This is a genomic window from Pseudomonas arvensis (assembly GCF_056688935.1).
Window position 1 is genome coordinate 1883751 of sequence record NZ_CP162038.1, and the last position, 56523, is coordinate 1940273.

The following is a 56523-nucleotide window of genomic DNA, read 5'->3' on the forward strand; positions in this document are numbered from 1 at the left end:
GGAAACCCGGATCGAAGGTGCCCTTGATCATGCGTTCGCCGTGCACTTCCAGGATCTTCGAGGAGGCAAACCCGCCCATCAGCGCTTCACGCACCTTGGCCGGGTCGGCGCCGTTTTTCGAGGCGAACAGCAGCGCTTCGGCCACCGCCTGGATGTTCAGCGCAACGATGATCTGGTTGGCCACTTTGGCGGTCTGGCCATCGCCATTGCCGCCGACCAGCGTGATGTTCTTGCCCATGCTCTGGAACAGCGGCAGGGCGCGTTCGAAGGTCTGCGACTCGCCGCCGACCATGATGCTCAGAGTGCCGGCCTTGGCGCCGACTTCACCGCCGGACACCGGAGCGTCGAGGTACTGCGCGCCGGTCTCGTTGATCTTCGCCGCGAATGCCTTGGTGGCGGTGGGCGAGATCGAACTCATGTCGATCACCACCTTGTTCGGCGAGAGGCCAGCCGCTACACCGTCGGCGCGGAACAGCACGTCTTCTACCTGTGGGGTGTCGGGCACCATGACGATGATGAACTCGGCTTCCTGGGCGACTTGCTGCGGGTTGGCCAAGGCCACGGCGCCGGCGCTGATCAGTTCAGCCGGTGCCTTGCCGTGGTGTTCGGAAAGGAACAGTTGGTGACCTGCTTTCTGCAGGTTTGCGGCCATGGGGTGGCCCATGATGCCGGTGCCGATAAATCCGATTTTAGCCATGATGAAATCCTCTTGTTATTACACAGCAGGTCCTATGTGGGAGGGAGCTTGCCCCCGATGACGGTGCGTCAGATAAAACAGGACTGACAGACCCACCGCTATCGGGGGCAAGCCCCCTCCCACATTGACTCGGTGGTGTTTGTTAGATCGCGTTGTGAGTTTTGAGCCAACCCAAACCCGCTTCGGTGGTGGTCAACGGCTTGTACTCACAGCCGACCCAGCCCTGGTAACCGATGCGGTCCAAATGCTCGAACAGGAAGCGATAGTTGATCTCGCCCGTGCCCGGCTCATTGCGCCCAGGGTTGTCCGCCAGTTGGATGTGGTTGATCGCGTCCAAGTGCGTGGTCATGGTCCGGGCCAGGTCGCCTTCCATGATTTGCATGTGGTAGATGTCGTATTGCAGGAACAGGTTGGCACTGCCCACCTGCTCGCGAATCGACAGGGCCTGCGCCGTGTTGTTCAGGTAGAAGCCGGGGATGTCGCGGGTGTTGATCATCTCCATCACCAGCTTGATGCCCGCTGCCTGCAGCTTGTCGGCGGCGTACTTGAGGTTGGCGACGAAGGTCTTTTCCAGGGTTTCATCATCCACGCCGGCCGGACGAATCCCTGCCAGGCAGTTGATCTGGGTATTGCCCAGCACCTGGGCGTAGGCGATGGCCAGCTTGACCCCGGCGCGGAACTCCTCGACCCGGTCCGGGTGGCACGCCAGGCCGCGTTCGCCCTTGGCCCAGTCACCGGCCGGCAGGTTGAACAGCACCTGGGTCAGGCCGTTGGCGTCCAGGTGTGCCTTGATCTCAGCCGAGCTGAATTCATACGGGAACAGGTATTCCACTCCTTCGAAACCGGCTTCGGCGGCCGCTTTGAAACGGGCAAGAAAGTCCTGTTCGGTAAACAGCATGGACAGGTTGGCGGCAAAACGCGGCATAGGGTTCTCCTTAATCGAGCAGGGAAATGGCAGTCGGCGCATCGTTGCCGACCAGGGCCAGGTCTTCGAATTCGTTGACGGCGTTGATCTCGGTGCCCATGGAAATATTGGTCACGCGCTCCAGAATGATCTCGACGATCACCGGCACCTTGAATTCTTCGATCATCTCCTGGGCCTTGCGCAGCGCGGGCTGGATCTGGCCTGGCTCGAATACGCGCAGGGCCTTGCAACCCAGGCCTTCGGCGACGGCCACGTGGTCGACGCCATAGCCATTCAGTTCCGGGGCGTTGAGGTTGTCGAAAGACAACTGCACGCAGTAGTCCATTTCAAACCCACGCTGTGCCTGACGGATCAAACCCAGGTAGGAATTGTTCACCACCACGTGGATGTACGGCAGCTTGAACTGCGCGCCCACGGCCAGTTCTTCGATCATGAACTGGAAGTCATAGTCGCCGGACAACGCCACCACCTTGCGGCTCGGGTCGGCCTTCACCACGCCCAGTGCAGCCGGAATGGTCCAGCCCAGCGGGCCGGCCTGGCCGCAGTTGATCCAGTGGCGTGGCTTGTAAACATGCAGGAACTGCGCACCGGCAATCTGCGACAGGCCGATGGTGCTGACGTAGCAAGTGTCTTTGCCGAACACCTGGTTCATCTCTTCGTACACGCGCTGTGGCTTGACCGGCACGTTGTCGAAGTGAGTCTTGCGGTGCAGGGTGGCTTTGCGCTGCTGGCAGTCATGCAGCCAGGCGCTGCGGTCCTTGAGCTTGCCGGCGGCTTTCCACTCGCGGGCCACTTCGATAAACATCGTCAGTGCCGCACCAGCGTCGGAAACGATGCCCAGGTCCGGCGTGAACACGCGGCCGATCTGGGTCGGCTCGATGTCCACGTGGATGAACTTGCGGCCTTCGGTGTAGACCTCCACCGAACCCGTGTGTCGGTTGGCCCAACGGTTGCCGATGCCCAGTACCACGTCCGACTTGAGCATCGTCGCGTTGCCATAACGGTGGGAGGTTTGCAGGCCAACCATGCCCACCATCAGCGGGTGATCGTCGGCGATGGTGCCCCAGCCCATCAGGGTCGGGATCACCGGGATACCGGTGAGTTCAGCGAATTCCACCAGCAGTTCGCTGGCATCGGCGTTGATCACACCACCGCCGCTGACCAGCAGCGGGCGTTCGGCGGCGTCAAGCAGGGCCAGGGCTTTTTCGACCTGGATGCGTGTCGCCAATGGCTTGGCCAGGGGCAGCGGCTGGTAGGCGTCGATGTCGAATTCGATCTCGGCCATCTGCACGTCGAACGGCAGGTCGATCAATACCGGGCCTGGGCGACCGGAGCGCATTTCATAAAAGGCTTTCTGGAACGCGTAGGGCACCTGGCCGGGTTCCAGAACGGTGGTTGCCCACTTGGTCACCGGCTTGACGATGCTGGTGATGTCCACGGCCTGGAAGTCTTCCTTGTGCATCCGTGCGCGCGGGGCTTGGCCTGTGATGCACAGGATCGGGATCGAGTCGGCCGAGGCACTGTAAAGGCCGGTGACCATGTCGGTGCCCGCCGGGCCCGAAGTGCCGATGCACACGCCGATATTGCCGGCCTTGGTGCGGGTGTAACCCTCGGCCATGTGCGAGGCGCCTTCAACGTGGCGAGCAAGGACGTGATCGATGCCACCCACCTTCTGCAAGGCTGAGTACAGCGGGTTGATCGCCGCGCCTGGGATGCCGAAGGCGGTGTCCACGCCTTCACGGCGCATGACGAGGACGGCGGCTTCGATTGCTCTCATTTTGCTCATGTTTTGGTGCCTCTTGCGTTTTGTAATTGTATACAAGTGGTGTCTGGTCAAAGTGTATTCACGGCGAGCGTCAGAGGTCAATGGATTTTCTCCCTGGGCCTTGGCGTTCGTCGGAAGGCATTTTCAGCGGACTTTTTCGACGTATGGAGACTTTGTGCGAAAATATTGTATACAAAAACAAATGTCATTGTGTTCTATTTGTTTGATCGTGCATCTGATCAAACAGATCCAAACCGCTTTCCCAATAACAAAAGAAGGACGGCACCATGAGCGCTTTAACCTTGAAACTCGCCACCCAACTGGCCGGTCAGGCCCTTGCCGCAGGCCGCACCATTGCTGCGGCACCGTTGACCATCGCGGTACTCGACAGCGGTGGCCACTTGATCGCCCTGCAGCGCGAAGACGGCGCGAGCCTGCTGCGCCCGCAAATCGCCATCGGCAAAGCCTGGGGCGCGATTGCCCTGGGCAAGGGCTCACGCTTGCTGGCGCTGGATGCGCAGCAACGACCGGCGTTTATCGCGGCGTTGAACAGCCTGGGGCAGGGCAGCGTGGTGCCGGCACCGGGTGGCGTGTTGATACGGGATCAGGACGGTGTGGTGCTGGGGGCGATCGGGATCAGCGGGGATACGTCGGATATTGACGAGCAGTGTGCGATTACGGCGATTGAGGGGGTGGGGTTGTTGGCGGATGCGGGGGTGTCAGCTTGATTCTCTGCTGACTGAAAAGGCCTCATCGGGGGCAAGCCCCCTCCCACATAAATTGTGGGAGGGGGCTTGCCCCCGATTGGCACAGGCCCCTCGGTGTATCAGTCCGGCTCACAGCCCTTGAGCACCAACCGAATAATCGTCTGCGCCGCCGCTTCATAATCCGCCTCATCCAGCTTGGCCTTGCCGGTCACCGCCGAGATCTGCCAGTCAAAGTCCGCGTACGTCTGGGTCGCCGCCCAGATGCTGAACATCAAGTGATTGGGGTCGATGGCCGCGATCAAGCCCCGGTCCACCCAGCTCTGGATGCATTGGATATTGTGCTTGGCCTGGGCATTGAGCTGTTCGACCTGCTCGGCGCTCAGGTGCGGCGCGCCGTGCATGATTTCGCTGGCGAACACCTTGGAGGCAAACGGCAGGTCGCGGGAGATGCGGATTTTCGAGCGGATGTAGTTGCTCAGCACCACCGAAGGCTCGCCGTCCGGATTGAACGGCGTGGAAGCCGCCAGGATCGGCTCGATAATGCTTTCGAGCACCTCGCGGTAGAGGTTGTCCTTGGACTTGAAGTAGTAATAGACGTTGGGCTTGGGCAGCCCGGCCTTGGCGGCAATATCGCTGGTTTTGGTCGCGGCGAAGCCCTTGTCGGCAAACTCCTCGCTCGCCGCCCGCAGGATTTTTTCTTTGTTGCGCTCGCGAATGCTGCTCATAAACCAGGAGTTTCCTTGCCAATACCGGCGGTTGCGCATGGTAGCACCGGCCATCCGCGTGCCTCAACAATGTGCCCGTAAAGCCCTGCGCCGCGTTATGCTCGCGCCATCCCCCTCTAAGGAAGTCCGATTCATGGCAGGAAGCAGCTTGTTGGTATTGATCGACGACATCGCCGCGGTACTCGATGACGTTGCCTTGATGACAAAAATGGCCGCGAAGAAGACCTCCGGCGTGCTGGGCGACGACCTGGCGCTCAACGCCCAACAGGTCTCCGGCGTGCGTGCCGAGCGGGAAATTCCCGTGGTGTGGGCGGTGGCCAAGGGCTCGTTCGTCAATAAGCTGATCCTGGTGCCCACCGCACTCCTGATCAGCGCCTTCGCGCCGTGGGCGGTGACGCCGCTGTTGATGCTCGGCGGCGCCTACCTGTGTTTCGAAGGCTTCGAGAAACTCGCCCACAAATTCCTCCACAGCAAAGCCGAAGACCAGGCCCAACACGCGCAATTGGCCGACGCCGTCGCGGACCCGGCGACCGATCTGGTGGCGTTCGAGAAGGACAAGATCAAAGGCGCGATCCGCACCGACTTCATCCTCTCCGCGGAAATCATCGCCATCACCCTGGGCATCGTTGCCGACGCGCAGTTGACCCAGCAGGTCATCGTGCTGTCGGGCATCGCCATTGTCATGACCGTGGGCGTTTACGGGCTGGTGGCCGGTATCGTCAAGCTGGACGACCTGGGCCTATGGCTCACCCAGAAGCCCGGGCAGGTGGCGCGCAGCATCGGCGGCGCGATCCTGAGTGCAGCGCCGTACATGATGAAAAGCCTGTCGGTGATCGGCACGGCGGCGATGTTCATGGTCGGTGGCGGCATCCTCACCCACGGCGTGCCGGTGGTGCATCACTGGATAGAATCGGCGAGCCAGGGCGCGGGTGCCGTGGCGTGGTTGATGCCGACGTTGCTCAATGCGGTGGCGGGGATTATTGCGGGGGCGGTGGTGTTGGCGCTGGTCAGTGTGGTCGGCAAGGCCTGGAAAGCAATCAAGGCTTAAATCGCAGACATAAAAAAGGCCATTCATTCGAATGGCCTTTTTTGTCGGTGCTATTTACTCGGCAATCTGCAACTTGCGCGATTCCGTGTAGATATAGCGCACCTTCTCATACTCAAACGGCGAGTTCATCTGACCATAACGGAAGCTGGTCTGGTAGCGCTTGTCCACCGCGCGCAGGGCCCAGACTTCCGGGTGGTTGGAGCTGACTTCGGAAACGTTGAGGAAGTTGATCTGGGATTCTGCGGTGTAGTCCACCAGCAAGCCGCCGGTATCGCGCAGGTTCGATGGGCCGAAGACCGGCAGCACCAGATAGGCCCCGCCAGGAACACCGTAGAAGCCCAGGGTCTGGCCGAAGTCTTCGCTCTGGCGCGGCAGGCCCATGGCGGTGGCCGGGTCCCACAGGCCCGCGATGCCGACGGTGGTGTTGAGCAGCAGGCGCCCGGTGGTTTCCAGGGAACGGTGGCCTTTGAGCTGCAGCAGGCTGTTCAACAGGTTGGGCACGTCGCCCAGGTTGTTGAAGAAGTTGCTTACGCCGGTGCGCAGGAAACTCGGGGTCACGTACTTGTAGCCGTCGACCACGGGCAGGAACACCCATTGGTCGAAGCGGTAGTTGAAGTGATACACGCGCCGGTTCCACGATTCGAGCGGGTCATACACGTTGAGCGCGTTGACAGATGAGCGTTCGAATTCGCGCTGGTCCAGGCCCGGGTTGAATTTGAGTTTGCTCAACGGCTCTTTGAAACCGTCGGAATCCACCACGATCGGCGCGTTAGCCTTGCTGTTGTCGGCATTGGCTACGCCCGCACACATCAGGGCGGCGAGCAGCAGAAAGTATTTAGCCACGGAAGAACTCCAGCATGGCGTCGGCGTTGACGCGGTAATTGAGGTTGCCGCAGTGGCCGCCCAGTGGGTAGACGGTCAAGCGATCGCCGAAGGTTTTACGCAGGAAACCCAGGTCGCCGGGGCCGAGGATCACATCGTCGGCGTTGTGCATGACGGCGATTTTCGGGCTGGCGTGCAGGTAATCCTTGAGGGCGTACAGGCTGACCTGGTCAACCAGTTGCAACAGGCTGCCGCCGTCGGAACGGGCGCGCCACATCGGGATCACTTGTTCTGTGAGGTAGCAGTCGAAATCGCATTGCAGCGCACGCTTGAGGAACGGCGTAAGGCTGGTGCCTTCGGTGATCGGGTACTTCGGCGGGATGATCAGGCCGCGACGGTTGATCAGGTCCGAGGTAAAGGCAATGTCGGCCGCCGAAAAGCGGAACGAGGTGCCGATCAGCATGGCCATCTGTTCGTTGGTCAGGTGCTGCTTGGATTGCTGGAAGTCGTAGAGCAGGGCGTCGTTGAGGTCGATATAGCCCTTTTGCTGGAAGTAGCGGGTCAGCTTGTTCAGCACCAGTTCATAGAAGGTGGTGGTGTTGTTGATGCCCTTGACCTCGGTCTGTACCAGCTTGTCGAGGTTGGTAATCGAGGTGTAGAGGTTGACCGGCGGGTTGAGCAGCAACACTTTCTTGAAGTTGAAGCTGCGGCGGGTCTCGTCCAGCTTGGCCACAAATGCCGCATCCAGGGCACCAAGGCTGTAGCCGGAGAGGTAGAAATCAGTCACCGGCAGCGAAGCGTTCTGTGCACGTACGGCCTGCATCACGCGGTACATGTCTTCGGCGTCTTCCTGGGTGATCCCCGGGGTGGCGAAGCGGGAGGCGGCACTGATGAAGTCAAAGCTGGTGGGCGACGACAGTTGCACCACGTGGTAGCCGGCCTGGTAATACAGTTTTTTCAGGTATTCGTTGATGCTGCTATCGAACCGCGCGCCGGTGCCCGCGATCAGGAAGATCAGCGGCGCGGCGCGGTCCTGCTTGGCGATGCGGTAGGTGAGTTTCTTCACCGCCCAGAAGTTGTCCGGCAGGCTGAACTCGCGTTCGGGGCGCATGTTCAGGGTGTAGTCGGACTGATTGATCTCGTCATCGCTGGGCAATGTCGGCCGAAGGTCAGGCGGGGTGGTGGCGATGGTCGCTTCGAACGGGTTGGTCAAAGGGTAGCCATAGCTGGCTTGGTCAATGTCGACCGCCAGTGCTGACGCACTCAAAAAAAGGCTGCCCAACAGGGCGGCACAGCGCAAGGAACGGAGCATGACTAAATCCCTAAGAGGAAACGTGCTGAATGAAGTTCGCAGGCTATGACCACCGTGCTATCTCCGAAGTGCCAGCCTTCGGCACGAAAAGTCGGAAATAAACGTCGGAATCGGGGTAATAGTAGCCAGACGATACACTTTGCCACGCATTGGTGAACACTAATTGTGTGTATGTCCCTTGATAACGGCTGCGGGGGGATTAAGCTGGGCGCCGTTTTTGCCTATCGGAGTGCCCCATGTCCCGTCGTTTGCCGCTGATTTTGCTGCTTATTGCCCTGCCATTATGGCTGGCCGCCAGTTATGGTGCGCGCTACGGTTTTATGGAAGATGGCCGCTGGGTGGGGATTTGCGCTGACGAGGCCAGCCGCTGGGAATGCCAGCTGCGTGGGAACCTGGGGTTGATGATTCACTTCAAGGTGCTGGGCTGGGCGGCGCTGATCACCTCGGTGCTGGCGTTTTTCGTGCCGGGCCGTGCAGGCTGGGGGTTGGCGGTGTTGGGGCTGGTGTTCGGGTTGCCGGCGCTGGCGTTGTACAACACCACATTTGCGGTGTTTGCGGTGGTGATTGCGGGGTTGCGGTTGGTCAGGCAGCCGCGGGGCGCCTGATAGGGCCAATCGGGGGCAAACTCCCTCCCACCTTTGGAATGCGTTCTCATGTGGGAGGGGGCTTGCCCCCCCGATAGCGGTCTTAGGCCCTGCGCACCCGCAAGCACCGCCACAAAGCCACCACCATCAACCCGCTGACCAGCGCCCAACCCCATGCCTGCTGGTTCAACAGGCCTTCTCGGTACAGCTGCGGCGCGATACCGGCGCCGATAATGAAGGTCAGCAGCGCGATTTCCCGACGCGGCCCGGTCACCGGGCGAACCATGTACACCAGGGCCGGCAGCAGCAGTGCCGCACTCGGGAAGCTGCGGTAGCGCGGGTCAAACACCAGCGCCAACATCATCACCGCACCCGCGAACCCAGCGATTGCCACCAGCCAGCCTGCACGTTGTTCCAGCCAGATGAACGCCCGTTCGCGCCAGCCTTCACGGGCACTCAAGGCCAGGGCCGCGTGAGCCAGCACCAGCAGGTTCAGCGCCACGAGTAAGCCGGCCCACACCCACTCATCAGTAAAGCGTGCAGTCACACGGGTCAGCTCGGCCCAGGAGCCGATGGAACAGGCTGCCACTGCGCCGAGCAACGGCAGCAGGATCGCGGCACGTGTCCTGCGAACCCGGCCGCCGAGCGCCAGCGTCCCCAGCAGGATGAGGCCACCCACCCCCAACCACAGCGGCCAGTACGGCACATTGGTCACAGGCCCGGCGAGAATGCCCTTTTCCTGGCGATCAGCATCGAACAGGCCCCAGTAGCCGCCTACCGCACCTTCGCTGGCGCGCTTCCACGGCTGGTCGAACGCTTCGATCAGGTTATAGCGCCAGCCATTGGCTTCAGCCATGGCCACAAAGCCGCGCATGAACTTGGCTTCATTGACCCGGCTCGGCACGGCCGTTTCACGCTGGCGGCCTTCGCTGGGCCAGCCGGTTTCGCCGATCAGCACGTCCTTGGGCGCGAACTTGTTGCCGAAGGTCTGGCGCACATCGCCCACGTGCTTGAGGGCCTGGTCGATGCTCGACGGATCATCTTCCCAGTAGGGCAGCAGGTGAATGGTCAGGAAGTCCACCGCCGGGGCGATTTCCGGGTGTTGCAGCCAGAACTCCCAGACGTCGGCGTAGGTGACGGGTTGTTTGATCTGGCTTTTGACGGTCTGGATCAGCTTCACCAATTGCGCGGCGGTGACTTCCTTGCGCAGCAGGGCTTCGTTGCCGACGATCACCGAGGTCACGACGTCCGGGTTGGCGTTGGCCGCCGCGATCAGCTCATCGATCTCTTTTTCGGTGGCCACCGGATCACTGCTGACCCACGCGCCGGCCATCACCTTCAAGCCATGTTTGCGCGCCATGTCGGGCAGGGCTTCCAGGCCGGTCATCGAGTAGGTGCGGATGCATTCGAAGCGGGTGGCCAGCAGGGCCAGGTCGGCGTCCATGCGCTCGGGGCGCAGCTTGAACGGCTGGTCGAAGGGGGATTGGTCTTTATCGAACGGCGTGTAGGACGCGCATTGCAGTTTATGGCTGGCACTGGCGACATCCGGCAGCACCACTGGACGGCCGAGGCCATACCAATAGCCGACCAGGGCCAGCAGGCCGAGGATCAGGGCGAAGCAATAGGGCAGGGCAGGGAAGCGGGCAGTCGCGGGCATGGTCGGCTTATCTGGGGGAGCAAAGGCGCGCATCTTACCCGGATTTGTCCCTTCCCAGTGGGGCTGCATGATTTTGACATGCAAAGTTCGGGCGGAATATTGACGCCATGTTCCAGGAAACGTTCTGCTGGCGATGTGATGTCGTTTCTTGCTTGCATAAGGTCGCTGACAGAGCAGGTCGACGGCGTCGGCAGGTTGATGATCAGGGTGTCAGCATTGCGCTGATGTCGCGGCCACCGGATTGATGCGCGTGAAGGCGGCGCGGTGCACCACATAACAACAGGTTGACGTCGCTCGGCATCCGTCGGGCGCAGCACTTTCGGGGAAGTACGATGAAGATGCGACGACTCTTGGGCGCAGCTGCCACTCTGGTAGTTGCGATGAGCTCCACACTGGCCAGCGCCGACAGCAAAACCCTGAGCATCGGCTACGTGGATGGTTGGTCGGACAGCGTTGCCACCACTCATGTGGCGGCAGAAGTGATCAAGCAAAAGCTCGGTTATGACGTGAAACTGCAAGCGGTCGCCACTGGGATCATGTGGCAAGGCGTGGCCACCGGCAAACTCGACGCCATGCTGTCCGCCTGGCTGCCCGTGACCCACGGTGAATACTGGACCAAGAACAAGGACAAGGTGGTCGACTACGGCCCCAACTTCAAGGATGCGAAGATCGGTCTGATCGTGCCGGAGTACGTCAAGGCAAAGTCCATCGAGGACCTCAAGACCGACACCACCTTCAAGAACAAAATCGTCGGTATCGACGCCGGTTCAGGCGTGATGCTCAAGACCGACGAAGCGATCAAGGCCTACGGCCTGGACTACAAGCTGCAGGCCAGTTCGGGCGCAGCCATGATCGCCGAACTGACCCGTGCCGAAGACAAGCAGGAATCCATTGCGGTTACCGGTTGGGTGCCACACTGGATGTTCGCCAAGTGGAAGCTGCGCTTCCTGGACGATCCAAAAGGGATCTACGGTGCTGCTGAAACCGTCAACAGCATCGGCAGCAAGGGCCTGGAGAAGAAAGCGCCGGAAGTCGCGGCCTTCCTGAAAAAATTCCAGTGGGCCTCCAAGGATGAAATCGGCGAAGTCATGCTCGCTATCCAGGAAGGCGCCAAGCCTGACGCAGCGGCCAAGGATTGGGTCGCCAAGCACCCTGAGCGTGTAGCCGAATGGCTCGCTAAGTAAATTCCCCGATGCACCTTTGTGGGAGGGGGCACGCCCCCTCCCACATTAATATTTGTCCCCCGCAAATCTTCCTGTGTTCTCACAAACCCTCGCTACACTCGATCTACTACTAAGGTCGTCTGGAACCTGTTCCGCAGCCGCATACAGTAGCTATGTTCCAATAATAAAAAAGCTGTGCTGCGAGGATAAAAACAATGAACGACAGCATTTACCTCTCGATTCAAAACAGCCCGCGTTTCAAGGAGCTGGTGAGAAAAAGGGAACGATTCGCCTGGATTCTCTCGGCAATCATGCTAGGGCTTTACTCCGCTTTCATCCTGTTGATCGCCTACGGGCCACAAGTGCTGGGGGCCAAGCTCAGCCCCGGTTCGTCGATTACCTGGGGCATTCCCCTGGGCGTCGGGCTGATTGTGTCCGCCTTCATCCTGACCGGCATCTATGTGCGCCGGGCCAACGGCGAGTTTGACGACCTGAACAATGCGATTCTCAAGGAGGCTGCGCAATGATTCGGCGTCTATTGGCAATATTCGGCGCTTCACTGTTTGCTCCGGCCGTTTGGGCGGCGGACGCATTGACCGGCGCAGTGCAAAAGCAACCGTTGAACGTCTCGGCCATCGTGATGTTCGTCGCGTTCGTCGGTGCCACCTTGTGCATCACTTACTGGGCTTCCAAGCGTAACAAGTCCGCAGCCGACTACTATGCGGCTGGCGGCAAGATCACGGGTTTCCAGAACGGCCTGGCGATTGCTGGCGACTATATGTCGGCGGCGTCGTTCCTGGGTATTTCCGCGCTGGTGTACACCTCTGGCTACGATGGCCTGATCTACTCGATCGGCTTTCTGGTGGGCTGGCCGATCATTCTGTTCCTGATCGCCGAGCGCCTGCGCAACCTGGGCAAATACACGTTTGCCGACGTGGCGTCGTACCGTTTGGGGCAAACCCAGATCCGCACCCTGTCGGCGTGTGGGTCGCTGGTGGTAGTGGCGTTCTACTTGATCGCGCAGATGGTGGGCGCGGGCAAATTGATCCAACTGCTGTTCGGCCTGGATTACCACGTTGCAGTGATCCTGGTGGGCATCCTGATGTGCATGTATGTGCTCTTCGGCGGCATGCTGGCGACCACCTGGGTGCAGATCATCAAGGCGGTGCTGTTGCTGTCGGGTGCTTCGTTCATGGCGCTGATGGTGATGAAGCACGTCAACTTCGACTTCAACATGCTGTTCTCCGAGGCGATCAAGGTTCACCCTAAAGGTGAGGCGATCATGAGTCCCGGCGGTCTGGTGAAAGATCCGATCTCCGCATTCTCCCTGGGCCTGGCCTTGATGTTTGGTACCGCCGGCCTGCCGCACATCCTGATGCGCTTCTTCACCGTAAGCGACGCCAAGGAAGCGCGTAAGAGCGTGCTGTATGCCACTGGCTTTATCGGCTACTTCTATATCCTGACCTTTATCATCGGCTTTGGCGCGATCCTGCTGGTCAGCACCAATCCGGCGTTCAAGGATGCAGCTGGCGCCTTGCTGGGCGGTAACAACATGGCAGCGGTGCATCTGGCCAACGCGGTGGGTGGCAGTATCTTCCTGGGCTTCATCTCGGCCGTGGCCTTCGCCACCATCCTGGCCGTGGTTGCAGGTTTGACCCTGGCCGGCGCTTCGGCGGTGTCCCACGACCTGTACGCCAGCGTGATCAAGAAAGGCAAAACCAACGACAAAGATGAGATTCGCGTGTCGAAGATCACCACCGTGGCCTTGGGTGTATTGGCAATCGGCCTGGGTATCCTGTTCGAAAGCCAGAACATCGCGTTCATGGTTGGCCTGGCGTTCTCCATTGCCGCGAGCTGTAACTTCCCGGTACTGCTGCTTTCCATGTACTGGAAAAACCTCACCACCCGTGGCGCCATGATCGGCGGCTGGCTGGGCTTGATCAGCGCCGTTGGCCTGATGATCCTTGGCCCGACCATTTGGGTCTCGATCCTGCACCATGAAAAAGCCATCTTCCCGTACGAATACCCGGCGCTGTTCTCAATGATCATCGCGTTCGTGGGTATCTGGTTCTTCTCCATCACCGACAAGTCGGCGGCGGCAGAGAAAGAGCGTGCGCTGTACTTCCCGCAGTTTGTGCGTTCGCAGACTGGCCTGGGGGCGAGCGGGGCGGTTAATCACTAAGATGTAGCTGAATAAGAAATACCCCGGTCGAAAGGCCGGGGTATTTTTTTGCCTTGGGTTTTGTGGTGTTTGTGCCAATGCCATCGGGGGCAAGCCCCCTCCCACAGTTAACCGAGCCCATCTTTTGGAATGCAGTCCAATGTGGGAGGGGGCTTGCCCCCGATAGCGGTAGACCAGGCAACACCAACAAAAACGGCCTCCACTAAGGGAGGCCGTTTTCAGTACAACTAAGCGGATTGCTTACTTGCGATCTTCCAACTTGGAGATATCACGCGACTCGTAGCCGGTGTACAGCTGGCGCGGGCGGCCAATCTTGTACGGGCTGGAGAGCATTTCTTTCCAGTGGGAGATCCAGCCCACGGTCCGCGCCAGGGCGAAGATCACGGTGAACATGCTGGTAGGAATGCCGATCGCCTTGAGGATGATCCCCGAGTAGAAGTCGACGTTCGGGTACAACGAGCGTTCGATGAAGTACGGGTCGGTCAGGGCGATCTCTTCCAGGCGCATGGCCAGTTCGAGTTGCGGATCGTTTTTGATGCCCAGTTCCTTCAACACTTCGTCGCAGGTCTTCTTCATCACGGTGGCGCGCGGGTCGCGGTTCTTGTAGACCCGGTGACCGAAGCCCATCAGCTTGAACGGATCGTTCTTGTCCTTGGCCTTGGCGATGAATTTGTCGATGTTCGAGACATCGCCGATTTCATCGAGCATGGTCAATACGGCTTCGTTCGCACCGCCGTGGGCAGGGCCCCACAGTGCGGCGATACCGGCGGCGATACAGGCGAACGGGTTGGCACCCGAAGAACCTGCCAGGCGTACGGTGGACGTCGAGGCGTTCTGTTCGTGGTCGGCGTGGAGGATGAAGATCTTGTCCATCGCAGCGGCCAGCACCGGGCTGATCGGTTTGATCTCGCACGGCGTGTTGAACATCATGTGCAGGAAGTTTTCCGCGTACGTCAGGTCGTTGCGCGGGTACATCATGGGTTGACCCATGGAGTACTTGTAAACCATTGCGGCCAGCGTCGGCATCTTCGCAACCAGGCGGATCGCGGAGATTTCGCGATGCTGCGGGTTATTGATGTCGAGGGAGTCGTGATAGAAGGCCGACAGGGCGCCAACCACGCCGCACATGACGGCCATCGGGTGGGCGTCGCGACGGAAGCCGTTGAAGAAGGTCTTCAACTGCTCGTGAACCATGGTGTGGTTCTTCACGGTGCTGACGAACTGGGCTTTTTGCTCGGCTGTTGGCAGTTCGCCATTTAGCAGCAGGTAGCAGGTTTCCAGGTAGTCCGACTTTTCAGCCAGTTGCTCGATCGGGTAGCCCCGATGTAGCAGGATGCCATTATCGCCGTCGATATAGGTGATCTTCGACTCGCAAGAGGCGGTCGACATGAAGCCTGGGTCGAAAGTGAAACGGCCCGTGGCCGTCAGGCCCCGTACGTCGATAACATCGGGACCAACGGTGCCGGTTAAAATGGGCAGCTCGACGGGGGCTGCGCCCTCGATGATCAACTGCGCTTTTTTGTCAGCCATGTGGCCTCCTATTTATGCTTCAAATCATCAGACAGACCCCCCACGCAGGGCCCGCACCACTATAGTGAGATAAATTCAGATGTCAATTTGCCTAAAGTCTTGCCCCAGAAGGCTTTAACCGTACTTTTTCCTCGAAATTGGCTGCCATTTACGCCTTTTATCCCGCCAGCGCAATCCGCTATTAGGGTGAGGTGCGCGCGTTGTCATTAGTAACCTAACTGTCTATACTCGGCCACCGACCGCCAAGGGCTTTTGGGCTTGCTTTCATTGGGGGTCGCACTCCCTGGGTGGTGCTTACCTGACCAGTGCACTCCCCAACAACTTTGCCCTGATTGTTAGGGGCTCTTCAGTGTGAAAAAAAGCCGTGAATAGCCAACGACCTGTAAACCTAGACCTAAGGACCATCAAACTCCCCATCACCGGCGTTACGTCGTTCCTGCACCGTGTTTCCGGCATCATCCTGTTCCTGGGCTTGGGCATCATGCTTTATGCATTGAGCAAATCCCTGGGTTCCGAGGAAGGTTACGCCGAGGTGAAGGCATGCTTGACCAGCCCGCTGGCCAAGTTCGTAGCATGGGGCCTCCTGTCCGCTCTGCTGTATCACCTGGTAGCCGGTGTGCGCCACTTGATCATGGATGCGGGTATCGGTGAGACGCTGGAAGGCGGCCGCCTGGGCTCGAAAATCATCATCGCCATTTCCGTGGTGCTGATCGTTCTGGCAGGAGTTTGGATATGGTAACCAGCGTTACGAACCTTTCGCGTTCGGGCCTCTATGACTGGATGGCACAACGTGTGTCTGCGGTCGTTCTCGCGGCTTATTTCATTTTCCTGATCGGATACCTCGTCGCAAACCCGGGCATCGGCTATGAGCAATGGCACGGCCTGTTTGCCCACAATGCGATGCGAATCTTCAGTCTGCTGGCCCTTGTAGCCCTGGGCGCTCACGCCTGGGTCGGCATGTGGACCATCGCGACTGACTACCTGACGCCGATGGCGCTGGGCAAGTCCGCGACTGCAGTCCGTTTTCTCTTCCAGGCAGTCTGCGGCATTGCGATGTTCGCTTACTTCGTCTGGGGTGTGCAGATTCTTTGGGGTATCTGATTCATGGCTAACATTCCAACTATTTCCTTCGACGCCATCATTATTGGCGGCGGCGGTGCTGGCATGCGCGCAGCGCTGCAGCTGGCCCAGGGTGGTCACAAGACTGCCGTGATCACCAAGGTGTTCCCGACCCGTTCCCACACCGTATCGGCCCAGGGTGGCATCACCTGCGCTATCGCGTCTGCGGACCCGAACGATGACTGGCGCTGGCACATGTACGATACCGTCAAGGGTTCCGACTACATCGGTGACCAGGACGCTATCGAATACATGTGTCAGGAAGGCCCTGCGGCGGTGTTCGAGCTGGACCACATGGGTCTGCCGTTCTCCCGTACCGAGCAAGGTCGTATCTACCAGCGTCCATTCGGCGGCCAGTCGAAGGATTACGGTAAAGGCGGCCAGGCTGCCCGTACTTGCGCGGCTTCCGACCGTACCGGTCACGCGCTGCTGCACACCCTTTATCAGGGCAACCTGAAAGCCGGTACCACGTTCCTGAACGAGTACTACGCCGTCGATCTGGTGAAGAACGGCAAGGGCGAGTTCGTCGGCGTGATCGCCATCTGCATCGAAACCGGTGAAACCACCTACATCCGCGCCAAGGCGACTGTTCTGGCGACTGGCGGTGCAGGCCGTATCTACGCGTCGACCACCAATGCCCTGATCAACACCGGTGACGGCGTCGGCATGGCACTGCGTGCTGGCGTGCCGGTGCAAGACATCGAAATGTGGCAGTTCCACCCGACCGGCATCGCCGGCGCTGGTGTACTGGTGACTGAAGGTTGCCGTGGTGAAGGTGGTTACCTGATCAACAAGCACGGCGAGCGTTTCATGGAGCGTTATGCTCCGAACGCCAAGGACCTTGCAGGTCGTGACGTTGTAGCCCGTTCCATGGTTAAAGAGATCATCGCCGGTAACGGCTGTGGCCCGAACGGCGACCACGTGATGCTCAAGCTCGATCACCTGGGCGAGGAAGTGCTGCACAGCCGCCTGCCAGGTATCTGTGAGCTGTCCAAGACCTTTGCTCACGTTGACCCGGTACTGGCTCCGGTTCCGGTTGTTCCAACTTGCCACTATATGATGGGCGGCGTGCCGACCAACATTCATGGCCAGGCGATCACCCAGAACGCTGAAGGTGTGGATGAGATCATCCATGGTCTGTTCGCAGTGGGTGAAGTCGCCTGCGTATCGGTACACGGTGCCAACCGTCTGGGCGGCAACTCGCTGCTCGACCTGGTGGTATTCGGCCGTGCGGCCGGCCTGCACCTGGAAAAAGCGCTGACTGACGGCATCGAATACGATGACGCCACCGACGCCAACATCGAAACTGCCCTGGCCCGCCTGAACGCCCTGAACGAGCGCACTGATGGCGAAGACGTGGCAACCCTGCGTCGCGAGCTGCAAAGCTGCATGCAGAACTACTTCGGTGTGTTCCGTACCGGCGAATACATGCAGAAGGGTATTGCCCAGCTGGCTGACCTGCGTACGCGCATCGCCAACGTCAAGATCAACGATAAGAGCCAGGCGTTCAACACCGCTCGTATCGAAGCCCTTGAGCTGCAAAACCTGCTGGAAGTGGCTGAAGCGACGGCGATCGCCGCCGAGGTTCGTAAAGAATCCCGTGGCGCCCACGCTCGTGAAGACTTTGAAGACCGCGATGACGAAAACTGGTTGTGCCACACCCTGTACTTCCCGGGTGACAAGCGCGTAACCAAGCGTGCCGTGAACTTCTCGCCGAAGACGGTTCCGACGTTTGAACCGAAGATTCGGACTTACTAAGGGTGGCTGCCATGTTGAAAGTCAGTGTTTATCGCTACAACCCTGATCAGGACGCTGCGCCGTTCATGCAGGAGTTCCAGGTCGATACCGGTGGTAAAGACCTGATGGTGCTGGATGTATTGGCACTGATCAAAGAGCAGGACGAAGGTTTCTCCTACCGTCGCTCTTGCCGTGAGGGCGTTTGCGGCTCCGACGGCATGAACATCAACGGCAAAAACGGCCTGGCGTGCATCACGCCGCTGTCCGCCGTGGTGAAAGGCAACAAGCTGATCGTTCGTCCTCTGCCAGGTTTGCCGGTTATCCGTGACCTGGTCGTCGATATGAGCATCTTCTACAAGCAATACGAAAAAGTTAAGCCGTTCCTGCAGAACGACACGCCGGCTCCGGCCATCGAGCGTCTGCAGTCCCCTGAAGAGCGTGAAAAGCTCGACGGTCTGTACGAGTGCATCCTGTGCGCCTGCTGCTCGACCTCGTGCCCGTCCTTCTGGTGGAACCCGGACAAGTTCCTGGGTCCAGCTGCCCTGCTGCAAGCGTACCGCTTCCTGGCAGACAGCCGTGATACCAAGACGTCCGAGCGTCTGGCTTCGCTGGATGACCCGTTCAGCGTATTCCGCTGCCGCGGGATCATGAACTGCGTCAACGTATGTCCCAAAGGCCTGAACCCGACTAAGGCCATTGGTCACATCCGTAACATGCTGCTGCAAAGCGGCGTGTAACCGACGTTGTAACAAAGCAGGACCGTTGTGCCCGTAAATGCTGCGGCGCAGGCTTCAACCGGCGCCGTAGTTTTAACTTGAGCAGCGACTTACAAAGCCGCGGCTCTTATTTTGAAGAAATGAGACAAGCAGGGGCATTCGGGTTGGTACCCGAACTATCAGCGTGATCCTAAGTGGCTTGTTTTGGTCGCTGCACTTGGCCTTTTGCAAGCAAACTCGGTGTTTTCGCCGGTGGTGTCCCCAAATCGAGGGTGACCAAGCATGCAAGAAAGCGTGATGCAGCGCATGTGGAACAGCGGCTATCTTTCAGGTGGTAACGCTGCCTATGTGGAAGAGCTTTATGAGCTCTACCTGCACGACCCTAACGCTGTGCCAGAAGAATGGCGCACCAAATTTCAGACGTTGTCTTCAGACGGCAACGCTGCCACCGATGTATCGCACGCAACGATTCGCGATCAATTTGTGCTGCTGGCAAAGAACCAGCGCCGCGCCCAACCGGTTTCCGCCGGCAGCGTGAGCAGTGAGCACGAGAAGAAGCAAGTTGAAGTACTGCGACTGATCCAGGCCTACCGGATGCGTGGCCACCAGGCGGCCCAGCTTGACCCGCTGGGGCTCTGGCAGCGTCCTGCACCTGCTGACCTGTCGATCAATCATTACGGCTTGACCAATGCCGATCTTGATACGACCTTCCGTGCCGGCGACCTGTTCATCGGCAAAGAGGAAGCGAGCCTACGCGAAATTCACGAAGCGTTGCAGCAGACATATTGCCGCACCATTGGCGCTGAGTTCACGCACATCACCGATTCCGAGCAACGCCACTGGTTCCAGCATCGCCTGGAAGGCGTGCGTGGCCGTCCGGTGCTGTCCGCCGACGTACGCAGCCACCTGCTTGAGCGCGTGACCGCAGCGGAAGGCCTGGAAAAATACCTGGGTACCAAATACCCGGGTACCAAGCGTTTCGGCCTGGAAGGCGGCGAAAGCCTGATCCCGATGCTCGACGAGCTGATCCAGCGTTCCGGTTCCTACGGCACCAAGGAAATCGTGATCGGCATGGCCCACCGTGGTCGCTTGAACGTGTTGGTCAACACCTTCGGCAAGAACCCGCGTGAGCTGTTCGACGAGTTCGAAGGCAAGAAGAAGGTCGAGCTGGGTTCCGGTGACGTTAAATATCACCAGGGCTTCTCCTCCAACGTCATGACCACCGGCGGTGAAGTTCACCTGGCCATGGCCTTCAACCCATCCCACCTGGAAATCGTTTCTCCAGTGGTCGAGGGTTCGGTCCGTGCGCGCCAGGATCGTCGTAACGACACCACTGGTGAAAAGGTCCTGCCGATTTCCATCCACGGTGACGCGGCATTCGCCGGTCAAGGCGTGGTCCTGGAAACGTTCCAGATGTCGCAGACTCGCGGCTTCAAGACCGGCGGTACGGTTCACATCGTCATCAACAACCAGGTTGGCTTCACCATCAGCAACCCACTGGATGCGCGCTCCACCGAGTACGCTACCGACGTTGCCAAGATGATCCAGGCGCCTATCCTCCATGTGAATGGTGATGATCCGGAAGCCGTGCTGTTCGTGACCCAACTGGCTGTCGACTACCGCATGCAGTTCAAGCGTGACGTGGTGATCGACCTGGTGTGCTACCGCCGCCGTGGTCACAACGAAGCTGACGAACCAAGCGGCACCCAGCCGTTGATGTACCAGCAGATCACCAAGCAGCGCACCACCCGTGAGCTGTATGCCGAAAGCCTGACCAAGGCCGGTATTGTTGACGATGCGCGTGTTCAGGCGAAGATCGATGAATACCGCAACGCGCTGGACAATGGTCTGCATGTAGTAAAAAGCCTGGTCAAGGAACCGAACAAAGAGCTGTTCGTTGACTGGCGTCCGTACCTGGGTCACACCTGGACGGCGCGTCACGACACCTCGTTCGATCTGAAGACCCTTCAGGAACTCTCCGCCAAGCTGCTGGAAATTCCGGATGGCTTCGTGGTGCAGCGCCAGGTTGCGAAGATCTACGAAGACCGTCAGAAGATGCAAGCCGGCGGCCTGCCGATCAACTGGGGTTATGCCGAAACCATGGCGTACGCGACCCTGGCGTTCGAAGGTCACCCGATCCGCATGACCGGCCAGGACATCGGCCGCGGTACGTTCTCGCACCGTCATGCTGTGCTGCACAACCAGAAAGATGCGGGCACCTACATCCCGTTGCAGAACCTGTACGAAGGCCAGCCGCGTTTCGACCTGTACGATTCGTTCCTGTCCGAAGAAGCCGTACTGGCGTTCGAATACGGTTACTCGACCACCACGCCGCAGGCGCTGGTGATCTGGGAAGCCCAGTTCGGCGACTTCGCCAACGGTGCCCAAGTGGTTATCGACCAGTTCATCACCAGCGGCGAGCACAAGTGGGGCCGTCTGTGCGGTCTGACCATGCTGTTGCCACACGGTTATGAAGGTCAGGGTCCGGAGCACTCCTCGGCCCGTCTGGAGCGTTACCTGCAGCTGTGCGCCGAGCACAACATCCAGGTGTGCGTGCCGACTACCCCGGCCCAGATCTACCACTTGCTGCGTCGTCAGGTGATCCGCCCGCTGCGCAAGCCGCTGGTAGTGCTGACTCCGAAATCGCTGCTGCGTCACAAATTGGCCATCTCGACCCTGGAAGATCTGGCCGAAGGTTCGTTCCAGACCGTGATTCCAGAAATCGACACGCTGGATGCGGCCAAGGTCACTCGCCTGATCCTGTGCAGCGGCAAGGTCTACTACGACCTGCTGGAAAAACGTCGTGCCGAAGGCCGCGAAGACATCGCCATCGTGCGTATCGAGCAGCTTTACCCGTTCCCGGAAGATGACCTCATGGAGATCATCGCGCCTTACACCAACCTCACCAATGTGGTGTGGTGTCAGGAAGAACCGATGAACCAGGGCGCGTGGTACAGCAGCCAGCATCATCTGCGTCGCAGCATCGGCAACCACAACAAGGCCCTGGGCCTGGAGTACGCCGGTCGTGATGCGTCTGCTGCACCTGCTTGTGGTTATGCGTCGATGCACGCCGAGCAGCAGGAAAAACTGCTGCAAGATGCTTTCACTGTTTAACGCCTTCGCGCTGACTGAAACCGAATTTTAAGGACCCACAGATAATGGCTATCGAAATCAAAGCCCCGTCATTCCCGGAATCGGTTGCCGATGGCACCGTTGCCACTTGGCACAAGAAACCAGGCGACGCTGTAAAGCGTGATGACCTGATCGTCGACATCGAGACCGACAAAGTCGTTCTGGAAGTGTTGGCCGAGGCTGACGGCGTACTGGGCGCAATCGTTGCCGAAGAGGGCGCCACCGTCCTGTCCAACCAGGTACTGGGCTCGATCGAAGCGGGCAGCGCTGCTCCTCCTGCCGCCGCTGCACCGGCTGCTGCTTCGGCTCCAGCGGCTGCTCCGGCTGCGGGTGGCGAAGATCCAATCGCTGCACCGGCTGCACGTCAGCTGGCTGAAGAAAATGGCATCAACCTGGCTTCCATCAAAGGCACCGGCAAAGACGGCCGCGTGACCAAGGAAGACGTGGTTGCTGCTGTTGAAGCCAAGAAAAACGCTCCGGCTGCCGCGCCTGCCAAGGCTGCTGCTCCAGCTGCCGCCGCTCCTGTGTTCGCTGCTGGCGACCGCACCGAGAAGCGCGTGCCGATGACCCGCGTACGTGCAACCGTGGCCAAGCGCCTGGTTGAAGCACAGTCGAACATGGCGATGCTGACCACTTTCAACGAAGTCGACATGACCGAAGTCATGGCCCTGCGTTCGAAGTACAAGGATCTGTTCGAGAAGTCTCATAACGGCGTGCGCCTGGGCTTCATGTCGTTCTTCGTGAAAGCCGCCACTGAAGCGCTGAAGCGCTTCCCGGCAGTCAACGCTTCCATCGACGGCGGCGACATCGTTTACCATGGCTATGCAGACGTCGGCGTTGCCGTGTCCAGCGACCGTGGCCTGGTGGTACCGGTTCTGCGTAACGCCGAGCTGATGAGCCTGGCTGAAATCGAAGGCGGCATCGCCGGCTTCGGCAAGAAAGCCCGTGACGGCAAGCTGACCATCGACGAGATGACCGGTGGTACCTTCACCATCACCAACGGTGGTACCTTCGGTTCGATGATGTCGACCCCGATCGTCAACCCGCCGCAAGCCGCGATCCTGGGCATGCACAACATCATCCAGCGTCCGATGGCCATCAACGGCCAAGTCGTGATCCGCCCAATGATGTACCTGGCACTGTCTTACGATCACCGCCTGATCGATGGTAAAGAAGCCGTGACTTTCCTGGTGACCATCAAGAACCTGCTGGAAGACCCGGCTCGTCTGCTGCTGGATATCTGATAGAAGCAGCTGCAGGCTCCGGGCTGGCCGCCAGAATAGGGCGGCTTGACCTGGGGCGTGTGGCTTGAAAGCTTGCTGCTAAATAGAGGAACTATTTTCATGTCGCAGAAATTTGACGTTGTAGTGATTGGTGCAGGTCCTGGCGGCTATGTTGCCGCCATCAAGGCCGCACAACTGGGCCTCTCGACTGCTTGCATCGAAAAATACACCGACAAGGAAGGCAAACTGGCACTGGGCGGTACCTGCCTGAACGTTGGTTGCATTCCTTCCAAGGCGCTGTTGGACAGCTCCTGGAAATTCCACGAAGCCCAAGACGGCTTCGCGATCCACGGTATCAACCATGCTGGCGTGACCATGGACGTGCCAGCAATGGTCGGCCGTAAAGCCAACATTGTTAAAGGCCTGACTTCCGGCGTTGCGACCTTGTTCAAGGCCAACGGCGTCACTTCCCTGCAAGGCCACGGCAAACTGCTGGCCGGCAAGAAAGTTGAAATCACCAAGCCTGACGGTTCCGTAGAAGTCATCGAAGCCGAGAACGTGATCCTGGCTCCAGGTTCGCGCCCAATCGACATTCCACCGGCTCCAGTTGACCAGAACGTGATCGTTGATTCGACCGGCGCCCTGGAATTCCAAGCGGTTCCTAAGCGTCTGGGCGTGATCGGCGCTGGCGTAATCGGCCTGGAACTGGGTTCGGTCTGGTCCCGTCTGGGTTCCGAAGTGACTGTGCTGGAAGCCCTGGACACGTTCCTGCTGGCTGCCGACACCGCAGTTTCCAAGGAAGCGCTGAAAACCCTGACCAAACAAGGTCTGGACATCAAGCTGGGCGCCCGCGTTACCGGTTCCAAGGTCAACGGCGAAGAAGTCGTTGTGACCTACACCGACAAAGACGGCGAGCAGACCATCACGTTCGACAAGCTGATCGTAGCCGTGGGTCGCCGTCCGGTGACCACCGACCTGCTGGCTTCCGACAGCGGCGTGAACATGGACGAGCGTGGTTTCATCCACGTTGACGATCACTGCGCGACTACCGTTCCTGGCGTCTACGCCATCGGCGACGTGGTTCGCGGCATGATGCTGGCGCACAAGGCGTCCGAAGAAGGCATCATGGTTGTCGAGCGCATCAAGGGCCACAAAACCCAGATGAACTACGACCTGATCCCATCGGTTATCTACACCCACCCGGAAATTGCATGGGTCGGCAAGAACGAACAGCAGTTGAAAGCTGAAGGCGTTGAAGTTAACGTCGGCACCTTCCCGTTTGCTGCGTCTGGCCGTGCCATGGCAGCCAACGACACCGGTGGTTTTGTCAAAGTCATCGCTGATGCCAAGACTGACCGCGTATTGGGCGTCCACGTGATTGGCCCTAGCGCTGCAGAACTGGTTCAGCAAGGCGCGATCGGTATGGAATTCGGCACCAGTGCCGAGGACCTGGGCATGATGGTCTTCTCCCATCCGACCCTGTCCGAAGCGTTGCACGAAGCAGCGTTGGCGGTGAATGGCGGCGCCATCCACATCGCCAACCGCAAGAAGCGCTAAGCGAGATAATAAGAAACCACGGCGGAGTTGCCCGTCGTGAGCCTTGCGCGCAAGACTCACCGCGGAATATCCGCTGGACGCAGCCTTGCGCAGCTTTACGGGCCATAAGCCCAGCAAGTTGCGCAAGCAGCAGTCACAGGTGGCGCGGCACTCATAATGAGCGCAGCGCCGAATGCGCAGTACCTAACGAAGACGGTAAAAAGCATGAATCTTCACGAGTATCAGGGTAAGCAGCTGTTCGCTGAATACGGCCTGCCAGTTTCCAAGGGCTACGCAGTAGACACCCCGGAAGCAGCAGCAGAAGCCTGCGACAAAATCGGTGGTACCGAGTGGGTTGTCAAAGCCCAGGTCCACGCAGGTGGTCGCGGTAAAGCGGGCGGCGTTAAGCTGGTTCGCAGCAAAGAAGACGCCAAGGCCTTCGCACAGCAGTGGCTGGGCAAGCGTCTGGTGACTTACCAGACTGATGCCAATGGCCAGCCAGTCACCAAGATCCTGGTTGAATCGTGCACTGATATCGCTAAAGAGCTGTACCTGGGCGCTGTCGTTGACCGTTCGAGCCGTCGCATCGTGTTCATGGCTTCCACCGAAGGTGGCGTGGACATTGAGAAGATCGCCGAAGAAACCCCAGAAAAAATTCTGAAAGCCACTATCGATCCACTGGTTGGCGCTCAGCCATTCCAGGGTCGTGAGCTGGCTTTCCAGCTGGGTCTGGAAGGCAAGCAAGTTGCCCAGTTCGCCAAGATCTTCGTAGGTCTGGCCAAACTGTTCCAGGATCACGATCTGGCCCTGCTGGAAGTGAACCCGCTGGTGATCAAGGCTGATGGCGATCTGCACTGCCTCGACGCCAAGATCAACATCGACGCCAACGCCATGTATCGTCAGCCTAAGCTGAAGACTTTCCACGATCCGTCGCAAGACGATCCGCGCGAAGCGCACGCTGCCAAGTTCGAACTGAACTACGTAGCCCTGGAAGGTAACATCGGTTGCATGGTCAACGGTGCTGGCCTGGCCATGGGTACCATGGACATCGTCAACCTGCATGGCGGCAAACCAGCCAACTTCCTCGACGTAGGCGGCGGTGCTACCAAAGAACGCGTTACCGAAGCGTTCAAGATCATCCTGTCCGACTCCAACGTCGCTGCAGTACTGGTCAACATCTTCGGCGGCATCGTTCGTTGCGACATGATTGCCGAAGGCATCATCGGTGCAGTGAAAGAAGTCGGCGTGAAAATCCCGGTTGTTGTTCGCCTTGAAGGTAACAACGCTGAACTGGGCGCTAAAGTACTGGCAGAAAGCGGTTTGAACATCATCGCGGCTACCAGCCTGACCGACGCTGCTCAACAAGTTGTCAAAGCTGCGGAGGGCAAATAATGAGCGTCCTGATCAATAAAGACACCAAAGTTATCTGCCAGGGTATTACCGGTTCGCAAGGTAGTTTCCACACCCAGCAAGCCATCGAATACGGCACCAAGATGGTTGGTGGCGTAACTCCGGGCAAAGGCGGCACCGAGCACCTGGGTCTGCCAGTGTTCAACACCGTGAAAGACGCTGTAGCTGCCACTGGCGCCACCGCCAGCGTGATCTACGTTCCAGCTCCTTTCTGCAAGGACTCGATCCTGGAAGCAGCATTCGGCGGCATCAAGCTGATCGTCTGCATCACCGAAGGCATTCCTACCCTGGACATGCTGGACGCTAAAGTTAAGTGCGACGAGCTGGGTGTTACCCTGATCGGCCCTAACTGCCCAGGCGTGATCACCCCAGGCGAATGCAAGATCGGCATCATGCCTGGTCACATTCACTTGCCAGGCAAAGTCGGTATCGTTTCCCGTTCCGGCACCCTGACCTACGAAGCTGTGAAGCAGACGACTGACGCCGGTTTCGGCCAGTCGACTTGCGTCGGCATCGGTGGTGACCCGATCCCAGGTTCGAACTTCATCGACATCCTGAAGCTGTTCCAGGAAGACCCGAAGACCGAAGCGATCGTGATGATCGGTGAGATCGGCGGTTCGGCTGAAGAAGAAGCGGCTGCCTACATCAAGGCACACGTGACCAAGCCGGTTGTTTCCTACATCGCTGGTGTGACTGCCCCTGCAGGCAAGCGCATGGGCCATGCTGGCGCAATCATCTCTGGCGGCAAAGGCACTGCAGACGAGAAGTTTGCTGCCCTGGAAGACGCAGGCGTTAAAACCGTGCGTTCGCTGGCAGACATCGGCAAGGCTTTGTCCGAGCTGACCGGTTGGGCTGTCAAGTAAGCCTCGCGCTTAGCTGACGCTTTACCAGGCAAAGGCCACCTTCGGGTGGCCTTTGTGCTTTCTGAGGTTTAATAAAGATCAAAATGTGGGAGGGGGCTTGCCCCCGATTGCAGTGGGTCAGTTAACAAATACAGTGACTGACACTTCGCCATCGGGGGCAAGCCCTAATGCCGGTCAGTTAAGAGATAAAAGGGCAAAAAGTAACCTGTGGCGAGGGAGCTTGCTCCCGTTGGACTGCGCAGCAGTCCCATTTTTGGGGCCGCTTCGCGGCCCAGCGGGAGCAAGCTCCCTCGCCACAGGTACGGTGTTCGTCCTTAACTGACTGGCATTAGGGCAAGCCCCCTCCCACATTTATCTGCATTGCCAGATTAAGTATGAAAACGCGACATAGAGATGTCGCTTATCGGACAGACCGCCCCGCAACAGTGCGTTCTTCACGCTAATTCTGTAACCTAGCCGCCTCTTTATGCGTGTGCCTCCCAAAAGGAAGCCCCGCGCCAGACCGGTCGGCCCCCATCAGGGCTGGCAGTATTTCCCTCATCCACAGGGAATCCCTCTCTAAATTCCGATTCAGTAGTGTGGTATTTCCCGAAATGAAAGTGTTGAAAAGCCAGGATATCCTGGCGTTGGGCTTCATGACCTTTGCCCTGTTCGTGGGCGCCGGTAACATCATCTTCCCGCCTATCGTCGGTTTGCAGTCCGGGCCTCATGTCTGGATGGCAGCATTGGGCTTCCTGGTCACCGCAGTGGGTTTGCCGGTGGTCACCGTTATCGCCCTGGCCAAGGTCGGCGGCGGTATGGACGCGTTGAGCAGCCCGATCGGCAAGATCGCCGGTGGCCTGCTCGCGGCGGCGGCGTATCTGGCGGTAGGGCCGCTGTTCGCTACCCCGCGTACCGCGACCGTGTCCTTCGAAGTAGGCCTGGCGCCGCTGACCGGCGAAAGCCCGCTGGCGCTGTTCCTCTATAGCTCGGTGTATTTCCTGGTGGTGTTCTTTGTGTCCCTGTACCCAGGGCGCCTGCTGGACACCGTGGGTCGCTTCCTCGCACCGCTGAAGATCATCGCGCTGGCCATCCTCGGCATTGCCGCGTTTGCCCTGCCGGCCGGTGAAGTGGGCGTCGCTACCCCGGAATATGTCGCCGCACCGTTCTCCCAAGGCTTTATCAATGGTTACCTGACCATGGACACCCTGGGCGCGCTGGTATTTGGCATCGTGATCGTCAACGCCATCCGCTCCCGTGGTGTGGAGTCGCCAAAGCTGATCACCCGCTACGCGATCATCGCGGGCCTGATTGCCGGTGTGGGCCTGGCGCTGGTGTACGTCAGCCTGTTCCGCCTGGGTGCGAGCAGTCACGAAGTGGCCGCTGGTGCGGCGAATGGTGCTGCCGTACTGCACGCCTACGTGCAACACACTTTCGGCTCCCTGGGCAGTGGTTTCCTGGCGGTGTTGATCTCCCTGGCATGCCTGGTTACGGCTGTTGGCCTGACCTGCGCGTGTGCAGAGTACTTCAGCAAAATCCTGCCGTTGTCCTACAAGACACTGGTAGTGATCCTGGCGCTGTTCTCGCTGTTTGTGTCCAACCTGGGCCTTACCAAGCTGATTGCCTTCTCGATCCCGGTGCTCACCGCGATCTACCCGCCGTGCATCGTGCTGGTGGCGTTGAGCTTCTGCAAAGACTTCTGGCAGGAGCAGGGCCGCATCGTTGGCCCGGTGATGCTGGTGTCGTTTATCTTCGGCTGCATTGACGCCCTCAAGGGCGCTGGCCTGGCTGGCTGGATGCCGTCGTCGTTGGCCAACCTGCCATTGAGCGAACAAGGCCTGGCGTGGCTGGTGCCGTCGGTGATGGTGCTGGTGGTTGCGGTAGTCATTGACCGTATGCTCGGCAAGCGTAGCGAAGCGATCGCGTAACACATTTTCCAGGCTGCGCAGAAATGCTCCGTATCAATCGATATGGGGCATTTTTTATGCTTAGTAGACGACAAGCTTCTAAAGTGTGAAACACGGTAGGTGTGGGAGCGAGCAAGCCCGCTCCCACATGTTGACCGCGTTCGTCACACCACCTCGTGTAATAGGACCCGCATGTCGTTCGTCGAAACCAATCAAGTCCACCTGCTTGCCGCCCTCTGGTTCATCCTGTGTTGGGGCGGCTATACCCGTTATGCGACCTGGAAGGCCCGGGACACAGCGTGCCTGGCCAGTGTGCTGCACCTGTATCGCGAAGATTGGATGCGCCGCATGCTGCTGCGCGACAACCGCATCGCCGACGCCAGCGTAATCGGCAATCTGGAGCGCAACGCCTCGTTCTTTGCCTCCAGCACGTTGATTATCCTTGCCGGTATTCTCACCGTGCTCGGCGCGTCCGAGCGGGCGGTTTCGTTGTTGGCGGACATTCCCATGGTGCAGCAGGCATCCCAGGGGATGTCGGAGATCAAGCTGTTGTGCCTGGCGCTGGTGTTCGTCTACGCCTTCTTCACATTCAGTTGGTGCATGCGCCAGTACAACTTCGCGGCAGTGCTGGTGGGGTCGGCGCCAATGATCGGTGAGCGCCAGGTGTCCGAGCAGGAGCGCAAAGCGTTTGCTTCGAGGGCGGCGCGAGTGATTTCCATGGCCGCCAACCAGTTCAACTTTGGCCTGCGTGCTTACTACTTCGGCATGACCATGCTGGCGTGGTTTGTCAGCCCATGGTTATTCATGTTGATGAGTGCAGGGGTAGTGGTCGTGCTGTACCGTCGGGAGTTTCATTCCGACGTGCTGCAAGTGATGGTCTATACGCAGACTGATACGCCAGTGCCAGAGGCGGTCAAAGAGCAGGCTTAGTCAACTTCAGCGTATTAACGCTGCCAATAAAAACAGCAGGCAAAGAAAAGCCCGCTATTTAAGCGGGCTTCTTTTTACAGCGAAGCTATTTCAAACCGCGGTCTTAAGAACCGGTGGCTGGAGTAGCAGGTGCTGCTTCTTTTGCGGCGGCTTCGTTCGATTCAGCCTGAGCTTTGGCAGCATCGGCGTTTTCTTTCGCAGCGTCGTTCACTTTATCCTGAGCCTTCGCCATGTCTTTCTGAGCTTGCTCAGAATGTGCAGCGGCGTCTTGGGCTTTGTCTTCGGATTTTTTGTCGCAGGCAGCGAGACCGAGGGCAGCGGCGAGCATCATGGAAATAGCTAAAGTCTTGCGCATGGGGTGTTTCTCCTTATTGAAGATATCTACTGGCCTTTCGAGCCTGAGGGTTCAGCATTAGTTCCTTTAATTGCGCAGATATATAAACAGCGCTCCCCAAGGAACTTTCACCCGCACTGCCTACTCCGCGGATCAACGCTAATAAGAGTCTAGACCGAATGACCGAAAACCCATTGTTAGAGCGTGCGACGCGCTTTGTCTCGGCCCTGCGCCATTGTCAGGTGCTGGGGATTACCGTGCACGCCGCCAACCCGGAGGGTATGACATTGCTCTTGCCCTATGGCCCCTCTATCGTCGGCGACCCTCGTACCGGCGTGATCCATGGCGGTGCGCTGACCTCCCTGATGGATACCGCCTGTGGCATGGCGACCTTGTGCGTATTACCTGAGTTTGAGGTGTGCCCGACCCTCGACCTGCGCATCGATTACATGCACACCGCCGAGCCTCACAAACCGGTCTATGGCTTCGCCCAATGCTACCGGGTGACCACCGATGTGATTTTCACCCGTGGCGTCGCCTACCAGGATGACCCGCAGCAGCCCATCGCCCATGTGGTAGGCACCTTCATGCGCATGGGCAAGCGCCTCAAGGGTGCCCAAGGCCTGAGCAGTGCAATCAAGGGAGAGCAGGCATGACGCATCGATTCAAGACGCGCCTGGAACAGGCCCATGAGCTTGGCAATTATGAAGCGCTGCTGGAGCTGATCCCCTACGCCAGGCTGATCGGCATTGAATGCACGCGCCTGGGTGATGAGTTGCTGTTTCGCCTGCCCGCCAACAAAGACAACATTGGTAACCCAATATTGCCGGCGCTGCACGGCGGGGTGATTGCAGGCTTTATGGAGCTGGCGGCGGCGTTGCACTTGCTGGTGTTTACCGGTGCGCCGGGCTTGCCGAAAATCATCGATTTTTCCCTGGATTACCTGCGGGCCGGCCAGTTCCGCGACACTTACGCCACCTGCCAGGTTTGGCGCCAGGGCCGACGGGTGGCGAATGTGGCTATCACCGCGTGGCAGAGCACCCCGGCAGAACCCATCGCCACCGCCCGCGCGCATTTCAAAATTGAGGAAACCGGTCGCCCTTGAAATCCTGGCCTTAGCCCCCAACTTTGATGACAACCCGCCGCCAACCCTCAAGGGCGCGGCCACTGCCATCCAATTGGAGTTTGATGACCATGAGTGTGGAAACTCAAAAGGAAACCCTGGGCTTCCAGACCGAGGTGAAGCAACTGCTGCACCTCATGATCCATTCGCTGTATTCCAACAAGGAAATTTTCCTTCGCGAATTGATCTCGAACGCCTCTGACGCTGTCGACAAATTACGTTTCGAAGCCCTGTCCAAGCCTGAGTTGCTGGAAGGTGGCGCGGAACTGAAGATCCGTGTGAGCTTCGACAAAGACGCCAAGACCGTCACCCTCGAAGACAACGGTATCGGCATGAGCCGTGACGATGCGATCACCCATCTGGGGACCATCGCCAAATCCGGCACCGCTGATTTCATGAAGAATCTGTCGGGCGACCAGAAGAAAGATTCGCACCTGATCGGCCAATTCGGCGTGGGCTTCTACTCGGCCTTCATCGTTGCCGACAAGGTTGAAGTGTTCAGCCGCCGTGCCGGCCTCGACGCCAGCCAAGGCGTGCACTGGTCCTCCAAGGGTGAGGGCGAATTCGAAATCGCCACCATCGATAAGGCCGACCGTGGCACCCGCATCGTGCTGCACCTCAAATCCGCTGAAGATGAGTTCGCCGACGGCTACCGCCTGCGCAACATCATCAAGAAGTACTCCGACCACATCGCTTTGCCGATCGAGTTGCCGAAGGAGCAAGCGGCGGCCGAAGGCGAAGAGGCGCCTGCCCAGGAATGGGAAGTGGTCAACCGTGCCAGCGCCCTGTGGACCCGTCCTCGCACTGAAGTGAAGGACGAGGAATACCAGGAGTTCTACAAGCACATCGCCCACGACTACGAAAACCCACTGAGCTGGAGCCACAACAAGGTCGAAGGCAAGCTGGAATACAGCTCGCTGCTCTACGTGCCGGCCCGTGCTCCGTTCGACCTGTACCAGCGTGAAGCGCCGAAAGGCCTGAAACTCTACGTGCAGCGCGTTTTCGTGATGGATCAGGCGGAATCGTTCCTGCCGCTGTACCTGCGCTTCATCAAGGGCGTGGTCGACTCCAATGACCTGTCGTTGAACGTGTCGCGGGAAATCCTGCAGAAAGACCCGATCATCGACTCGATGAAGTCGGCATTGACCAAGCGCGTCCTCGACATGCTGGAAAAGCTGGCGAAGAACGAGCCTGAGCAATACAAAGGCTTCTGGAAAAACTTCGGCCAGGTCATGAAAGAAGGCCCGGCGGAAGATTTTGCCAACAAGGAAAAAATCGCCGGCCTGCTGCGTTTTGCCTCGACTCAAGGCGAAGACGGCGAGCAGGTAGTGTCCCTGGCTGAATACCTGGCACGTGCCAAGGAAGGGCAGGACAAGATCTACTACCTGACCGGCGAAACCTACGCCCAGGTCAAGAACAGCCCGCACCTGGAAGTCTTCCGCAAGAAAGGCATCGAAGTGCTGCTGCTGACCGACCGTATCGATGAGTGGCTGATGAGCTACCTCAACGAATTCGACGGCAAGACCTTCGTCGACGTGGCCCGTGGTGACCTGGACCTGGGTAACCTGGACTCCGAAGAAGAGAAGAAGGAAGCCGAAGAAGTCGCCAAGGCCAAAGAAGGCCTGGTTGAGCGGATCAAGACGGCCCTGGGCGATGCGGTCAGCGAAGTGCGGGTTTCTCACCGCCTGACCGACTCCCCGGCGATTTTGGCCATCGGCGAGCAGGACCTGGGCATGCAGATGCGCCAGATCCTTGAAGCCAGCGGCCAGAAGGTTCCGGATTCCAAGCCGATCTTCGAGTTCAACCCGGCTCACCCGCTGATCGAGAAACTCGACGGCGAGCAGAGCGAAGAGCGGTTTGGTGACCTGTCGCACATCCTCTTCGACCAGGCGGCCCTGGCCGCTGGCGACAGCCTCAAGGATCCGGCCGCGTATGTGCGCCGCCTGAACAAGCTGTTGGTTGAACTGTCGGTTTGACCCCGATGTAGAAAAACCCGCTTCGGCGGGTTTTTTCGTTCTACTGCACCTCAACTGGAGTAAATGATGAGCCAAGTCACTGTGCGTTCCGTGGTCTATCAGATTGATGGCCAGTCTTATGAGAGCCGCCTGGCATTCGATGCCAGCCACAAGGGCCCGTTGCCGGGCTTGTTGATGGCGCCGAACTGGATGGGTGTGAGTGCGGATGCCGAAGAGATCGCCAAGGCCGTTGCCGGTAAAGGCTACGTGGTGCTGATCGCTGATCTGTACGGGCAAAATGTGCGCCCGTCGAATGGTGACGAAGCCGGCGCGGCGATGATGCCGTTGAAGAATGATCGTCCGTTGCTGAACAAGCGTATGCAGGCGGCCTTTGCGCAACTGCAAGGCCAGGCGGAAGCGGCGGTGGATACCTCGAAGCTGGCAACCTTTGGTTTCTGCTTTGGCGGTTGCTGTTCCCTGGAGCTGGCCCGTACCGGCGCGCCGTTGAAGGCTGCTGTGTCGTTTCACGGTACCCTCGACACGCCAAACCCTGCGGATGCGAAGAACATCAAGGGCTCGGTGCTGGTGCTGCACGGCGCATCAGACCCGTTGGTGCCAAAAGAGCAGTTGCCAGCGTTTGAAGATGAAATGAATGCCGCTGGCGTGGATTGGCAATTGCTGAGCTATGGCGGCGCGGTGCATTCCTTCACCGACCCGCACGCCAATGTGCCGGGCAAGATGATGTACGACGCGAAGACCGCCAAGCGGGCGTTCCAGTCGATGCACAACTTGTTGGATGAAGTGTTCAAGGGCTGAGGCTGTAGGGCCTGTTCCGGCCTCATCGGGGGCAAGCCCCCTCCCACATTTTGAACTGTGAACACATTCAAGGTGGGAGGGGCTTGCCCCTGATAGCTATCTCACCGGCAACTCGATTCTTTCAGTTTCACCCGGTACCGTCGGCCAATCCCCAGCCGCCCAACGCTGCCGCGCCTGTTCAATCCTCAACGGATCGCTCGCCACAAAATTCCAATTGATCCGCCGTGGCCCATCCAACGGTGCACCGCCGAATACCATCAGGTGGCAATCGGACTCGGCAAAGAGCGTCATCTCCTGCCCGATCGGCAATACCACCAAGCTATGCACGTCCAGCGCCTCACCGTCCAATTGTGCCTCGCCATCCAGCACATACACCGCCCGCTCCTCATGCTCGTCCGGGATCAGCAGGGTAGTGGCCGTCTGCATCTGCACCTCGGCATACAACGTGGGCGACAGCACCGGCACCGGTGATTTCAGGCAAAACCCAGTACCGGCGATCAGGCGAATCTGCACGCCCAGATTGTCACTCACCGGCAGGCTCGCCGCTGCATGGTGGCTGTAATGGCCGGGCCCGGTCTCATGATCCTCGGGCGACGCCAGCCACACTTGCAGTCCATGCAGGCTGAAACCACTGGCTTTGAGCGCCTGAGGTGTGCGCTCCACGTGGGCAATCGCGCTACCGGCGGTCATCCAGCTGACATCGCCGGCTTCTACCACCTGATCGGAACCCAGGCTGTCTTTATGCTGCAGCGCGCCCTCGAACAGGTAGGTGAGCGTGGACAGGCCGATATGCGGATGTTGGCGGATATTCATGCCGCTGCCTGCTGCGTAGCGGGTGTGCAACATGTGGTCGAAGAACACAAATGGGCCGACGCTGCGGCATTCTCGCGAAGGCAATGGACGCAGGATTGGCTGGCCTTCGACATCCTCGGGGCGAGGGCGGATCACGGTGAGGGTGGTCATGGTGCGTCCCAGTCTGAGCGGGTTAGATGCTGCTGAGCATAACCCGCCCGACGCGAGGTTGCCGCTATTGGCTGAAGGCGCCTTCGGACAACTGGGTCTCGATGCTGATTTCAGCAGTGGTCATCAGCTTGTGCACCGGGCATTTGTCTGCCACGCGATGCAGCTCATCGCGCTGCGCGTCGGTGAGTACACCTTTGAGGGTCAACTTGACGTTGAGTTTGTATTTGCCCTTTTGCTCTTCGGCAGCGTCGTGGGTGACTTCCACGGTCACGCCGGTCAGCGGGATGTCTTTTTTCTGGGCGTAGAGCCTGACGGTCAAGGCCTTGCACGATGCGAGCGCCGCATCGAAGTAGTCGTGGGGGGAGGGCGCCGAGTCGTCGCCACCCAGGCTCTTGGGCAGGTCGGTAAACAACTCGTGGTTGTTGATGTTGACGCTGTGGCGGAAGTTTTCAGCGTTCAGTGTGTTCACGGTAACAGGCATGGCAAACCTCACAGGGTGGCAGGATGAAGGTCATGCAGTTATAGAGCATGCTGGCACTTCAGTGTTCCGCGTTTTTGCGCGATGAACCCGGCACAGGGCGCAAGGTCTACCCGTATTGGCCCTTATCGAGGTTTTACCGTGCCCTGGAACCGCCTGAGTCTCGCCCTGTTGTTCGCTGCCACTAGCCTTGCCGTGCAGGCGCGCGACTATGCCTACAGCGATGCACACCTGCATTACGTGGATTTTTTCCAGGAAACGGCGGGCATGGATAAATTGCTCAAGACGATGGCCGAGAATCGCATCGAACATGTGATGATTTCCGGCATCCCCGTGGCGAAGAAATGGCACGAAGACGAGCCCAAGCGTCCGCGCTACTACGCCGGTGACGACGCCGATGCCTATTGGTACAGCGCCACTGACGTGATCGTCGCTGCGGCTGTAAACAAGCTTACCCCTGAACAGCGCCCGCATTTTCATCCGTTTCTGAGCGGTTTCAACCCCAACGACAAGAACTCGGCTGCCCATATCCAACGCATGCTCGATCTTGATCCAGGGCTGTGGCAGGGCATTGGTGAGGTGTTCACCCGTCACGATGACCTCACCGCGCTGACCTCGGGCGACACTCCGCGCGCCAATAACGAAGCGATGACGCGCATCTACCATCTGGCCGCCGAAAATGACCTGCCGGTGATGCTGCACTCGAACATCACCTCCAAGCGCGAGCGCAACCCGTTGTACCTGGCTGAGGTTGAAGAGCCGCTGCGTAATCATCCGCACACCCGCTTTATCTGGGCCCATGCCGGCACCAGCAAGGAGATTCACCGGCATCAGGTCCAGATGGACTTCTTGCTGCCCACATTGAGCCGCATGCTGGAGGCTTACCCCAACCTGTACATCGACCTGTCGTGGAGCATGCTCACGCCGTACTTGCTGGACGACGCGGGCAAGCCCAGGCCCGAGTGGGTAAAGCTGGTGGAGCGCTTCCCGGAGCGCTTCATGCTGGGCTCGGACGTGGTAGGGCGTTTCAACAAGTTGGGTAAGGAAATGCGCCGCTTTGATCCCTTCCTCGACGCGCTTCCTGAGGATGTAGCCCACAAGGTGGCGAAGGATAATTTCCTGGCGATCCTGCCCAAAACCACTCGCGATGGCGCTGCCCGTTAATATCGCGTTTTGGTCTTACGCAAACGCCCTGAGGCGCCGATACCTTTCAAAGCAGCCAGCTGCAAATGGATGCAGCGCATTTGGAAGGAACCAAGGTATGAGTATCAGAAGTTTGAATATCGCCCCCCGCGCCGGTTTAGGGTTTGGCGTGCTGGCATTGATGGTATTTGCGCTGGGCGGCTTTGCGCTGCTGCAGATGGGCAATATGCGCCAGCAGTCGGATCAGGTGGAGAACAACTGGTTGCCGAGCGTGATGGCGGTGGCGGAGATAAGCCAGGACGTGCTGCGCATTCGTGCGCTGACCTTGCGCTTGCTGGTCAGTCGCGATCCCCAGGCCGTGGCACAGAACGAGCAGAAAATCACCGAGACCAAAGCCGCCCTGAATAGCGCCGAACAGCTGTATGAAGCGTTGATCGTGCTGCCTGAGGAGCGTGTGTTGTTTGACCGCTTCAAGGGCGAGCAACAGCACTACCTACAGCGCCAGGAACAGGTCGTGATGCTGTCCAAGGCCAATCGGCTGGAAGACGCGATTCAGGTGGTCAACGGCGAGATGAACCAGTTTGCCGATCAAATGGCGCTGACCCTGCGCGCCCTGGGCAGTCTGAACAAAGCCAGTGCCAACGAGGCTGCGAAGCAGGCGCAGAACGTGTTCAGCCAGTCGCGAACCTGGGTCATCGCCATGGTTGCCCTGGCCACGCTGGTTACCATTGGCCTGGCGGTCTGGCTGACCCGCAGTATCGTGCTGCCGCTGGCGCAGTCGCTCCAGGTTGCCCAGAGCGTCGCCAGCGGCGATCTGACTGGGGAGATCATCGTGAGTGGCAAGGACGAGCCCGCGCGCTTACAGCGCGCGCTCAAGGGCATGCAAGACACCTTGCGTGACACCATTCGGCGTATCTCCGAGTCATCGAACCAGCTTGCATCGGCTTCCGAGGAGCTCAGTTGCGTCACCGAGGACGCCACCCGTGGTTTGCACCAGCAAAGCCAGGAAATCGAACAGGCCGCCACGGCGGTCAACCAGATGACGGCGGCAGTGGAGGAGGTGGCAAGCAATGCGGTGGCTACGTCCCAGGCGTCCCGCGAGTCGGACCGTATCGCCCAGCAAGGGCGTGAGCAGGTGCAGCAAACCGTCGTGTCAATCGAGGCGCTGGCTATCGATGTGACCGACAACGTGACCCAGGTCGAAGACTTGGCGCAGAAGGTGTATGGCATCAGCAAGGTGCTGGACGTGATTCGCTCGATTGCCGAGCAGACCAATCTACTGGCGCTGAATGCCGCCATTGAGGCCGCGCGGGCAGGTGATGCGGGGCGCGGTTTTGCCGTAGTCGCCGATGAGGTGCGGGCGCTGGCTCATCGTACTCAGCAGTCGACCCAGGAAATCGAGCAGATGATCAGTGGGATTCAGCAGGGCACGGAGCAGGCCGTCAGCTCAATGCAGCAGAGCAATACCCGGGCGCGTTCCACCCTGGACATCGCCAAGTCGGCGGGGACAGCGTTGGAGGCGATTGCCTCGGCGTTCACGCTGATCAATGAGCGCAACCTGGTGATCGCCAGTGCGTCGGAACAGCAGGCGGCGGTGGCGCGTGAAGTGGATCGTAACTTGATGAATATCCGTGATCTGGCGCATCAGACGTCTGCCGGGGCTAACCAGACGAGTGCGGCGAGCCAGGAGTTGTCGCGGTTGGCGGTGGATTTGAATTCGATGGTGGCGCGGTTTTCGGTGTAGGGCTGGGGGCCGAGGAGGCCCTACGGGGAGCAAGCCCTCTCCAATATTGCCCAACGAATGCGCACGAGTGTGGGAGGGGGCTTGCCCCCGATGCAGGCGACTCGGTCTCATTCAGTTGCCCATAAAAAAGCCCCGAACCAGTCGGGGCTTTTTCAGTGGATCAAGCTACAGGTCTTACTTGCCCTGCCAGCGTTTCAGCACCAGGGTGGCGTTAGTGCCACCGAAGCCGAAGCTGTTGCTCATCACGGTGTCGATCTTGGCGTTTTCAACAGTCTTGGTCAGGATCGGCATATCGGCGACGACCGGGTCGATCTCGTCGATGTTGGCCGAGCCAGCCATGAAGTTGCCTTCCATCATCAGCAGGCAGTAGATCGCTTCGTGAACGCCGGCGGCGCCCAGGGAGTGACCCGACAGGCTCTTGGTGGAGCTGATGGCCGGGGCCTTGTCGCCGAATACCGCGCGCACGCCTTCCATTTCCTTGGCATCGCCGACCGGAGTCGAGGTGCCGTGGGTGTTCAGGTAGTCGATTGGGGTATCAACGGTGGACATGGCCATCTGCATGCAACGGATGGCACCTTCGCCGCTTGGCGCAACCATGTCGTAGCCGTCGGAAGTAGCGCCGTAGCCGACGATTTCCGCGTAGATCTTGGCGCCACGGGCCAGAGCGTGTTCCAGCTCCTCGACCACCACCATGCCGCCGCCGCCGGCGATGACGAAACCGTCACGCTTGGCGTCGTAGGCGCGGGAGGCTTTTTCCGGGGTTTCGTTGTATTGGGTGGACAGTGCGCCCATGGCGTCGAACAGGAACGACTGGCTCCAATGTTCTTCTTCACCGCCGCCGGCGAACACGATGTCCTGCTTGCCCAGCTGGATCTGCTCTACCGCAGTACCAATGCAGTGAGCACTGGTGGCGCAGGCCGAGGAGATCGAGTAATTGACGCCCTTGATGGCGAACGGCGTGGCGAGGCAGGCCGAAACGGTGCTGCCCATGGTCCGCGTTACACGGTACGGGCCAACGCGCTTCACGCCTTTTTCGCGCAGGATGTCCAGCGCTTCCATCTGGTTCAGGGTGGATGCGCCGCCCGAACCGGCGATCAGGCCGGTGCGTACGTTCGATACCTGGTCTTCGCTCAGGCCGGAGTCGGCAATGGCGTCTTTCATGGCCAGGTAGGCGTAGGCGGCAGCGTGGCCGACGAAGCGATAGATCTTGCGATCGATCAGCTCTTCGAGGGGCAGGTCGATGGAGCCGGAAACCTGGCTACGCAGACCCATTTCGGCATATTCCGGGTTGAAGCGGATGCCAGGGCGACTTGCACGCAGGTTAGCGGTGACGGTCTCTTTGTCATTGCCCAGGCAAGAAACGATGCCCAGACCAGTGATAACGACGCGGCGCATGCGGATAACCCTTAAAAGTTGTCAGTGGAAGTGAATACGCCGACCCGAAGGCCTTCGGCAGTATAGATCTCGCGACCGTCGACGCTCACCGAACCATCGGCGATGGCCAGGTTCAGCTTGCCCTTGAGGACGCGCTTGATCTGAATGTTGTAGGTGACTTTCTTGGCGGTCGGCAGGACCTGGCCAAAGAATTTCACTTCGCCCGAACCCAGGGCCCGGCCGCGGCCCGGCAAGCCTTGCCAGCCGAGGAAGAAACCGACCAGTTGCCACATGGCATCAAGGCCCAGGCAACCTGGCATTACAGGGTCACCTTCGAAATGGCAGGCGAAGAACCACAGGTCCGGGGTGATATCCAGCTCGGCGACCAATTCACCTTTGCCGTACTTGCCACCCTCTTCGCTGATATGGGTGATGCGATCCACCATCAGCATGTTCGGGGCGGGCAGTTGCGCGTTACCTGGGCCGAACAGCTCACCGCGACTGCAGCGCAGCAGGTCTTCCCGAGTAAAGGCGTTTTGTTTGGTCATGCGAGCTCCTCAATAATCCCATGCGGCAGGGTAGGGCAAATCTTCCCGAACCGAATGAAGCGTTCATGCCTCATGTCGGCAGCCTACACATAGACTATTGCGTTGTAGTGAAAGTCACAGCGTTAGGCACTGAATGTACACTTGTTCACTGAAATTTTAAACCGGGCCCGTTTAAGGTGCCCGTTCGGGTGCCTAAGACTGCCGCACTTTCGTCTTTCACGCCAGTCGGACTTGGCTGATGGCGCAGCGCTACTGCACCCAACGCTGCAGGATTTGCTGCAAATCCGTGCGTTTGAACGGCTTCGCGAGGTAATCGTTCATGCCCGCCGCCAGGCAGGCTTCGCGGTCGCCCTGCAACGCGTTGGCAGTGAGGGCGATGATCGGCAAGTCGGCACAGCCCGGCAAGTGGCGAATCTGCCTGGTGGCTTCGTAGCCATCGATCAGCGGCAGTCGGCAATCCATCAGGATCGCCGTGAAAATCAGGCTTTCGGCACTGCGGATCGCTTCGGCACCATCAGTGGCGAGGCTCACTTCAAACCCCAGGCTGCGCAGCATGGCTTCCACCACGGTGCGGTTGACGGGGTTGTCTTCCACCAGCAGCACATGACGGCCATCGCCGGCGCTGTGTTTGCCACCGGCATCCACAGCCACCGCGGGCAGGCTGTGTTGGTCGAGTGCCAGTGGAATTTCCAGGGTAAACACCGAACCACGGCCTTCTTCGCTCTGGGCGCGCAGGGTGCCGCCCATGCGTTCGGCCAGGGTGCGGGCGATGGGCAGCCCCAGGCCGGTGCCGCCGTAACGTCTTGAAATGGAACTGTCGGCCTGCTGGAACGCATCGAACATCAATTCCAGGCGCTCGGTGGAAATTCCGATGCCGCTGTCACGCACCGTGCAGGTGAACCACACCAGTTCATGGTCGAGCGTTTGCCAGTGGGGCTCAACGCTGATGCTGCCGTGCTCGGTGAACTTCAAGGCATTGCCGATCAGGTTCACCAGAATCTGGCGGATCCGCGTCGGATCGCCTTGTACCCTGAGTTCATCCATGCCTGGCGGGAGCGCCAGCCTGAGTTCCAACCCACGCTGCTGAGCATTGTGCTGAAACGCCTGGGCGCAACTGTTGATCAGGTCGGCCAGGTTGAACGAAATATGTTCCAGCTCCAGCGCCTCGCGTTCAATGCGCGAGAAGTCGAGGATATCGTTGATCACCTTGAGCAGATGCTCGGTGGACTCGGAGGCCAGCGCCGCGTATTCGGTCTGCTCCTCGGTCATCTCGGTGGTTTCCAGCAGTTGCAGCATGCCCAGTACGCCGTTCATCGGCGTGCGCAGTTCGTGGCTCATCATGGCCAGGAAGTCCGACTTCGCATTGTTGGCGCGCTCGGCTTCTTCCCGGGTCTGGATCAGTTGGGCCATGGCCTGTTGTTGTTCACGACTGGCCTGGTTGAGGCCTTCGGCCAAGTTGTTGATGTGTCGCGAAAGGTCGCCCAGCTCCGAATCATCGACAATCGGCAGCGGCGTCTTGTAGTCGCCTTGCTGGATCGCCTTGACCGCATGGCCCATGGCACTGATCGGTTGCGACAGGCTGGCGGCCAGGCGTCGGGCGAGCAGGAAGGTAAACAGCAGGGCGAACAGCGCCAGGATCCCGGCCTTGAACAGAATCTCCTGTTGGCGCTGGCTGAAGGCGTCATTGGACATGCCGACAATTACCCGTCCCAGGTAATCCGCGCGCGGCGCCTTGGATTCGCTGAGGTTGTCCTGGAAAAAGTCGTTGCCCAGCTGGATGTGTTGCAGGCGAATCGGCGCCTGGAACACTTTCACCGACAGCGAGCGGTCGTGTTTTTCCGATGCCTGCTCGACATACACCAGAATGTTTTCGCCGCTGTCCTGAATTTCCAGGAAGCGTACATGGGGCGTGGCCAGCGTCGCGCGCAGCAGGCTCTCAAGTACATCGTTGTTGCCCGAGATCACGCCGTATTCGGTAGCCGGGGCCAATTGGTTGGCGATCAACTGGCCCGTGTGGTCCAGTTCCTGGCGCAGGTCCTGGATACGCACGAAGGTGAAGAAGCTGATCAGCAGCAACGTCAGCAACAGCGCCGGACCGAGGGTGATGAGCTGGGTGCGGGTGTTGATGTCCCAACGACGGCGCAAGGTCATGGGCGTTTTTCTCCTTCGGCCAATCGGGCGGCGACGCTGGCTTCGTCTACCTGTTCAATGCCCAGTGAACGTGCGACTTGCGGGTTGCCCACGACTTTGAAGTGTTCGGGGTAGAGCACGTGCGGCCAACTGGTGGGTGGCTGGTCCAGCAGGCGGTCGAGTACCGCCAGCCAGTCGGCCTGGTCGCTGTAGGTGCTGGCCAGGCTACCGGCACGCACAAAACCGGCGTTCGGGCCCACCAGCGGCAATTGCTGGGCATAGCTGCTCAGCAGCAGGTTCTTGGCGGTCTTTGGGTTGTACAGCAGCGGATCGTCGAGGCCGAGCAGCACGTCACTGTCCCTGAGCAGGGCCTGCAGCGGGCGGCTGTCGTTGATGTTGTCCCAGAGCTGGGGCTTGATCTTCAGCTCCAGGGCCTCTGCATAGCGGCGCAGCTCGGGCAGCAGGAACTCACTCTCGGTGCTGTAGAGCACGCCGATGCGCTGCGCCTGAGGCAGGATGCTGGTGATCAGGCGCAGTTGGCGCTCCAGCGGCGGATCGCTCCACAACAGGCTGATCCGCGCATGCCGGGATGCCTGCGGACGCTGATGGGCTTGTAGCCGGCTGATGCGCAGCACCAGGGTCGGCGGGCCCTCGGGATCCTGCAGGCGCCAGTCCAGGCCTGGCAGGTCCAGCAGGATCAAGCGCGTGCTGGCAGGCAAGTGGCTGGGCGAGGGCAAGTCCTTGAGGGGCATGAAGGTGACGTGGTCTTCGGGGCGTTGCCGGGCCAGGGCCTGGGTAAAGGTTTGTACCCCTGCACCGTCTTCGTCGGCGGTCAGCAGGATCTCGGCGCTCCACGCCGGTGCGGCCAGCCACAGGCAGGCCAGCAGCACGGCGCGTCGGCAGCCCTTATAGATAAAGAGGCAGGTCATCCGTGACGAGTCGCCCATGTCAGAACTCTAACTCCGCGCTGAAGTAGAGGACGTGGCGATGATCGTAAGTGTTGTCGGCCCAGGTGGTGGGCTGGTTGTCGAGACGTTGTTGCAGCATGCCGGCCAGCTCCACGTTGGCTTTGCCCAGGGCAATGCGCTTGGCCACCCGCAGGTCGACCCGTTCGAAGCGATATTGATTGAGTGCGTCGTCGCCATAGTAGAACAGCGCGCTCGACCAGCCCCGGCCCCATTCGCGCAACCAGCCGGCGGAGCCACTGTTGCGCGCCGTCTGGGCTTTGTCCCGTGGGTTGCTGGCGGTGGCGTCGACGTAAGCATAGGTCAGCCGCAAACGGTCGGCGTTGCTTACCCGCCAGTCGAACTGCGATTCGGCGCCGGTAAACCGCGAGCTGTTGGCGTTGCTGGCGATGTACTGGTTGTTGCGCAGGGGCGAGCTGATCATGTCGGTGATTTCGTCATAGAACAGTTTCACGTCCATGGTCAGCCCGATGTCGGCAAAGAACCCGTTGTAACCCAGTTCTCGCGAGCGCATCAGTTCTTTGTCGAGATTGCCCGGGCCACGGGTCTTCACGAAGTACTGCCCGGTGCTTTGCCCGTAGGCCGGGGAGCTGAGGTTGGTGACGCGGTAGCTCCAGTTGACGTTGTTCTCGAACATGTCCGGCGAACGGATCGCCTCGGAATACACCGCGCGCAGGCCGTGGCGCGGGTTGATCAAATAGTTGACCGCCACCCTTGGCGTCAGTGAGTGGCCGCTCAGGCGCGTGTCTTCGAACATGGCGCCGCCTTGCAGCAACCAATGCTCGCTGGCGCGCCATTCCAACTGGCCGAACAGGCGCCAAGTGGTGTCGTCCAGGGTGCCGTTGAAGTAGGTGTCGGAGTCGGCGCGGTCGTAGCGGTAGTTCATGCCGCTGACCAGGCGCAGGCTGTCGGACAGGCTGAGGGTGTCTTGGATTTCCAGGTCGTAACGGCTTTCGCGTGTGCTTTGGTTGATGTCACCGCACACGCTCTGGTTGGCGCCGTTGCGCCATTGATCCAACACCTGATTGGCCAAGGCTTGCTCGGCGGCACTGCCTGGCGGCGCGGAACCTTGGCTGTAGGTTTCCATGTGCCGGGCCAGCAATTCGGCGTAGTTGGGGTTGAGTTGCCACAACTGGGTCAGCTCGGGGCTGAACGAGACCTTGGCGTCGCAAGCCTTCCAGATTTGCTGGCGGTCCCACTGCTGCGCCGAACCTTGGACGTACAGGCTGTGTTCGGGGTTGAAGTCGATGTTCCAGCGAAGGGAGCCGGCGTAGTCCTTGGCCGTGACGTCGGAGTTATTACCGCCTTCGGTAATCCCGGCGAATACTGGTGTGTAGGTATACGGACGCTGATTGGTGCCTTCCTTGGCGTCCAGTTGCCAGTCGATGCTTTGCTGGGCGTTCAGCGTCTGACTCACTGCCAGGCTGAAGCGATTGAGTCGGCGGCTGTCACGGCGGTCGGCACCGGCAGCATCGCTGTCGAAGCCATCGTCCTGTTGTCCGGACAGCGACAGGCGCAAATCACCGGTTTCCCAGCCTACGCCCTGGCTGGCATAGAAATCGTTGATCCCGCGTTCGCCGCGAATCACCTTGACTCTTGATCCGTGGCTGTTGGCCGGTGAACGCGTAAGAATATTCACCACCGCCATCAGCGCATTGGCGCCGTAGCTGACGGTATTGGGGCCGCGGAACACTTCGATGCGCTCGATATCCTCCATGGCCACCGGTATGTCACTCCAGTCCACCGTGGCCAGGCCGGCGCGGTACACCGAGCGCCCGTCGATCAAGACCTGCATGCGTCGCGCATCGTTGGCGCTGGTGCCGTGGTAGTTCACCGCCGCCTGGTTGCCGGTGGTGTAGCCGACCATCATTCCCGGCACCAGGCGCAGCAGTTCGCTGATGTCCCGTGCGCCGCTGGCTTTGATCAGTTCGCTGTCGATCACGGTCATGCTGCCGGGCACGGCGGCGGCCGATTGCTTGAGGCGCGTGGCGGTCAAGACCTGCGGCAGCGGCTGGCTGTCAAGGAACAGATCGTCAGCCAGTACCGAGGTACTGCACAACAGCAGCAGCAATAGAGATGAGTGGGAAGGAGGGCCCAAAGACACGACACGGCCTTGATAATGACGGATAGCCGACCATGTTAACTGAGGCGGGGCCATTTGCCATTCGCCACACTTGCAATTACGTCACTCGTCCATGGCATTTTCCGACAGGCGCACGATTTGATTCGGGGGCTGGTCGCAAGCAGGTCGCCCCGTATAATGCCGCCATCGCCACTGGTATGGATTAACGGATTGCATATGACTGAACAGCGCCCTATTGCGGTCCTGGGAGGCGGAAGTTTTGGTACCGCCGTGGCAAACCTGCTGGCCGAGAACGGTCACGCGGTGCGCCAGTGGATGCGCGATCCCGAGCAGGCCGAGGCCATTCGCGTGCATCGGGAGAACCCTCGTTACCTCAAAGGCATCAAGATTCATCCGGCGGTCGAGCCGGTCACCGATCTGCTGGCCACCCTGACGGACTGCGACCTGTGTTTTGTCGCGCTGCCCTCCAGCGCCTTGCGCTCTGTGTTGGCGCCCCATGCCGAACGTCTGGCGGGCAAGATGCTGGTCAGCCTGACCAAGGGCATCGAGGCGCAGACCTTCAAGTTGATGAGCGAAATCCTTGAAGAAATTGCCCCTCAGGCACGCATCGGCGTGTTGTCCGGGCCGAACCTGGCGCGGGAAGTCGCCGAGCACGCGCTGACCGCCACCGTGGTCGCCAGCGAAGACGAAGCCCTGTGCGAGCGCGTCCAGGCGGTGCTGCATGGTCGTACTTTCCGTGTGTATGCCAGTAGCGATCGTTTCGGCGTCGAGTTGGGCGGTGCGCTCAAGAACGTCTACGCGATCATCGCCGGCATGGCGGTGGCCCTGGGCATGGGCGAAAACACCAAGAGCATGCTGATCACCCGCGCTTTGGCCGAGATGACGCGCTTTGCGGTGAATCAGGGTGCCAACCCGATGACCTTCCTCGGTCTCGCAGGCGTGGGCGACCTGATCGTCACGTGCTCGTCGCCGAAAAGCCGTAACTACCAAGTAGGTTTCGCCCTGGGCCAAGGCTTGAGCCTGGAAGACGCGGTGACGCGCCTGGGCGAAGTGGCCGAAGGCGTCAACACCCTCAAGGTACTCAAGGCGAAGGCCCAGGAGGTGGGCGTGTACATGCCACTGGTCGCGGGGCTGCACGCGATTCTGTTCGAGGGGCGCACCTTGAACCAGGTCATCGAGTTGCTGATGCGCGCCGAGCCGAAAACCGATGTCGACTTTATTTCCACCAGTGGTTTCAACTGAGGAACGCGTCATGAACGATCCGAAAGCAGCTCCCAAGTACGAATCCATTGTCCTGCGCATCCTGTGGATGCTGGTGTTTGCCCTGGTGTGGCAAGTCGCGCAGTTCATTCTCGGCGCGCTGGTCGTGGTGCAATTGATCTATCGCTTGATCTACGGCGCACCGAACCTGGGCCTGATGAATTTTGGCGACAGCCTCAGCCAGTTCCTCGCCCAGATCGGCCGCTTCGGCAGCTTCCATAGCGAGCAGAAGCCTTGGCCCTTCGCCGACTGGCCAACCCCGCGCGCGCCCGAGGGCGAAGCCGCCCATAGCGTGCCCCCGGCGCCGCACCCAGTGCGCGATGAAGAGCCAAAACTGTGAAGTTGTGGATTCTGCGCCACGGCGAGGCCGAAGGGCATGCGCGTACGGATGCCGAACGCAACCTCACTGAACATGGCCGTGGCGAAGTGTTGCGCAGTGCTGAGCATCTGATTGGCCAGCCGCTCAGCGCCATTATCGCCAGCCCCTACGTGCGGGCGCAGCAAACCGCGCAACTGGTACGCGAGGCGTTGGGGTTTGAACCAGAAATCCGCACGGTGCCTTGGCTGACGCCGGAGGGCAATCCACTGCAGGTGCTGGAAAAGCTCGACACGGATGACAACGTGCTGCTGGTCAGTCATCAACCCTTGGTCGGCAGCTTGATCAGCTACTTGCAGCACGGCCACCTACGCCAGCCAGAACCGATGCACACCGCCAGCCTGGCGGAACTGGAGGGCGACTTCCCATTGACGGGACTGATGAGCCTGGTGAGTGTGAAGAACCCGTAGGCTATATCGCTGCTTTATCCCTGCGGGGTGTAAACGGCTGTGCGGCGTCGATTTTGAAACGAGCGTTCCGATGCGATTGTGTGGCAGGATTAGGGTCGTAATAAAACCAACAAGGACAATCGCATGAGCCTGTGGCGCAACCCACCGAATATAGAACAACTCAACGCCAGCCAGAAAAACACCATCGGTGAACTGCTGGATATCCGCTTTGAAAGCTTCGACGACGAATCCCTGACCGCCAGCATGGTGGTCGATCACCGTACCCATCAGCCTTACGGGCTGCTGCACGGCGGCGCTTCGGTGGTGCTGGCAGAAAGCGTCGGCTCCATGGCGGCTTACCTGTGCATCGACGGGAGCAAGTTCTATTGCGTAGGCCTGGAGATCAACGCCAATCACCTGCGCGGTGTGCGCAGCGGACGAGTGACGGCGGTGGCCAAGGCGATCCATATCGGGCGCACCACGCAGGTGTGGGACATCCGTCTGACCACCGAAGATGGCAAGGTCAACTGCGTTTCCCGCTTGACCATGGCCGTGGTGCCGCTGGGCGAGAACCCGCCGCCGCGATAGGTGTGGCGTGAGTGTCACCATTCCTGGCAGTTACAGTCATTGCTGTGCTGCCCGGGCATGGTGACAATCAATCTCTGTTTTTATAGAGGGGCCGGTATGTCGCAGCACGTGTTTTTTGCCCACGCCAATGGCTTTCCTTCGGCCACCTACGGCAAGCTGTTTGCCGCCCTGGCCCCGGAATACACAGTGGCTCACCTGCCACAGCACGGTCACGACCCCAGGTTTCCGGTGGATGATAACTGGCAGAACCTGGTCGACGAGTTGATCCACCACCTGGAACAGCAGCCGGAACCGGTGTGGGGTGTGGGCCACTCCCTGGGCGGCGTGTTGCATCTGCACGCGGCCATGCGCTGCCCGCAGCTGTATCGCGGTGTGGTGATGCTCGATTCTCCGGTATTGACGCGTGCGGACCGCTGGGTGATCCGCGCCGCCAAGCGCTTCGGTTTTATCGACCGCCTGACCCCGGCCGGCCGCACCCTGGGCCGTCGTGAAGAGTTCACTGACCTCGACGCAGCGCGCAGCTATTTTGCCGGTAAGACCCTGTTCCGTGGCTTCGACCCGGAGTGCTTCGACGCTTACCTGCAACATGGTCTGTATCAAGCGGGTGACCGACTGCGCCTGCGCTTCGACCCGGCCACCGAAATCAGCATCTACCGTGGCGTGCCCCACACCAGCCCCGGTCAGGTGCGCCAGTTGAAGGTGCCGCTGGCGGTGGTGCGCGGTCGCCAGAGCCGGGTGGTGATGCGTCACCATGCCAGCGGGGTCGACCGTCTGCCCATGGGCGAAATGCTCACCATGCCCGGCGGCCACATGTTCCCCCTCGAACGCCCCCAGGACACTGCGACCTTGATCAAGACCCTGTTTGCCCGCTGGGAAGCCCGTGAGCGCAGTTGCGCATGAGCGCGCCGGTCGAAGAAGTGCGCCTGAGCCTGCCCCATATCGAGTTGGCGGCCCACCTGTTTGGTCCCGAAGACGGTTTGCCGGTGATTGCCCTGCATGGCTGGCTGGACAACGCCAACAGTTTTGCGCGCCTGGCGCCCAAGCTCACGGGCTTGCGTATCGTGGCGCTGGACATGGCCGGCCATGGGCATTCGGCGCACCGTCCTACGGGTGCCGGTTATGCGTTGTGGGATTACGTCCACGATGTACTGCAAGTCGCTGAGCAACTGGGCTGGAAACGTTTTGCATTACTTGGCCACTCCCTCGGTGCCATCGTTTCTCTGGTGCTGGCCGGCGCCATGCCGGAGCGGGTGACTCACCTGGGATTGATCGACGGCGTGATCCCACCCACCGCCAGTGGCGAGAACGCTGCCGAGCGCCTGGGCATGGCCTTGCAGGCGCAATTGAACCTGCAGGACAAGCGTAAGCCGGTCTACAGCACCTTGGACCGAGCGGTCGAAGCGCGCATGAAAGGCTTGGTGGCCGTCAGCCGTGAAGCCGCCGAGCTGCTGGCCCAGCGCGGTTTGATGCCGGTGCCGGGTGGTTACACCTGGCGTTCGGACAGTCGCCTGACACTGGCTTCACCGATTCGTCTGACCGATGAGCAGGCGATGGCCTTCGTGCGGCGTGTGGGATGCCCTACGCAGTTGGTGGTCGCCGCTGACGGCATGTTGGCGAAACATCCTGAATTGCTTTCCCAGCTACCCTTTACGGTAACCACACTGCCAGGCGGCCATCATTTGCACTTGAATGATGAGCCGGGTGCGGTCCTTGTTGCAGACTGTTTCAATCGGTTCTTCTCCGCGCCTTGACTTGGGGCGGTCAACTGCCGAGGCTGGGCGGATTGAAAGGGAGTCAACCATGAATGTTTTCAACACCGCTGTGACCTCCAATGGCCAGGGCTCGTTGAGCTTATGAGCGTGCGTAACGGCTGTATCCGTATCCTCGGGCTGAGCCTGCTCAGCCCACTGGTGTTCGCCGCCGACGTACCGGGAAGCCAGGACCTGCCCGCCGTGGCCCGGCAGGTCGACGCACAAATCGTCGATTACCGCCCCGCTGAAGAAAAAGAACGCATCTACCCCATGGGCGCGATCCGCAAGATCAGCGGCCAACTGCGCTATGAAGGCCAGGCCATCGCCCGAGGCCAAGCCACGGTGATTACCTACGAACTGCCCGCCGAACACAGCTCCGACGCTGCATTTACCTCTACCCGCGAAGCCTTGCAGGCCAAGGGCGCGCAACTGTTGTTCTGGTGCAAGGCCCGCGACTGTGGTGAAAGCAGCCTGTGGGCCAACGAGATCTTCGGCAACGCCAAGCTGGTCGGCGCCGATGGCCAGCAGGAATACCTGCTGCTGCGTCTGGCGGCCCCGCAGGACAATTCCCTGGTGGCGCTGTACGGCATCACCCGAGGCAACCGCCGTGCCTATCTGCACGTAGAGCAACTGGACGCCAGCGCGCCGCTGGGCGACCTGTTGCCCACCTCGGCCACCCTGTTGCGCGAGTTGAAGAGCACCGGCGAACTGGACCTTCCAGCGCTGGGCGCCGAGCCCAGTGACACCTGGCTGACGCTGATCTCCCGTGGCTTGAACCTCGACACTACCTTGCGTGTCAGCCTGTCCGGGCCCACTGCCGAAGCCTGGCGCCAGGCCCTGGTCGACAAGGGTGTGCGCGCTGCGCGCCTGGAAACCGGTACCGGTGAAACCAAAGGCCTGCACCTGCATCTGATACGCTGACCGCCTATAAGGCGAACGGACCCGAGCCGTTCGCCTAAGCTTACTTCCTACAGCCTTTTTTCCGAGATACCCCATGCTCAATAACGATCGCCTGCTGGTGCAAATCCTGCTGCTGGTGCTGTTTGGTGCCAGTTTCTGGGTGATGGCGCCGTTCTGGTCGGCGCTGTTCTGGGGCGCGGTGCTGGCGTTTGCCAGTTGGCCGTTGATGGTGCTGCTGACGCGCTGGCTGGGTGGCCGTGAATCCCTGGCCGCTGGCATCCTGACCCTGGGCTGGATGCTGTTGGTGGCGGTGCCGCTGGTGTGGCTGGGGTTCAACCTGGCGGACCATGTGCGTGATGCGGTGGCGTTGATCAAGGATGTCCAGGTCGACGGGCTGCCCGAGGCGCCAACCTGGCTGGGCTCAATCCCCTTTTTGGGGGAGCGCCTGGTCGGGATGTGGAACAGCATCGACGAGCAGGGCGCCGCGCTGATGGTCAGCATCAAGCCGTACCTGGGCCAGGTGGGCAACTGGCTGTTGGCGCGCAGCGCGCAGATCGGCGGCGGTATCCTTGAGCTGACCCTGAGCCTGGTGTTCGTGTTCTTTTTCTATCGCGACGGGCCACGGTTGGCGATGTTCGTCCATCGGCTGCTCGAACGCTTGATCGGTGAGCGTGCCGGTTATTACATCGAATTGGTCGCGGGGACCGTGCAACGGGTCGTCAACGGCGTGATCGGCACCGCCGCTGCCCAGGCCGTGCTGGCGCTGATCGGCTTCTGGATTGCCGGAGTGCCTGGCGCGCTGGTGCTCGGCATCGTGACCTTCCTGCTCAGCCTGATTCCCATGGGGCCGCCGTTGGTGTGGATCCCGGCCACGGCGTGGCTGGCCTGGAAGGGCGATTACACCTACGCGGTGTTCCTGGGCGTGTGGGGGACGTTCATCATCAGTGGCGTGGACAACGTGCTCAAGCCGTACCTGATCAGCCGTGGCGGCAATCTGCCGCTGGTGATTGTGTTGCTCGGGGTGTTCGGCGGCTTGATCGCGTTTGGTTTTATCGGTCTGTTTATCGGCCCGACCCTGTTGGCCGTGGCGTACAGCCTGTTGATGGATTGGAGCGCAACCCAGGCTCAAGGGCGACGCGAAGACAAACCTCTCTAAGCCCGGGGCAGCCACATCACGGCGGTCAAACCGCCGCCTGGGGTTTCCTCCAGGCTCAGGCGACCGCCGAGGCGCTCAGCGGCGTCCTTGGAAATCGTCATGCCCAGGCCGACGCCACCGGAATTGCGGTTGCGTGAGCCTTCCAGGCGGAAGAAGGGCTCGAATACGGCTTCGCGCTGATCGGCCGCGATTCCCGGGCCGTGGTCGATCACGCGGATGATCAGGGCTTCACGGCTATCCTCCAGTTCAACCCGCGCCGTGCCGGCATAGCGCAAGGCGTTGTCGATCAAGTTGTTCAAGCACGAGCGCAGGGCCATCGGTTGCACCTGTAACGGCACGCAAGTGCCGGCGAACTGCACGTCGCAGCCCTGGTCCTGGGCGTTTTCACTCAGTGACTCCACCAGCGCCCGCACATCCAGCCAATGTCGGGTTTCGCTGGTGCGCTGCTCGTGCAGGTAGCTCAGGGTGGCATCAAGCATGCCGATCATGTCGTCCAGGTCCTGGCGCATCTGGCCCTGCAGCCTGGTGTCGTCGATCTGCTCCAGGCGGAGCTTGAGGCGTGACAGCGGAGTGCGCAGGTCGTGGGAGACGGCGCCGAGCATGCGTGCACGTTGGCTGACTTGTTCGCGGATACGGCGTTGCATCAGGTTGAAAGTCGATGCCGCTTTGCGCGCTTCCTGCGGCCCGGACTCATCCAGCGGCGGGCTGTCGAGGTCCAGGCTCAGGCGTTCGGCGGCTTCGCTCAGGCGCTGGATCGGTCGGCTCAGCAGCTTGGCGCCATACCAGGCGGCGATGATCAGGCAGATGAACTGGAACGTCAGTGGGACTACCGGGCCGCCAAACCACGGGCGACGATGTTCCTTATGCACCGGCATCAAAGTACCGTCCGGTTCCTCGACAAACGTTTCCTGAGGCGGCGGCGGGGGAGGGCCGTAATAACGGAACCAAGAAATCGCCAGTACATGTGCCAGCACAATCGCCACCAGCAACACGCCGAACAGCCGACCGAACAGCGTATTGAAGGGGGTACGCATTAGCCGATATCCCGCGCGTCAAACAGGTAGCCTTCGCCGCGCACGGTCTTGATCAACTGCGGCGCCTTGGGATCATCCCCCAGTTTCTGACGCAGGCGCGAGACCAGCAAATCGATGCTGCGATCAAACGCTTCAATGGACCGACCACGGGCGGCATCCAGCAACTGCTCGCGGCTCAACACCCGGCGCGGGCGCTCGATAAACACCCACAACAGACGGAACTCGGCGTTGGACAGCGGCACTACGAGGCCATCGTCCGCCACCAGTTGGCGCAGCACGCTGTTGAGGCGCCAGTTGTCGAAGCGGATATTGGCGCGCTGCTCGGTGCGGTCATCGCGTACGCGGCGCAGGATGGTCTGGATACGTGCCACCAGTTCGCGTGGTTCGAACGGCTTGGACATGTAGTCGTCGGCGCCCAGCTCCAGGCCGATGATGCGGTCGGTGGGCTCGCAGCGGGCGGTGAGCATCAGGATCGGAATATCCGAATCCGAGCGCAGCCAGCGGCACAGCGACAGGCCGTCTTCGCCCGGCAGCATCAGGTCGAGCACCACCACGTCAAAGGTTTCGGCTTGCATCGCCTGGCGCATTGCGGCGCCGTCGGTGACGCCAGTGGCGAGAATATTGAAGCGTGCCAGGTAGTCGATCAGCAGTTCGCGAATCGGCACATCGTCGTCGACGATCAGCGCACGGGTGTTCCAGCGCTTGTCATCGGCGGCCACCGCGCCTTTTTGCTCGTCGTTCACAGGGACAAAAGGGGTATGCATAATGCGATCATCTGCCTGGTTGTTGCGGTCAGCATAGGCGCCCAGCCCCATGGCTGGAAGTGCTGGTCGGAGGGTCGTGCGGGCGAGGCTAGCGGCGGGGCGTGTTGGGGGCATGTCGTGAATGTATCAGCTTTGAAACATTTGCCCGAAAGGCCCGTGAAATGGCGGTTGGTCAGTATTTACCGATCATCGGATCCCGCAACGCCGCTGCTTGCGCTACAATCCGCGCCGATTTCGACTTGCCTGAGAGCCCATTCCAATGTCCGTCTGCCAGACTCCTATCATCGTCGCCCTGGATTACCCCACCCGTGACGCCGCACTGAAGCTGGCTGACCAGTTGGACCCCGCGCTTTGCCGGGTCAAGGTCGGCAAGGAACTGTTCACCAACTGCGCCGCAGAAATCGTCGGCACCCTGCGTGACAAAGGCTTCGAAGTGTTCCTCGACCTGAAATTCCACGATATCCCGAATACCACCGCCATGGCGGTCAAGGCCGCCGCCGAAATGGGCGTGTGGATGGTCAACGTGCACTGCTCCGGCGGCCTGCGCATGATGACGGCCTGCCGCGAAGTGCTGGAACAGCGCAGCGGCCCTAAACCGCTGCTGATCGGCGTGACCGTGCTGACCAGCATGGAGCGCGAAGACCTGGCCGGTATCGGCCTGGACATCGAGCCTCAGGAGCAGGTGCTGCGTCTGGCCGCGTTGGCCCAGAAGGCCGGCCTCGACGGCCTGGTGTGTTCGGCCCTGGAAGCCCAGGCGCTGAAAACCGCCCACCCGTCGCTGCAATTGGTGACCCCGGGGATCCGCCCGGCGGGCAGTGCCCAGGATGACCAGCGCCGTATCCTGACGCCGCGCCAGGCACTGGATGCGGGTTCCGATTACCTGGTAATCGGCCGTCCGATCAGCCAGGCGGCGGATCCGGCCAAGGCGTTGGCGGCGGTTGTTGCCGAGATCGCCTGATCCCTGACGCTGTGAGAACCCCATGTGGGAGCAAGCTTGCCCCCGATGGCCCTGCGCATCGCAGGCAAGCCAGCTCCCACATTGGTTTTGCGCTGTATCAGCTGACCTTCAGAACCAACTTCCCAAAGTTCTCGCCGTTGAACAGCTTCATCAACGTCTCCGGGAACGTCTCCAGCCCCTCGACAATATCTTCCTTGCTCTTGAGCTTGCCCTGAGCCATCCAGCCGGCCATTTCCTGCCCGGCGGCGGCAAAATTCGCCGCGTGATCCATCACCACAAAGCCTTCCATCCGCGCGCGATTGACCAGCAGTGACAGGTAGTTCGCCGGGCCTTTCACCGCTTCCTTATTGTTGTACTGGCTGATGGCGCCACAGATCACCACGCGAGCCTTCAACGCCAGGCGGCTGAGTACTGCGTCGAGGATGTCGCCGCCGACGTTATCGAAATACACATCCACGCCCTTCGGGCATTCGCGCTTGAGAGCGGCGGGTACGTCTTCGTTCTTGTAATCGATGGCCGCGTCAAAACCCAATTCGTCCACCAGGAACTTGCACTTGTCGGCGCCACCGGCGATGCCGACCACGCGGCACCCTTTAAGCTTGGCGATCTGCCCGGCAATACTGCCTACGGCGCCGGCTGCGCCTGAGATCACCACGGTGTCACCCGACTTGGGCGCGCCGGTGTCCAGCAGCGCGAAGTAGGCCGTCATGCCGGTCATGCCCAGTGCAGAAAGGTAGCGGGGCAGCGGGGCAAGCTTAGGGTCGACGGTGTAGAAGCCGCGGGGCTCGCCGAGGAAATAATCCTGCACGCCCAAGGCGCCGTTCACGTAGTCCCCGACCGCGAATTTCGGGTTGTTCGAAGCAATCACCTTGCCCACGCCGAGTGCGCGCATCACCTCGCCGATGCCGACGGGCGGAATGTAGGACTTGCCCTCATTCATCCAGCCGCGCATGGCTGGGTCGAGGGACAAGTATTCATTGCGTACCAGCACGTGCCCGTCCTGGGGCGTGCCCACCGGCACTTCCTGATAGGTGAAGGTGTCCCGCGTGGCCGCGCCGACCGGGCGTTTGGCGAGCAGGAATTGGCGGTTGGTCTGGGCGGTCATGGCAGGGACTCTTTAAAAAGTGGAGCATGAGTGATAGACCTTGAACGGCTTGGGGGCAAGGCTGGCTTTGGGTGCGAATGCTGCTCGATAGGCTGCGTTGATAGTGCGCCCGGTGTCGTTATCACTGGTGCGCATGCTGCCCTAACCGGGCTTTTGATAGTGCTGACGCGTCCGGCGTGCTGTTGGCTAGACTCGTCCCACGGCTATTTCTCCCATAGGACATCCCCCATGAGCATGACGTTTTCTGGCCAGGTCGCCCTGGTGACCGGCGCCGCCGCCGGTATTGGTCGCGCTACCGCGCTGGCGTTCGCCGCCGAAGGCTTGAAGGTTGTGGTTGCCGACCTGGATGTGGCGGGCGGCGAGGGAACCGTCGCGCTGATCCACCAGGCCGGTGGCGAGGCACTGTTTGTGCGCTGCAACGTCACGCAGGAGACGGATGTTCAGCAGTTGATGGCGCAGACCGTCAGCGCTTATGGCCGCCTGGACTACGCCTTTAATAACGCCGGCATCGAGATTGAGAAGGGCAAGCTGGCTGACGGCAGCCTGGATGAGTTCGACGCCATCATGGGCGTCAACGTCAAAGGCGTATGGCTGTGCATGAAGTACCAGTTGCCGCTGCTGCTGGCACAGGGTGGCGGCGCTATCGTCAACACCGCGTCGGTCGCGGGGCTTGGCGCGGCGCCGAAGATGAGCATCTACGCGGCCTCCAAGCATGCGGTGATCGGCCTGACCAAATCGGCGGCCATCGAGTACGCCAAGAAGAAAATCCGCGTCAACGCCGTCTGCCCCGCAGTGATCGACACCGACATGTTCCGCCGTGCCTATGAAGCCGACCCCCGCAAGGCCGAATTCGCCGCCGCCATGCACCCGGTCGGACGTATCGGCAAGGTCGAGGAAATCGCCAGCGCCGTGCTTTA

General features: G+C 60.2%; 52 protein-coding genes (2 of these 52 running past the window's edge). 33 read left to right on the forward strand and 19 right to left on the reverse strand.

All coding sequences use genetic code 11. The features are described 5' to 3' along the window. The 3 genes from AB3G88_RS08695 to gcl form a co-directional block, all read right to left on the reverse strand. Positions 1–697, reverse strand: partial view of a 2-hydroxy-3-oxopropionate reductase gene (locus AB3G88_RS08695; RefSeq protein WP_099586757.1) — the 5' portion only. Its footprint begins 194 nt before the window's first position; 697 of the gene's 891 nt are visible here — the first part of the coding sequence; it begins with the start codon at positions 695–697; its stop codon lies beyond the left edge, outside the window. A gap of 142 nt (positions 698–839) precedes the next feature. Continuing rightward, entirely contained in the window at positions 840–1622 is a 783-nt protein-coding gene (hyi, locus tag AB3G88_RS08700) for a hydroxypyruvate isomerase (protein ID WP_112194307.1), read from the reverse strand. A 10-nt stretch (positions 1623–1632) separates the two neighbouring features. Beyond that, entirely contained in the window at positions 1633–3408 is a 1776-nt protein-coding gene (gcl, locus tag AB3G88_RS08705; RefSeq protein WP_032889133.1) for a glyoxylate carboligase, read from the reverse strand. Between the two features lie 266 nt (positions 3409–3674). Here gcl and AB3G88_RS08710 point away from each other — a divergent pair, with 266 nt between their 5' ends. Continuing rightward, the gene (locus AB3G88_RS08710; RefSeq protein WP_112194311.1) at positions 3675–4115 is read left to right on the forward strand and encodes a GlcG/HbpS family heme-binding protein; all 441 of its coding nucleotides are present in this window, start codon (positions 3675–3677) and stop codon (positions 4113–4115) included. A 98-nt stretch (positions 4116–4213) separates the two neighbouring features. On the opposite strand, the gene AB3G88_RS08715 is transcribed toward AB3G88_RS08710, so the two are convergent. Further along, positions 4214–4819 (reverse strand): TetR/AcrR family transcriptional regulator, encoded by a 606-nt coding sequence (locus tag AB3G88_RS08715; RefSeq protein WP_099586753.1) that lies wholly within the window; start codon positions 4817–4819, stop codon positions 4214–4216. Between the two features lie 133 nt (positions 4820–4952). On the opposite strand from AB3G88_RS08715, the gene AB3G88_RS08720 reads away from it, so the two are divergent. Further along, the gene (locus AB3G88_RS08720) at positions 4953–5867 is read left to right on the forward strand and encodes a DUF808 domain-containing protein (RefSeq protein WP_480453708.1); all 915 of its coding nucleotides are present in this window, start codon (positions 4953–4955) and stop codon (positions 5865–5867) included. 54 nt (positions 5868–5921) lie between these two features. On the opposite strand, the gene AB3G88_RS08725 is transcribed toward AB3G88_RS08720, so the two are convergent. Both AB3G88_RS08725 and AB3G88_RS08730 read right to left on the reverse strand, forming a co-directional pair. After that, on the reverse strand, positions 5922–6710 hold the full coding sequence (locus AB3G88_RS08725; protein ID WP_099586751.1) for an MlaA family lipoprotein: 789 nt from the start codon (positions 6708–6710) through the stop codon (positions 5922–5924). After that, on the reverse strand, positions 6703–8001 hold the full coding sequence (locus AB3G88_RS08730) for a lipid asymmetry maintenance lipase MlaY (protein WP_099586750.1): 1299 nt from the start codon (positions 7999–8001) through the stop codon (positions 6703–6705). Before AB3G88_RS08730 ends, AB3G88_RS08725 begins: the two co-directional genes overlap by 8 nt. A 236-nt stretch (positions 8002–8237) precedes the next feature. Between AB3G88_RS08730 and AB3G88_RS08735 the strand changes: the two genes are divergently transcribed. Continuing rightward, the gene (locus AB3G88_RS08735; protein WP_112194315.1) at positions 8238–8606 is read left to right on the forward strand and encodes a hypothetical protein; all 369 of its coding nucleotides are present in this window, start codon (positions 8238–8240) and stop codon (positions 8604–8606) included. An 82-nt stretch (positions 8607–8688) separates the two neighbouring features. Here the strand turns inward: AB3G88_RS08735 and AB3G88_RS08740 are convergent, their stop codons facing one another. Continuing rightward, the gene (locus AB3G88_RS08740) at positions 8689–10242 is read right to left on the reverse strand and encodes a glycoside hydrolase family 17 protein (protein WP_191959943.1); all 1554 of its coding nucleotides are present in this window, start codon (positions 10240–10242) and stop codon (positions 8689–8691) included. A 332-nt stretch (positions 10243–10574) separates the two neighbouring features. Between AB3G88_RS08740 and AB3G88_RS08745 the strand changes: the two genes are divergently transcribed. The 3 genes from AB3G88_RS08745 to AB3G88_RS08755 all read left to right on the forward strand — a co-directional run bounded on the left by AB3G88_RS08745 (position 10575) and on the right by AB3G88_RS08755 (position 13587). Next, positions 10575–11426 carry a glycine betaine ABC transporter substrate-binding protein gene (locus AB3G88_RS08745; RefSeq protein ID WP_099586747.1) on the forward strand — a complete coding sequence of 284 codons (852 nt, stop codon included), beginning with the start codon at positions 10575–10577 and terminating at the stop codon, positions 11424–11426. A 194-nt stretch (positions 11427–11620) separates the two neighbouring features. Further along, positions 11621–11932 (forward strand): DUF485 domain-containing protein, encoded by a 312-nt coding sequence (locus tag AB3G88_RS08750; RefSeq protein ID WP_016972153.1) that lies wholly within the window; start codon positions 11621–11623, stop codon positions 11930–11932. Next, positions 11929–13587, forward strand: a complete 1659-nt coding sequence (locus AB3G88_RS08755) for a cation acetate symporter (RefSeq protein ID WP_099586746.1) — start codon at positions 11929–11931, stop codon at positions 13585–13587. Before AB3G88_RS08750 ends, AB3G88_RS08755 begins: the two co-directional genes overlap by 4 nt. A gap of 240 nt (positions 13588–13827) precedes the next feature. Here the strand turns inward: AB3G88_RS08755 and gltA are convergent, their stop codons facing one another. Next, complete coding sequence (gene gltA / locus AB3G88_RS08760; protein ID WP_099586745.1) at positions 13828–15117, reverse strand: citrate synthase; 1290 nt, start codon at positions 15115–15117, stop codon at positions 13828–13830. A gap of 364 nt (positions 15118–15481) precedes the next feature. Here gltA and sdhC point away from each other — a divergent pair, with 364 nt between their 5' ends. The 11 genes from sdhC to AB3G88_RS08815 all read left to right on the forward strand — a co-directional run bounded on the left by sdhC (position 15482) and on the right by AB3G88_RS08815 (position 29669). Then, complete coding sequence (sdhC, locus tag AB3G88_RS08765) at positions 15482–15856, forward strand: succinate dehydrogenase, cytochrome b556 subunit (RefSeq protein WP_016979564.1); 375 nt, start codon at positions 15482–15484, stop codon at positions 15854–15856. After that, positions 15850–16218, forward strand: coding sequence for a succinate dehydrogenase, hydrophobic membrane anchor protein (gene sdhD, locus AB3G88_RS08770; RefSeq protein WP_003233245.1), 369 nt, complete (start codon positions 15850–15852; stop codon positions 16216–16218). Before sdhC ends, sdhD begins: the two co-directional genes overlap by 7 nt. A 3-nt stretch (positions 16219–16221) precedes the next feature. Beyond that, positions 16222–17994: a succinate dehydrogenase flavoprotein subunit gene (sdhA, locus tag AB3G88_RS08775; protein ID WP_099586744.1), complete on the forward strand. Its 1773-nt coding sequence runs from the start codon at positions 16222–16224 to the stop codon at positions 17992–17994. An 11-nt stretch (positions 17995–18005) separates the two neighbouring features. Beyond that, positions 18006–18710, forward strand: coding sequence for a succinate dehydrogenase iron-sulfur subunit (locus AB3G88_RS08780; RefSeq protein ID WP_003172807.1), 705 nt, complete (start codon positions 18006–18008; stop codon positions 18708–18710). Positions 18711–18971: 261 nt separating this feature from the next. Next, positions 18972–21803: a 2-oxoglutarate dehydrogenase E1 component gene (locus AB3G88_RS08785; RefSeq protein WP_099586743.1), complete on the forward strand. Its 2832-nt coding sequence runs from the start codon at positions 18972–18974 to the stop codon at positions 21801–21803. Positions 21804–21847: 44 nt separating this feature from the next. Beyond that, entirely contained in the window at positions 21848–23065 is a 1218-nt protein-coding gene (odhB, locus tag AB3G88_RS08790) for a 2-oxoglutarate dehydrogenase complex dihydrolipoyllysine-residue succinyltransferase (protein ID WP_480453710.1), read from the forward strand. 99 nt (positions 23066–23164) lie between these two features. Continuing rightward, positions 23165–24601: a dihydrolipoyl dehydrogenase gene (gene lpdA, locus AB3G88_RS08795; protein WP_099586741.1), complete on the forward strand. Its 1437-nt coding sequence runs from the start codon at positions 23165–23167 to the stop codon at positions 24599–24601. A 204-nt stretch (positions 24602–24805) separates the two neighbouring features. Next, a complete protein-coding gene (gene sucC, locus AB3G88_RS08800) occupies positions 24806–25972 on the forward strand; it encodes an ADP-forming succinate--CoA ligase subunit beta (RefSeq protein WP_003210567.1) in 1167 nt (388 codons plus the stop codon). Then, on the forward strand, positions 25972–26853 hold the full coding sequence (gene sucD / locus AB3G88_RS08805) for a succinate--CoA ligase subunit alpha (protein ID WP_010166265.1): 882 nt from the start codon (positions 25972–25974) through the stop codon (positions 26851–26853). The genes sucC and sucD overlap by 1 nt, the downstream gene beginning before the upstream one ends. Positions 26854–27446: 593 nt before the next feature. After that, the gene (brnQ, locus tag AB3G88_RS08810; RefSeq protein ID WP_099586740.1) at positions 27447–28760 is read left to right on the forward strand and encodes a branched-chain amino acid transport system II carrier protein; all 1314 of its coding nucleotides are present in this window, start codon (positions 27447–27449) and stop codon (positions 28758–28760) included. A 171-nt stretch (positions 28761–28931) separates the two neighbouring features. Further along, complete coding sequence (locus AB3G88_RS08815) at positions 28932–29669, forward strand: DUF599 domain-containing protein (RefSeq protein WP_099586739.1); 738 nt, start codon at positions 28932–28934, stop codon at positions 29667–29669. A 103-nt stretch (positions 29670–29772) separates the two neighbouring features. On the opposite strand, the gene AB3G88_RS08820 is transcribed toward AB3G88_RS08815, so the two are convergent. Continuing rightward, positions 29773–30024 (reverse strand): hypothetical protein, encoded by a 252-nt coding sequence (locus tag AB3G88_RS08820; RefSeq protein ID WP_010211724.1) that lies wholly within the window; start codon positions 30022–30024, stop codon positions 29773–29775. Positions 30025–30182: 158 nt separating this feature from the next. On the opposite strand from AB3G88_RS08820, the gene AB3G88_RS08825 reads away from it, so the two are divergent. The 4 genes from AB3G88_RS08825 (at position 30183) to AB3G88_RS08840 (ending at position 33897) form a co-directional block, all read left to right on the forward strand. After that, complete coding sequence (locus AB3G88_RS08825; RefSeq protein WP_112194322.1) at positions 30183–30659, forward strand: PaaI family thioesterase; 477 nt, start codon at positions 30183–30185, stop codon at positions 30657–30659. After that, positions 30656–31108 (forward strand): PaaI family thioesterase, encoded by a 453-nt coding sequence (locus tag AB3G88_RS08830; protein WP_112194324.1) that lies wholly within the window; start codon positions 30656–30658, stop codon positions 31106–31108. Before AB3G88_RS08825 ends, AB3G88_RS08830 begins: the two co-directional genes overlap by 4 nt. 89 nt (positions 31109–31197) lie before the next feature. Continuing rightward, the gene (gene htpG / locus AB3G88_RS08835) at positions 31198–33102 is read left to right on the forward strand and encodes a molecular chaperone HtpG (RefSeq protein WP_099586833.1); all 1905 of its coding nucleotides are present in this window, start codon (positions 31198–31200) and stop codon (positions 33100–33102) included. Positions 33103–33168: 66 nt separating this feature from the next. Then, positions 33169–33897, forward strand: coding sequence for a dienelactone hydrolase family protein (locus AB3G88_RS08840; RefSeq protein ID WP_480453713.1), 729 nt, complete (start codon positions 33169–33171; stop codon positions 33895–33897). 96 nt (positions 33898–33993) lie between these two features. On the opposite strand, the gene AB3G88_RS08845 is transcribed toward AB3G88_RS08840, so the two are convergent. Beyond that, positions 33994–34860, reverse strand: coding sequence for a pirin family protein (locus AB3G88_RS08845; protein WP_480453714.1), 867 nt, complete (start codon positions 34858–34860; stop codon positions 33994–33996). A 64-nt stretch (positions 34861–34924) separates the two neighbouring features. Beyond that, positions 34925–35341, reverse strand: coding sequence for an OsmC family protein (locus AB3G88_RS08850; protein ID WP_099586734.1), 417 nt, complete (start codon positions 35339–35341; stop codon positions 34925–34927). Between the two features lie 138 nt (positions 35342–35479). On the opposite strand from AB3G88_RS08850, the gene AB3G88_RS08855 reads away from it, so the two are divergent. Both AB3G88_RS08855 and AB3G88_RS08860 read left to right on the forward strand, forming a co-directional pair. Then, positions 35480–36502 (forward strand): amidohydrolase family protein, encoded by a 1023-nt coding sequence (locus AB3G88_RS08855; protein ID WP_112194329.1) that lies wholly within the window; start codon positions 35480–35482, stop codon positions 36500–36502. 97 nt (positions 36503–36599) lie between these two features. After that, positions 36600–38225, forward strand: coding sequence for a methyl-accepting chemotaxis protein (locus AB3G88_RS08860; protein WP_480453716.1), 1626 nt, complete (start codon positions 36600–36602; stop codon positions 38223–38225). 174 nt (positions 38226–38399) lie between these two features. Here AB3G88_RS08860 and fabB read toward each other — a convergent pair whose 3' ends face one another. The 5 genes from fabB to AB3G88_RS08885 all read right to left on the reverse strand — a co-directional run bounded on the left by fabB (position 38400) and on the right by AB3G88_RS08885 (position 45346). After that, a complete protein-coding gene (fabB, locus tag AB3G88_RS08865) occupies positions 38400–39620 on the reverse strand; it encodes a beta-ketoacyl-ACP synthase I (RefSeq protein ID WP_012723103.1) in 1221 nt (406 codons plus the stop codon). 11 nt (positions 39621–39631) lie between these two features. Next, entirely contained in the window at positions 39632–40147 is a 516-nt protein-coding gene (gene fabA, locus AB3G88_RS08870; protein ID WP_010211704.1) for a 3-hydroxyacyl-[acyl-carrier-protein] dehydratase FabA, read from the reverse strand. Positions 40148–40396: 249 nt separating this feature from the next. Continuing rightward, entirely contained in the window at positions 40397–42298 is a 1902-nt protein-coding gene (locus tag AB3G88_RS08875) for an ATP-binding protein (protein WP_112194335.1), read from the reverse strand. Next, a complete protein-coding gene (locus AB3G88_RS08880) occupies positions 42295–43224 on the reverse strand; it encodes an ABC transporter substrate-binding protein (RefSeq protein ID WP_480453717.1) in 930 nt (309 codons plus the stop codon). The genes AB3G88_RS08875 and AB3G88_RS08880 overlap by 4 nt, the downstream gene beginning before the upstream one ends. A gap of 1 nt (position 43225) precedes the next feature. Then, the gene (locus AB3G88_RS08885; RefSeq protein ID WP_112194338.1) at positions 43226–45346 is read right to left on the reverse strand and encodes a TonB-dependent receptor plug domain-containing protein; all 2121 of its coding nucleotides are present in this window, start codon (positions 45344–45346) and stop codon (positions 43226–43228) included. A 195-nt stretch (positions 45347–45541) separates the two neighbouring features. Here AB3G88_RS08885 and AB3G88_RS08890 point away from each other — a divergent pair, with 195 nt between their 5' ends. The 8 genes from AB3G88_RS08890 to AB3G88_RS08925 all read left to right on the forward strand — a co-directional run bounded on the left by AB3G88_RS08890 (position 45542) and on the right by AB3G88_RS08925 (position 51745). After that, on the forward strand, positions 45542–46567 hold the full coding sequence (locus AB3G88_RS08890) for an NAD(P)H-dependent glycerol-3-phosphate dehydrogenase (RefSeq protein WP_032889192.1): 1026 nt from the start codon (positions 45542–45544) through the stop codon (positions 46565–46567). A gap of 10 nt (positions 46568–46577) precedes the next feature. Then, positions 46578–46925 (forward strand): DUF4389 domain-containing protein, encoded by a 348-nt coding sequence (locus AB3G88_RS08895; RefSeq protein WP_029292722.1) that lies wholly within the window; start codon positions 46578–46580, stop codon positions 46923–46925. Beyond that, positions 46922–47371 (forward strand): phosphohistidine phosphatase SixA, encoded by a 450-nt coding sequence (gene sixA, locus AB3G88_RS08900; RefSeq protein ID WP_400524968.1) that lies wholly within the window; start codon positions 46922–46924, stop codon positions 47369–47371. The genes AB3G88_RS08895 and sixA overlap by 4 nt, the downstream gene beginning before the upstream one ends. A 123-nt stretch (positions 47372–47494) precedes the next feature. Further along, entirely contained in the window at positions 47495–47938 is a 444-nt protein-coding gene (locus tag AB3G88_RS08905; RefSeq protein ID WP_158877350.1) for a hotdog fold thioesterase, read from the forward strand. A 96-nt stretch (positions 47939–48034) separates the two neighbouring features. Then, positions 48035–48838 (forward strand): alpha/beta fold hydrolase, encoded by an 804-nt coding sequence (locus AB3G88_RS08910; RefSeq protein ID WP_099586725.1) that lies wholly within the window; start codon positions 48035–48037, stop codon positions 48836–48838. Next, complete coding sequence (locus AB3G88_RS08915) at positions 48835–49689, forward strand: alpha/beta hydrolase (RefSeq protein ID WP_099586724.1); 855 nt, start codon at positions 48835–48837, stop codon at positions 49687–49689. The genes AB3G88_RS08910 and AB3G88_RS08915 overlap by 4 nt, the downstream gene beginning before the upstream one ends. Before the next feature lie 102 nt (positions 49690–49791). After that, entirely contained in the window at positions 49792–50610 is an 819-nt protein-coding gene (locus AB3G88_RS08920) for a DUF4892 domain-containing protein (RefSeq protein WP_480453720.1), read from the forward strand. A 73-nt stretch (positions 50611–50683) separates the two neighbouring features. Further along, the gene (locus tag AB3G88_RS08925; RefSeq protein WP_480453722.1) at positions 50684–51745 is read left to right on the forward strand and encodes an AI-2E family transporter; all 1062 of its coding nucleotides are present in this window, start codon (positions 50684–50686) and stop codon (positions 51743–51745) included. Here AB3G88_RS08925 and AB3G88_RS08930 read toward each other — a convergent pair. Both AB3G88_RS08930 and AB3G88_RS08935 read right to left on the reverse strand, forming a co-directional pair. Further along, entirely contained in the window at positions 51742–52779 is a 1038-nt protein-coding gene (locus AB3G88_RS08930) for a sensor histidine kinase (RefSeq protein WP_480453724.1), read from the reverse strand. The genes AB3G88_RS08925 and AB3G88_RS08930 overlap by 4 nt on opposite strands. Beyond that, positions 52779–53543, reverse strand: a complete 765-nt coding sequence (locus tag AB3G88_RS08935) for a response regulator (RefSeq protein WP_112196932.1) — start codon at positions 53541–53543, stop codon at positions 52779–52781. The genes AB3G88_RS08930 and AB3G88_RS08935 overlap by 1 nt, the downstream gene beginning before the upstream one ends. Before the next feature lie 259 nt (positions 53544–53802). Between AB3G88_RS08935 and pyrF the strand changes: the two genes are divergently transcribed. After that, on the forward strand, positions 53803–54501 hold the full coding sequence (gene pyrF / locus AB3G88_RS08940) for an orotidine-5'-phosphate decarboxylase (protein ID WP_480453726.1): 699 nt from the start codon (positions 53803–53805) through the stop codon (positions 54499–54501). A gap of 97 nt (positions 54502–54598) precedes the next feature. Here the strand turns inward: pyrF and AB3G88_RS08945 are convergent, their stop codons facing one another. Further along, entirely contained in the window at positions 54599–55606 is a 1008-nt protein-coding gene (locus tag AB3G88_RS08945; RefSeq protein WP_480453727.1) for an NADP-dependent oxidoreductase, read from the reverse strand. A 228-nt stretch (positions 55607–55834) separates the two neighbouring features. Between AB3G88_RS08945 and AB3G88_RS08950 the strand changes: the two genes are divergently transcribed. Next, on the forward strand, positions 55835–56523 hold the 5' portion of the coding sequence (locus AB3G88_RS08950) for an SDR family oxidoreductase (protein WP_158877356.1). The gene runs 73 nt beyond the window's last position; the window shows 689 of its 762 coding nt (coding positions 1–689); the start codon lies at positions 55835–55837; its stop codon lies off the right edge, out of view.

Bases quoted from the DNA above. Each gene is read 5' to 3' on its own strand.
- fabA (WP_010211704.1), bottom strand. From the start codon at position 40,147: ATGACCAAACAAAACGCCTTTACTCGGGAAGACCTGCTGCGCTGCAGT.
- AB3G88_RS08815 (WP_099586739.1), top strand. From the start codon at position 28,932: ATGTCGTTCGTCGAAACCAATCAAGTCCACCTGCTTGCCGCCCTCTGG.
- AB3G88_RS08945 (WP_480453727.1), bottom strand. From the start codon at position 55,606: ATGACCGCCCAGACCAACCGCCAATTCCTGCTCGCCAAACGCCCGGTC.
- AB3G88_RS08825 (WP_112194322.1), top strand. From the start codon at position 30,183: ATGACCGAAAACCCATTGTTAGAGCGTGCGACGCGCTTTGTCTCGGCC.
- AB3G88_RS08820 (WP_010211724.1), bottom strand. From the start codon at position 30,024: ATGCGCAAGACTTTAGCTATTTCCATGATGCTCGCCGCTGCCCTCGGT.
- AB3G88_RS08850 (WP_099586734.1), bottom strand. From the start codon at position 35,341: ATGCCTGTTACCGTGAACACACTGAACGCTGAAAACTTCCGCCACAGC.
- hyi (WP_112194307.1), bottom strand. From the start codon at position 1,622: ATGCCGCGTTTTGCCGCCAACCTGTCCATGCTGTTTACCGAACAGGAC.
- gcl (WP_032889133.1), bottom strand. From the start codon at position 3,408: ATGAGCAAAATGAGAGCAATCGAAGCCGCCGTCCTCGTCATGCGCCGT.
- AB3G88_RS08735 (WP_112194315.1), top strand. From the start codon at position 8,238: ATGTCCCGTCGTTTGCCGCTGATTTTGCTGCTTATTGCCCTGCCATTA.
- AB3G88_RS08720 (WP_480453708.1), top strand. From the start codon at position 4,953: ATGGCAGGAAGCAGCTTGTTGGTATTGATCGACGACATCGCCGCGGTA.
- AB3G88_RS08840 (WP_480453713.1), top strand. From the start codon at position 33,169: ATGAGCCAAGTCACTGTGCGTTCCGTGGTCTATCAGATTGATGGCCAG.
- AB3G88_RS08860 (WP_480453716.1), top strand. From the start codon at position 36,600: ATGAGTATCAGAAGTTTGAATATCGCCCCCCGCGCCGGTTTAGGGTTT.
- sdhD (WP_003233245.1), top strand. From the start codon at position 15,850: ATGGTAACCAGCGTTACGAACCTTTCGCGTTCGGGCCTCTATGACTGG.
- AB3G88_RS08750 (WP_016972153.1), top strand. From the start codon at position 11,621: ATGAACGACAGCATTTACCTCTCGATTCAAAACAGCCCGCGTTTCAAG.
- AB3G88_RS08745 (WP_099586747.1), top strand. From the start codon at position 10,575: ATGAAGATGCGACGACTCTTGGGCGCAGCTGCCACTCTGGTAGTTGCG.
- pyrF (WP_480453726.1), top strand. From the start codon at position 53,803: ATGTCCGTCTGCCAGACTCCTATCATCGTCGCCCTGGATTACCCCACC.
- AB3G88_RS08730 (WP_099586750.1), bottom strand. From the start codon at position 8,001: ATGCTCCGTTCCTTGCGCTGTGCCGCCCTGTTGGGCAGCCTTTTTTTG.
- htpG (WP_099586833.1), top strand. From the start codon at position 31,198: ATGAGTGTGGAAACTCAAAAGGAAACCCTGGGCTTCCAGACCGAGGTG.
- AB3G88_RS08905 (WP_158877350.1), top strand. From the start codon at position 47,495: ATGAGCCTGTGGCGCAACCCACCGAATATAGAACAACTCAACGCCAGC.
- sucD (WP_010166265.1), top strand. From the start codon at position 25,972: ATGAGCGTCCTGATCAATAAAGACACCAAAGTTATCTGCCAGGGTATT.
- AB3G88_RS08715 (WP_099586753.1), bottom strand. From the start codon at position 4,819: ATGAGCAGCATTCGCGAGCGCAACAAAGAAAAAATCCTGCGGGCGGCG.
- brnQ (WP_099586740.1), top strand. From the start codon at position 27,447: ATGAAAGTGTTGAAAAGCCAGGATATCCTGGCGTTGGGCTTCATGACC.
- AB3G88_RS08890 (WP_032889192.1), top strand. From the start codon at position 45,542: ATGACTGAACAGCGCCCTATTGCGGTCCTGGGAGGCGGAAGTTTTGGT.
- AB3G88_RS08740 (WP_191959943.1), bottom strand. From the start codon at position 10,242: ATGCCCGCGACTGCCCGCTTCCCTGCCCTGCCCTATTGCTTCGCCCTG.
- AB3G88_RS08880 (WP_480453717.1), bottom strand. From the start codon at position 43,224: ATGGGCGACTCGTCACGGATGACCTGCCTCTTTATCTATAAGGGCTGC.
- AB3G88_RS08780 (WP_003172807.1), top strand. From the start codon at position 18,006: ATGTTGAAAGTCAGTGTTTATCGCTACAACCCTGATCAGGACGCTGCG.
- AB3G88_RS08925 (WP_480453722.1), top strand. From the start codon at position 50,684: ATGCTCAATAACGATCGCCTGCTGGTGCAAATCCTGCTGCTGGTGCTG.
- AB3G88_RS08875 (WP_112194335.1), bottom strand. From the start codon at position 42,298: ATGACCTTGCGCCGTCGTTGGGACATCAACACCCGCACCCAGCTCATC.
- AB3G88_RS08915 (WP_099586724.1), top strand. From the start codon at position 48,835: ATGAGCGCGCCGGTCGAAGAAGTGCGCCTGAGCCTGCCCCATATCGAG.
- sdhA (WP_099586744.1), top strand. From the start codon at position 16,222: ATGGCTAACATTCCAACTATTTCCTTCGACGCCATCATTATTGGCGGC.
- AB3G88_RS08920 (WP_480453720.1), top strand. From the start codon at position 49,792: ATGAGCGTGCGTAACGGCTGTATCCGTATCCTCGGGCTGAGCCTGCTC.
- AB3G88_RS08895 (WP_029292722.1), top strand. From the start codon at position 46,578: ATGAACGATCCGAAAGCAGCTCCCAAGTACGAATCCATTGTCCTGCGC.
- AB3G88_RS08910 (WP_099586725.1), top strand. From the start codon at position 48,035: ATGTCGCAGCACGTGTTTTTTGCCCACGCCAATGGCTTTCCTTCGGCC.
- AB3G88_RS08845 (WP_480453714.1), bottom strand. From the start codon at position 34,860: ATGACCACCCTCACCGTGATCCGCCCTCGCCCCGAGGATGTCGAAGGC.
- AB3G88_RS08755 (WP_099586746.1), top strand. From the start codon at position 11,929: ATGATTCGGCGTCTATTGGCAATATTCGGCGCTTCACTGTTTGCTCCG.
- AB3G88_RS08710 (WP_112194311.1), top strand. From the start codon at position 3,675: ATGAGCGCTTTAACCTTGAAACTCGCCACCCAACTGGCCGGTCAGGCC.
- AB3G88_RS08935 (WP_112196932.1), bottom strand. From the start codon at position 53,543: ATGCATACCCCTTTTGTCCCTGTGAACGACGAGCAAAAAGGCGCGGTG.
- fabB (WP_012723103.1), bottom strand. From the start codon at position 39,620: ATGCGCCGCGTCGTTATCACTGGTCTGGGCATCGTTTCTTGCCTGGGC.
- gltA (WP_099586745.1), bottom strand. From the start codon at position 15,117: ATGGCTGACAAAAAAGCGCAGTTGATCATCGAGGGCGCAGCCCCCGTC.
- lpdA (WP_099586741.1), top strand. From the start codon at position 23,165: ATGTCGCAGAAATTTGACGTTGTAGTGATTGGTGCAGGTCCTGGCGGC.
- AB3G88_RS08830 (WP_112194324.1), top strand. From the start codon at position 30,656: ATGACGCATCGATTCAAGACGCGCCTGGAACAGGCCCATGAGCTTGGC.
- AB3G88_RS08930 (WP_480453724.1), bottom strand. From the start codon at position 52,779: ATGCGTACCCCCTTCAATACGCTGTTCGGTCGGCTGTTCGGCGTGTTG.
- odhB (WP_480453710.1), top strand. From the start codon at position 21,848: ATGGCTATCGAAATCAAAGCCCCGTCATTCCCGGAATCGGTTGCCGAT.
- sucC (WP_003210567.1), top strand. From the start codon at position 24,806: ATGAATCTTCACGAGTATCAGGGTAAGCAGCTGTTCGCTGAATACGGC.
- AB3G88_RS08785 (WP_099586743.1), top strand. From the start codon at position 18,972: ATGCAAGAAAGCGTGATGCAGCGCATGTGGAACAGCGGCTATCTTTCA.